The sequence below is a fragment of the Yersinia bercovieri ATCC 43970 genome (assembly GCF_013282745.1).
In the GTDB taxonomy this organism is placed as follows: Bacteria; Pseudomonadota; Gammaproteobacteria; order Enterobacterales; family Enterobacteriaceae; genus Yersinia; species Yersinia bercovieri.
The window spans coordinates 4,030,060-4,087,730 of record NZ_CP054044.1 but is presented as its reverse complement, the minus strand read 5'-3'; the positions used below and the strand labels follow the sequence as shown (position 1 = coordinate 4,087,730).

Here is a 57,671-nt window from a genome sequence, read left to right as displayed (position 1 = left end):
GAAGCGCGAAAAAGTCATGATCAACATGGCCGCACTCACCGTAGATGCTCTCTCGAATTGTGATATTGCAATCGCCTAGTTCGATATTGCGTTATTGGGAGGGTATCGACCATGTTTGATTTCCAGCTTTCTAAACACCCGCGCTTTGATATGTCATGCCGTGCTTTCGCCCGGAATAACAATTTAACGGCGGTTGCCGAGCAAATCGGTATGAAGCCGCAGACCCTGCGTAATAAACTTAATCCTGACCAGCCGCACCAGTTGAGCTGCATCGAACTGTTGACGCTCACTGACATTACCGAAGATCCAACGCTGTTAGATGGCTTGCTGTCTCAACTGCAATGCTTGCCAGCGGTACCGGTTAATGAAGCCAATCCCGCTAATTTACCTATTCATACCTTGAGCGCGACGGCGGCAATCGGCGCAATTGCCGGTGAAACCGTCACCGCCGGGCCTATGACGCAATCCCGTAGAAACGCCATTCTTGACCGTGCGAATCAGGCCATTCGTGACCTGTCGCTGATTGTTGTCTCGGTTGAAGCGCGTTTCCAATCCACGCCAGCACTGGCCGCAGCGGTTGACTTTATCAGCGCTAGCGGACGGTTCCGGGCCTGAACTGAGGAACTTATGAAAGTTTTCGCTAACTACCTGAAACAACAATCACCCAGCCAACAATTAAGCCATTTTGACCACGGCTGGATTGAATTACCAAACGGCCAGCGCTGGCAACCTTGCGCCAGCCGAGTGGTGTTTCTAGGGGAATCACGTAAACCTATCTTTAAAACCAAGCGCCGCCGGTGGTGGTTCCGTTTGATGGGATTAAGGGGGTAACCATGTCGGCCAATAACAGCAAATGGATAGCCATTATCCGCAACAAAGTGACCGGCAGTCACAGCCGGGCAAGGGTGATATGGGAAAAACTCCCGGCACAGCACCGGGGAATTTTACTCCACTCCGCAGGGATGAAATCAGAGCACTGCCGGTATCTGTGGGATGATTTTTCCCGTGAAGAATTACATCAGTTGCAGCGAGGGATTCAGCGATTACGGGCGCTGGTAGATACGTTCGGCCAAGTCGGTACGTTAGATTTTGTGAAAGGGAATAAGTGCAACCGAAAGCCGCAGCATCAACCGGCACCCGTCAAAACTTACGGCCCGGAAATGATTACAGCCCAACCAATGGTCAATATTCATTACAGTGATAATTAGGAAATAGGATGAAAGTAATCGCAGTAGATAAAGCGGGTTTGATGGCAGATTTTGACCACTGGGGTGTAGCCCATAATTATGCTCAATTTTTCTTGGGTAAATGTCGTTCAGTGGGCAACCGTATTGAATTACAGCCAGTGATGTTTAATGACACCATGCATTTGACCAACCCCCATCAATGGTTTGCGGCCAATGCGGCATTTTGGGGCCGGGCATATCGTGAGGCGGAATCTAAGAGTGATCAAATTGAAGCGCTAGCCTCTATTCGCGCCATTTTTTATATATCCAGTGCGCTGGGGCTAGGTGTCGTCACTTGGAATATTAATAACTGGTGGATTAAAACCATTGAGATCCACGGGCTAGTACAAATTAACCACTCTTGTGCCTCAGCCAGCACTACGCCACACCTGCATTAATTAGCCAAAGCCACAAATACCAACGGCCTCCCATCGGTGGTCGGGGATCCTTATTACCTAAATTTGGAGTCAGTCACATGCACCTGCCTCAAACGCTAGGGTACATGAGTTACGGGCGAGTCTGGAGTGAATGAATACTCTCATTCAGCGCCCGGTCAATGACTTTATCGACGGGGAGTTTTTATCCCTGTCTTTACCCTTTAATGGCGAGTTCAGTCGGGAGCCGGAGGGGCTACGCCGCCCGCAAGATATCAGCATCACCGAAGATGAACTCTTTGTTCAGAACCCTACCGACCACCAATGGCGCAGCCAGTATTTAGGCGGGATGCCCCAATTTCTGGCCCGCTATTTTGGTGATCGATATTCCAACTTGTACCAATCAAAAGGCCGTCGCCATGCCAATACATTCTTACGCACTACGGTGGGCGAGAATGTATTGCCACGTCTACAGATGGTTAACCGCCAGTACCAGCCGGTCATCAACGCGCCCGGTTTCTTACCGTGGCCCTTTGCTGATGATCTCGAACGCCTGCCATCGTTTGGCCGGGATGAGTTACGCAACCTGTCCCACCGGGTGGCTGATTTTATGTCTGAAAGTTTTACCGACTATATCGAACGCAATTTCACCGGGCAGAGCAGTGACCCAACAGAACTCTGGCAGCGCACCCAACGGGCCTATATCTGCCTTGTAAAACTGAGCAAACAAGTGGGAACTGAACCGCCGTACTGGCGGGAATTCAATTCCAGCCGCAAGACAATCAACCCGCGAAAAATTGAATCCGGCCTGCTGCGCATGATGGCACCAGATTGGTGGCGTGTACGTTTAAAACGCCTGCGTGATCTGCGCCGTGAACATATGGCCATTGCGGTGGGGCAAGTACAGAAATCAGCGTCAGCCTATGTCAGCCGGTCAACCATGGCCGAATGGGTAGAGCAAAAACGGCGTAACCGGGAGTTTTTCAAATCGTTTGAGCTGGAAAATCAGGACGGTGAACGGGTTTCGTTAGAAGAGATGGTGAATGGCAGTAACGCCAATCCCGCAATACGGAGATGTGAACTGATGGTCAGAATGCGAGGTTTTGAAGATTTAGCCAATGAAATGGGCTGTGTGGGCGAGTTTTACACTATCACCGCGCCGTCTAAATATCATGCGGTCTATCACGGTGGCGGCTTTGTCACCAACTGGAATGGGGCCAGCCCACGTCAGACACAAAAATACTTATGCAGCGTATGGGCCAAATCTCGCGCCGCTATTGCCCGCGCCGGGATTAATGTCTTTGGTTTCCGGGTGGTAGAGCCGCATCACGATGGCACCCCACACTGGCATGTGTTGCTGTTTATACTGCCGCAAGACGTTGATCAGGTGCGTGACATTCTCTGCTATTACGCCCGGCTGGAAGATTCAGAAACATTACAAAGCCCCGAAGCACTGAAAGCCCGTTTCCATGCTGAACCTATTGATCCGGCCAAAGGCAGTGCAACCGGCTATATCGCGAAATATATCTCAAAGAATATCGACGGTTACGCGCTGGGCGAGGAAGAAGATGGCGAAACCGGCGGCAGTGCGCGCGAGATGGCCAAAGCAGTCACCGCATGGGCCAGCCGTTGGCGTATTCGGCAGTTTCAGCAAATCGGTGGTGCGCCGGTCACGGTCTGGCGCGAGTTACGCCGCTTGCCGGGAGACGGGCAAATACTGCCGGATCAGGATATGGATAACGTGCGTTTTGCCGCTGATGTGGGCAACTGGTATGCCTACACCGAGTTTCAGGGCGGGCCGATGGTGAGCCGGAATTGTCTGACTGTGCGCCTGTCCTATGAGATCACCGAAATGGGCAACATCTACGCCGAAGACGTTAAACGGGTTTTGGGTATCTACTCGCCGTTACTGGGGGAGGAGTCCGCCGTCTGCACCCGTCTGGTTAAGTGGCAGATTGTGCCGAAGTTGGCCGAAAGCGCAGCGCAGGCCGGGGTTTTAGGTTTTTCTGGCGGCAACGCCGCCGCTAGGAGTTCTGTCAATAACTGTACGCCGGAGTCCCGGCAACGATTAACAGAAGAGTTACGCCTGAGAGGTTTTTGGGGTAATGAGGAGGAAATAGCGATACTGGAACGGGGCAGCAGCCTGCAATTTTATGCTGATCGTTCAGTCAGGCTTAAAAATGGTCGGTTAGAGGAAGTTGCGCCACTACCGGAGCACCAACGTTGGCCGGGATGGAGTTAGTGGAACCTTTAATTTCCTTAGATTGTAAGGTTATCAGTACCCTAATCTTTTAATATTATTGTACTGTATGCAAACACAGTGAAAACAGAGTAAATAGAGGGGTAGGGTCGTGACAGATCTATTTTTTGAATCTTTGGCTTTGGATCGTATTGATTTGGTTGCAAGGTTGGTCACGAGTAGTAATTGCCAAGAAGAGGACAGGGAATTAGCGCTATTTTGGATTGCAGAAATGACAGCGGCATTAATTGACGAATTAAATAAAATTGAAAAAAACAGTTATCAAAACCACCTTACCGATAGCTAAAGTTATTATCAAAAAACAACTTATAAATATTTTGAATAAAATAATTTATACAAATAATACTTCACAGACTGTATATCACTTTATTTTCTTAAATCTTATTAACTCATGACTGCCTCCGTGTGGATAGCCTCCTGCGGAAGCAGTATAAAAGTAACCTTATTGATTGCATGTAATAAAAATCTGAAAATAAAGCTTAATATTCAATATGATAAAGGAATAGTGTTAATATCGCCCGATGAAAACCACACCTACACCCCATGATGCTATTTTTAAACAATTTCTTACCCATCAACAAACTGCCCGTGACTTTTTGGAGATCCACTTACCGCCTGAATACCGAAAAATATGTGACTTAAATACCCTACAACTGGAGTCCGGTAGTTTTATCGAACATAACCTGCGGGCCTATTACTCTGACGTACTCTACTCGCTGAAAACGCAGACGCAGGACGGGTATATTTACGCCCTAATCGAACATCAAAGTTCACCTGATAAGCATATGGCTTTTCGGTTAATGCGTTATGCCATCGCCGCCATGCAGCGCCATCTCGATGCGGGTAACGACAAACTGCCACTGGTGATACCTATCCTGTTCTATCATGGGCAGGTCACACCCTACCCGTATCCCATGAGCTGGCTACAAGCGTTCAACCAGCCAGTGCTGGCCGGGCAACTCTATGGCGGCAGCTTCCCGCTGGTCGATATCACGGTGATCCCAGATGATGAGATCATGAGCCACCGGGGCATTGCCATGCTAGAACTGTTGCAGAAGCACATTCGTCAACGTGACATATCCGAGCTGATGGAACCACTGGTCACACTGCTATCAAGAGGTTACAATACGGAAGATCAGCTAGTATCATTGATGAATTACATGCTACAGAATGGTGAAGCTATCACGCCGGAAACGTTTATCTGGGAACTGGCCCACCGTCTACCACAGCACGAAGAGGTACTCATGACGATTGCACAGAAACTGGAACAAAAAGGCCGCATAGAAGGCCGCATGGAAGGGGCGCAAGAAACAGCCCTGAAAATTGCTAGCGCTATGCTGGCTAATGGCGTTGATCGTACTCTCGTAATGAAAACGACCGGTCTGAGTGAAAAAGAGCTGACTCAACTCTGCCACTAATTCAAAGGCTGAGTCCCTAATGTTAGCAGGCGATGTTGCCTTAAACGTCACCTGCTTACTTATTTACTGCAGCTGATTCTTTTCTTGATCTATCATTCATCGTTATTCCCTGTACTGCCTCAATAACTCGCTATTTTTACAGCAAAAAAAATGTTTGTCCTAAAATGATACTGGTCAATTGCACAGTGGATCGCGGTTGGGCTATAGTCACGCCGCAGCGGAAAAATCTGCTGCCGGGTTTGGAACCCCGTATTTCAACAGGGCGCATAACTGCGTAAGCGGTTATTATGTGCGGAGCACGGCTACATCTGTAATCAATGGTGAGCTGGGCAGGGGCATCGCAAGATGCGCCGGATTCTCTGTTGACCGGTAGTTCCAACCTTGCTCAGTTCACCACCCATTAAGAGATTGGAACCTCGGGCGGTGAGTTTAACCACCTTCAACTGAGAGGTTGTCATCATGGATTCGACGACTAAGCCCCCTTGCAATACCATTACTTACCCACCTGTATCGCTCCCTATCACCCTCCTGTTGGAGGTGCGCCATGTACGATGATTCGCCCCGCGAATTAGAAGAACTAATCGACCACTGCCGCGCCCTGATTTACGCCATCGTCACCCTTGATCGAGCAGATACAAAAGAAGTTCTCTCGCTTATTTTATGGCAACAGATTGACGTGTTACGCAGAACTTATGAGCGAGATACTCATGAGCCACAAGAAATGGCTTAACTTGCGCTAGTGACCATCTTTATTACCGGATAGGTTCACCCCTAAAATAACAAAACCCACCTTATGGTGGGTTTCGCCAGAATTTCTTCTGGTATTCAGAACGCCTTTACCGGGCTTGGCCACGACCGAAACAATAACAACTCGGTAGCTGGATGTCTGGAAAATCAGTCTGCTGCATCCAAACTCATCCTATCCTCGATTGGGGGCAGCATCAAATCCAATGGCGGCAGATGCACTACCTTGCAACAAGCTGAGCATCATTTGTCGCTGCTGTGGGTTCATAGAATCGACAACGGTTTTGATCAGCTTATCCCCGGTCTTGGCGCTGGGGCTAATGGTGTGGGAAAAGGTCACATTCATCACGAAAGTATGACCACACTCCACATCATTGCAGGCGCAATATAAATCTGAAATTTGCCGGTGTTTACGGTTGGTTTTTCGGATAATCGCTGCGCCACCGCATTCGGGGCATAAAACTTTCATCACTCGCATGTTTCTGGCTCCCCAAGTGGCTAACCTATAGAATTTTAACGTGTTTACTCTCATGGTGCACCTGAGTTTGCTATTTGTGCATCAAAATTTAGCTGTAGATGTGCCGGGATCTCTGGATCGGCACTGATGGCTGCACTAAAGCGCCGTTGTACTGGTGAAATTTCATCTTTTCGGTAGGTGTTCCGCGCTTTTTCCGGATCACCTAAACCCGCCGCATTTTCCGGTATCTGCCCGGCTAACCCAGCCGGGAAGCGGTGAGCATTGAGAATGTCCTGCGCACTGATATTTTTCACATTGGCAAACTCATCTTTGGCGCTGATATCCCCCATCTGAATGAATTTCACCGCCTCCGGGTCACCGTTCGGGATGTTGACCAAGATGGTGCTGAAATTACCAATCCCTTTGCTGTCAGCTAGCTGGCGTTCAATTTCTTCCTCCACTTCATCGGTCATTGACGGGTCACTGGTATATAAAATACCGCCAGTGTGCGCCCCATTGTGGTAATAGCGGCGACGGAAAATCACCGCTTCACTGTTGAGCAATGCGGAGTGGATACCGCCGATATAATCCGGCAGGCCATAAACCTGTTGTTGCGGGTCGTATTGTTTGAGAAAAATGACCTCATTTTCCGGGTAAACAAGAGGTTCACCCTCCTGCAATACCACGTATTCACCGCTTTTGCGGATACGGGTATACAGCGCCGGTAAGGGGGCCAGACCAATGACGTTACCCCAGCCATTACGGATTTTCAGAATGCCCACATCACCAAAGGTAAAATAATCAAAAATAGCGGCTTCAATCTCTTCATGGGTCAGGCCACCGCTTTGGTAATCCGATGCCACCATATTTTTACGGGCATAAATCACGCCGCCATGTTGGCCATTAAGATTTATCAATTGTGCCAGCGCCAGCCGGTCAATCGGCAGGGTGTAATGGTCATACTCATTGTCATACCAGATATCGCGGTAATCGGTGCCCGGAGCTATCAGCCGGGTTACATCTGCCAAAAATGGCCCGTGTTGAGGGGCCAAGCGAAGCAGTGACCAGCGGTGATATGGCCGACCCGTTCCGGCCCCGCTATGCCGTTAATCTGCAATTGCTGGATGATGATGGCAAGGCGGCGCCAGACGCTATCACAGGGCAATAATCTGCCCACGGTGCTGCCGGGTGAACAGCTACAGCAACAGCGTGATGGCGTATCGCAGCGGGTGACGGTGGCGGGGGATTGGGAGCGCAAAACCGATCAGGTGATTCGTGAGGAATCCATGAGCCGGGTGATTACCGCCGATGATGAAACCCGCACACTGGTGGCCCGTGAAACCACCGTTCAGGCCACCGATAAAACCACGGTGCTGGGGACGGCCACCTTACTGGCCGGTGCTATCCAGCAGATTAGCGAGGGAGATTACAGTCTGGCCACCCAAGCCAGTTACATGGCCAAAGTGGGCAAAACCTTCACCACCGATGTGGGGCAGGATTTGATAGAGAAGATTGGCAATATCCGCAGCAGTATCGCCGCTGCCCGGCAGGATGTGATAGCGCCGGTGGTGTGGATTGGTAGCCAGCAGATTAACGTGATGGCCCTCATGATCGATACGCTGGATGTGGTGAAAGAGCTGGCAGCACTGACCGCCGCACATACTCATACCAATACTGATGGCCCACTGAACGCAGGGAGCATCACCGCCACTGGGGCCAAATCAGACGGATTACGTGATAAATATTCCCCTGTGATCGGCTAATCGATCTCGCCCAATCAGCCCGCCGCGCGCGGGCTTTTTTACGCCCATCTAAAACCATCGCCAGCGGCCCCACATGCCACGCAGTAAACCCATCATCACACCGCAATACCCGAAATGGATCACGCCAGCCACGACCCGCACACGTAGCGGAATATGCCACGAAAGAAACGTAATCATGACGGAAACGGCACTACACCGCACCCGCCTGCACACTTTGCGTTATAAAGTTTTTTCAGTTTTAAATTTCTACAAAACACCCCGCCAGCCCGCGCCGTGGCTGGGGCTTTGCGGCGTTATGCCAACTGAAAAGATTGAAAAGAATTTCAGTGTTTTTCAGTTTTTGGATCTCGGAGTGGACCGCGGGAAAGTATTAGTACATTGAATTTAAAGAATATTGTGTGAATTACGTGGGGTTGGTGGATCTTTTTGTGTGAGCTGTCAGATGGGGGGGGAAAAGCTGGCAGACTACAGCTGGCGCGGGTGGGGCCATTTTTGATCTGCGTGGTCAATGTTGTAACGGTTTGTATAACCTGTCTTTATTGTGGTGTGGGGATTGACGTCACATACTTTCCAAAAGCCTGAATATCACCCTTTCTATCAAATTTATACCAGATGTGTTTTCCAAGGAGAAAGTAAGGTGCGTTTATGAGGCTCCCTTTGGGATGATGGACTGATAAGGCATTCATTGTTCGTCATTACAGGATGTGAATGTCGAATGATAGTTCAACAGGGATATATTATGGATTCATTAAAATTTATTCAGGCTATGGCTGAGGGGATCAAGTCTATTCCTATGGACTTATATCTGGGGGTTGAGCGAACCTTTCAGGATTTGAATCTCTCGGATGGAGGGCGATATTATCAACAACGTAATATGTTTGATGATAAGCGTTTCCTGAGCGCTTTTGGCAATCTTATTCGTGATAGATCCATCATCGCCAAAATGGCAGATATCATTATTAATGATACGCTCAGTCACTTACCGGATGAAGCCATTCACCAATTGCATGAAAAGCTGATCTATGGGGCAACTGGGAAAGCAACACGTATGACGGCCCAAATGTTGATATCGGGCTATATCAGTGGAAAAGTCGTTAGCGGCCTGGCGGCTAGCTCCTTGGTAAAACTGGGTTTCAGATTTGGTACTACTGGTATGGTGTCTGGTGTAATGCTCCAAGGGATTGCAGCGCGGGCTAGCGAAGCATCACGAAAATTGGCTGGAGAAAGTCCATTGCTTTACAGCAAGCTAAGGCCTAACGATTACGATATGTTATTCTTTCTTTTTGAAAAGCCATTTGAGCGCTTCCTTCAACTTAGCAAAATGGTTCAAAGTAACCCTTTAATCTTGGGGCGTTTTGCTAATGAAATCAAAAGTTATTAATGGGCTATTACGTTTTATTTTCGATATGCTTGGCGTTATCGTTGCGTCCTTAATGGCTATAGGATTGATGACTGCTTACGCTTTCTATGAAGGGATTGCTGCTTGGCTAGTCGCTATTGGTGTCGTTATTGCTAGCGCTATCATTTATTGGGCCGTGCAAAAATGCAGTGATAAACTCACGGTAACGAAACAGAAATAATGGCTACGTTATCGCATCTGAGTGATGCTAATTCATTTCTAAACGAGTAACTGGCTGATAAGTTTTAAATTCTGCCGCCACTCCATCGCCAATAGCCATGTAAAGTGGTTGTAAGATATTGATAGATAAGGGCTTGAATTCCAGGCAAGAAAAAACCCGACTAGTCTTGAACCTAAGAAGGCGGGACTATCGGGCTCCTCAATATGGGGACATCAAAGAAAAGCAGTGGCACTAATTCAGACCCCAGTCCAGTAAGAAAGTTCTGGGTAAATGAAAAAAGAATAAAATAATGTTTAGCTTTCCCTTAAATGCCCCTTTTGGTGGGTTAACCTAATATTCCAGGCCAGACAATGACTATCAAAGAGCCTGCCAACGTCAATAGCACGTTGGCAATGGCATAGGTCCCCGCATAGCCTAGCGCAGGGATGTTACTGCGTGCCGTGTCGCTGATGATATCCATGGCAGGTGCGCAGGTTCGTGCTCCCATAATGGCCCCGAAAAGCAGGGCGCGGTTCATGCGTAATACATAAGCGCCAAAGAGGAAGCAGATAACAACAGGGACCAGGCTGACAATCAAACCGGAAATCAACATCTGACCGCCGACAGCACCCAGGCTGCTATTGATACCACCACCGGCGCTTAATCCGACGCCAGCCATAAAGACCATCAATCCAAACTCTTTCACCATATTCAGCGCACCTTGCGGGATATAGCCAAAAGTAGGGTGGTTGGCACGAAGAAATCCGAGCATGATCCCGGCCATTAATAGGCCCGCGGCATTACCAATCCCGAAACTGAAGTTACTGAACTGGAAGGTAATCAGGCCGATCATCAGCCCCAGAATGAAGAATGCGCAGAAAGCCAGCAGGTCAGTGACCTGACTGTGAATGGAGATAAAGCCTATTTTTTCTGCCACGCTTTTGACGCGCCGTGCATCGCCGCTGACTTGCAGCACATCACCTTTATTCAATACCACATTGTCATCAATCGGCATTTCGATTTGGCTGCGGATCACACGGTTAAGGAAACAGCCGTGGTCGGTCAATTTTAAGTGGCTGAGCCGCTTACCGACAGCATTGCTGTTTTTGACCACAATCTCTTCGGTAACAATGCGCATGTCCAGCAGGTCGCGGTCAAACACCTCTTTGCCGTTACGAAAGCTCGGATCAAGGCGGGAGTGGGCATCTGGGTAGCCCACCAGTGAGATCTCATCGCCCACTTGCAACACCGCATCACCGTCTGGATTGGCCAAAATACCATTGCGGCGAATGCGCTCGATATAGCAACCGGTTTGCCGGTAAATCCCTAATTCACGTAGATTTTTACCATCTGCCCATGCCACCAATTCTGGCCCAACTCGATAAGCGCGAATGACCGGCAAATAGACTTTCCGCTGGCTATCCGTATCCAGGCCTCGCTCACGGGCAATTTGTTGGGCGCTGGTGGGCAAATCTTGATGCTGGAGTTTTGGCAGATAGCGCGCCCCCAAAATCAGGCTAACCAGCCCGATAAGATAGGTTAGGGCGTAACCGAGGCTCAGGTTATCTTGGGCGTGTTGCAGTGCCGGATTATTTGCAATGGTATTGCGTAACGTATCGCCTGCGCCCACCAACACGGGGGTGGAAGTCATTGATCCGGCAAGCATCCCGGCGGTTAGGCCAATATCCCAGCCAAATAATTTACCTAGCCCCAGCGCCAGAATCATTGCGCTGCCGACCATGACCAAGGCGAGCATCAGGTAGTTTTTGCCATCGCGGAAGAAAATAGAGAAGAAGTTTGGGCCAGCTTCAACACCGACGCAAAAAATAAATAGCATGAAGCCCAGATTCAGTGCTTCTGTGTTGATGGTAAAGTGCTGTTGCCCCAGCAATAGTGATACCACTAACACACCAATAGCATTACCTAATTGGATTGGCCCCAGTCGTAGTTTACCCAGGCATAATCCTAGCGCTAAAACCACGAATAACAGCAAGATGTAGTTGCCGTTTAACAAATTTGCGACGTTTATATTCACAGATATGACTTTCTATTAGCCCAGATGACTCACGATGCACACGCGCTTGGTGTAGCGGTAGAGCGACACAATTCATTAAATTCTAAAAAGTTATCGCCAAACAGGAGATAAGCGATAGCGGGGCTTATTCTAATCGGTCTGCTGTAAGACAGCCAGTAGTAAGCGGGAAGTTTGATATGACCAGAGGGAAATGCTTAATTATTTATTAAAGATGGGGTTATGTGCTATTAACTGGGGTGGATGTGGCTTTTGGGCACTATTTTTACTGGCGACTCTACCTTAATCCAAATAATAAAGGGTGTTAGACACCCTTTATTCGATAAGCCAATCTAGATTGAATGAGCGCTTAGTCGGCTCTTTGCCAGTTAATTACTGGAACAGGCTAAGATTTTCTTTGGCGTATGCTTCAAAATCAGTACAACCACCAATGTGCTTCTCATCAATGAAAATCTGTGGCACGGTCTCTACCGGTTTGCCGACAGTTTTTTCCAGATCAGCTTTGGTGATACCTTCCGCATGAATATCGATGTAACGGAATTTAAAATCGTCACGTTCAGTTTCCAGTTTTTCTGCCAGTTCTTTAGCACGGACACAGTAAGGACATCCAGGACGCCCGAAAATTACAGCAAACATGTAAAACTCCTTGATTAATTTGAGGTAATCACTTCGCCAATAATGACTGATGTATTCGACTGTTAAATGACTACTAGCGCATTACTTACTCTCACTGGGGTCTACTATGCCCGCTGGCGTGGCGAAAAAAAAGCAGGAATTGCCTGTTGATATGATAAATCTTACCTATTTGCTACTTGGTACTGTTACAAATTGTATGGATTCAATACACTGGGCAAATGCTGATATATTCCCAAGCAAATTTGAGTGGTAGCTAACATTGCTGCGGCTCAAGGTATGAAGGATACAGAGCTTATCGGAGGTAAAGATGCGCTCGTTAGGAGATATGCCCCGCATTGTAATTATTTCAGAAGTGTTGGGGATGCTGTTACTGGTGGTTGCCTATCTCAGTATCAATGACTTTTTGTCATTACCGGGTACGATGGGCACACCGGCTGTTGCGATTATTATGATTTTTGTCGGGATCGGCCTGATGATCCCTGCGGCAGTATGTATTGTTTGGCGCGTTGCAAGTGGATTTGGTCCACTATTAGGGAGTGCTGATAGAATATCCAGGCCACAAAGCAAGAAAGAGCGAGATAAAGCAGAATCCGAAAAAGAGAATAAATCTGAGTAGGATAAGTACTGAGTCTTAATATGGGCATTAAATTAGTCGGGATTGATCATGGCGCTGTCGGTCAATATTACGTAAGCTATGCCACTTTTCGTATTATGAGAATCGTGAGGTAGATGGTTATGGATTCACTCATCGTCCCGGATTTAACCTTATTACGGCGTTGGCTGGATCAACTCGGTATCTCATTTTTTGAATGCGATTCCTGCCAGGCGCTGCATTTGCCGCATATGCAAAATTTTGAGGGCGTGTTTGATGCCAAAATCGATTTGGTTGATAACGTCATCTTGTTCTCGGCGTTGGCCGAGGTCAGACCGACGGCACTGATCCCATTAGTGGCGGATCTTAGCCAAATCAATGCCAGTTCACTGACAGTTAAAGCCTTTATTGATATTCAGGATGATAATCTGCCGAAACTGATTGTCTGCCAATCACTGACCATCGAAGTTGGGGTGACATTGGCTCAATTTGGCTACTTTATGCAGCAGTGTGAAGAGCAGATTTCGATGATTATTCTCGAGGCGCGCGCCAATGATTTACTCTTTATTGGTACTAGCGAAGAGGATGAATCACCGCCAACTGCCACAGCTTACCCGGTTATCCACTAATATCCTTTCATTCAATGTGTCGCTGATTCCGGCGGCACACTGCAATTGCCCCTGCAAACCATAAGATCTTCTGCTTTTTACCCTCTAATGCCAGATATTTATCGCCGTTTATACCGTTAGTGACGAATTACATAGATAAAATATGCATAAAAAATCGATAAAAGGCGTTTTTTACCCTAGAGTCTGGTGCGGATTGCGAACTGCGGTTATGCTGCTGTTGCTGCAAGGGGCATAATACTCCCTCACAAAATCAGTGATTACACTTGTTAGGTTAATAATTACTCAGTGTGCATAGTCATGCATTCGTTGTGGGTGGCAATAGTACCTGGCAGGGCAACGGTATTGTATCCTCGGATACAAATTTAGCGCTCTATTTCACCCCCTATTTGGAGGAGTTAACGGATGTTCACCCAACGTAAAAAGTGGTTATCGGGTGTTGCCGCTGGCCTATTAATGGCCGCGTCCGTCTCAGCATCCGCTGAGGAAAAAACACTGCACGTTTACAACTGGTCCGATTATATCGCGCCGGATACGCTGGCTAATTTCCAAAAAGAGACCGGCATTAAGGTTGTCTATGATGTGTTTGACTCCAACGAGGTGTTGGAAGGTAAGTTGATGGCCGGGAGCACTGGGTTTGATTTAGTGGTGCCGTCAGCCAGTTTCCTTGAGCGCCAATTGTCTGCTGGCGTATTTAAGCCGCTAGATAAAAGTAAACTTCCTAATAACAAAAATCTCGATCCTGAGCTATTGGCGCTAGTCAGTAAGCACGATCCCGATAATAAGTTCGCGATCCCTTATCTGTGGGCGACGACCGGTATCGGCTATAACGTCGAAAAAGTGAAAGCTGCGTTAGGAAAAGATGCACCGGTAAACAGTTGGGATCTGGTGCTAAAGCCTGAAAATCTTGAGAAGCTGAAAAGCTGTGGCGTCTCTTTCCTGGATGCACCAAGTGAGATTTTCGCCACTGTACTGAACTACCTGGGCAAAGATCCAAACAGTATTCAGGCGACTGACTACACTGGCCCGGCAACGGAATTATTATTGAAATTACGGCCGAACATCCGTTATTTCCACTCGTCACAATATATTAATGATCTAGCAAACGGTGACATCTGTGTGGCTGTCGGTTGGGCGGGTGACATCATGCAGGCCTCTAATCGCGCTAAAGAAGCGAAGAATGGTGTGAATGTGGCTTACAGCATTCCAAAAGAGGGCGCATTGGCTTTCTTTGATGTGTTTGCCATGCCATCTGATGCTAAAAATCAGGATGAAGCCTATCAGTTCCTTAATTACCTGATGCGTCCTGATGTGATTGCGAATATCAGCAACCACGTGTTCTATGCTAATGCCAACAAAGCCGCAACACCGCTGGTTAATGCTGAAGTCCGCGATAATCCGGGTATCTATCCACCGGCAGATGTGCGGGCTAAAATGTTCACCCTGAAAGTACAAGAGCCGAAAATCGATCGCGTGATCACCCGGGCTTGGACAAAAGTGAAAAGTGGTAAATAACCCGTTGATGGGCAAGTGAAATAGACTATGGTAGGGGCAGGGGGTTATCCCTCTGTTCCTGTTTTTTTATTGCGCCGCAGCTAGTATGCGGCCTGTTCTGCTTTTACGGAGAGCACGCTGAGTGAATGATGTAACTCCCCGCCCACAGCCCAAATCCCAGAAGGTGTTTACGCCCTTGCTGGAGATCCGCAACTTAACTAAATCATTTGATGGTCAGGCCGCTGTAGATGATGTCAATTTGACAATCTATAAAGGTGAGATCTTTGCGCTGTTGGGCGCTTCAGGCTGCGGTAAATCCACGCTGTTGCGGATGTTGGCCGGTTTTGAACAGCCGACTCAGGGGCAAATCGTCCTTGATGGGCAGGATTTGTCTCATGTACCGCCCTATCAGCGCCCGATCAACATGATGTTTCAGTCGTATGCACTGTTCCCGCATATGACGGTTGAGCAGAACATTGCGTTTGGTTTGAAGCAAGACAAGCTGCCCTCGGCTGAAATTAAGAGCCGGGTGGCTGAGATGCTGACGCTGGTACACATGCAAGAGTTCGCCAAACGCAAACCACACCAGTTATCTGGCGGTCAGCGCCAACGTGTTGCACTGGCGCGTAGCTTGGCGAAACGGCCAAAACTGCTGCTGCTGGATGAGCCAATGGGCGCGCTGGATAAAAAGTTGCGTGACCGTATGCAACTGGAAGTGGTGGATATTCTGGAGCGAGTCGGGGCCACCTGTGTGATGGTGACTCACGATCAGGAAGAGGCCATGACCATGGCCGGGCGCATTGCCATTATGAACCGTGGCAAATTTGTGCAAATTGGTGAGCCAGAAGAGATTTATGAGCATCCCAATAGTAGATTTAGTGCTGAATTTATCGGTTCAGTGAATGTGTTTGAAGGCGTATTAAAAGCGCGCTTGGACGATGCTCTGGTCATCGACAGCCCTGGTTTGCGCCATCCTCTAAAAGTGGATTCCGATGCCTCGGTGGTTGACGGCGTGCCAGTATTTGTTGCCCTGCGACCAGAAAAAGTGATGTTGTGCGAACAGATACCGGCAGATGGCTGCAACTTTGCCGTCGGCGAAGTGGTGCACATTGCCTATTTGGGCGATCTCTCCATCTATCATGTCAAACTCCATAGTGGCCAGATGCTGAGTGCACAGCTACAAAATGGTCATCGCTACCGCAAAGGGATGCCCACCTGGGGCGATGAAGTGCAATTGTGCTGGGATGCTGACAGCTGCGTAGTTTTGAGTAGCTAGATTTGAGTAGCTAGTTTTGAGCTGCAAATGGTCTTGGGGAGCTAAATATTGTGATACCAGAATCCACTCATGGCGCGGCAGAGCCACCAACCCGCGCGGTCGGGCCAATTAAGGCGCTGATACAACGTTTCCAGATGGCACATGGCCGTAAACTGGTCATAGCCATGCCCTATCTATGGCTATTCCTGCTGTTTATGCTGCCATTCCTGATTGTGTTCAAAATCAGTTTGGCCGAGATGGCTCGTGCAGTACCGCCCTACACTGATTTGATGACCTGGCTGGACGGCAAGCTGGATATCTCGCTGAATCTGGGTAATTACCTGCAACTGCTTGATGATCCACTCTATATCGATGCCTATTTGCAATCACTGCAAGTGGCCGCCGTATCCACCTTTTGCTGTCTGATGATTGGCTATCCATTGGCTTGGGCTATTGCCCACAGTAAATCATCTACGCGCAATATCCTATTGCTGCTGGTGATCTTGCCCTCCTGGACCTCATTCCTGATTCGGGTTTATGCCTGGATGGGCATCCTAAAGAACAATGGCATTTTGAATAACTTCCTGATCTGGAGTGGGATTATCGATCAACCGCTGATTATTCTGCACACCAATTTGGCGGTATATATAGGCGTGGTCTACTCCTACCTGCCTTTCATGGTACTCCCCATCTATACCGCACTGACGCGGCTGGATTACTCATTGGTAGAAGCGGCGTCAGATCTCGGTGCCAGGCCCTTGAAAACCTTCGTTAGTGTCATCATGCCGCTCACCAAAGGCGGGATTGTGGCGGGTTCCATGCTGGTGTTCATTCCGGCGGTGGGGGAATTTGTTATCCCTGAACTGCTCGGCGGGCCAGATAGCATCATGATTGGGCGTATTTTGTGGCAAGAGTTCTTCAATAACCGCGACTGGCCGGTGGCTTCAGCGGTAGCAACAGTGATGTTGGTATTGCTGATTGTGCCGATACTCTGGTTCCACAAACACCAGAATAGAGAGATAGGAGGCGCGGAATGAACAACCTACCGGAAGTGCGGTCGGTGTGGCGTCGGGTGATCTTGATAATCGGCTATACCTTCCTGTATGCGCCGATGCTGATGCTGGTGATCTACTCGTTTAACAGCTCAAAGCTGGTCACCGTCTGGGCGGGTTGGTCTATCCGCTGGTATATCGAACTGTTTAACGATTCGGCGATGATATCCGCTGTTGGATTGAGTCTGACTATCGCCGCCGCCTCAGCCACTATGGCCGTGGTGCTGGGGACAATTGCCGCAGTGGTGATGGTGCGTTTTGGGCGTTTTCGCGGCTCGACGGGTTTCGCTTTCATGTTGACCGCGCCGCTGGTCATGCCCGATGTGATTACCGGTTTATCCCTGCTGCTACTGTTTGTCGCCATGGGGCACGCCATTGGCTGGCCGGCAGAGCGCGGCATGTTCACCATCTGGCTGGCGCATGTCACCTTCTGTACCGCCTATGTGACAGTGGTGATAAGTTCGCGATTACGTGAACTGGACCGCTCTATCGAAGAGGCGGCGATGGATCTGGGAGCCACGCCACTGAAAGTGTTCTTTGTCATCACGGTGCCCATGATTGCTCCGGCATTAATTTCTGGCTGGCTGCTGGCCTTTACCCTGTCGCTGGACGACTTGGTGATTGCCAGCTTTGTTGCCGGGCCGGGGGCGACCACCTTACCGATGCTGGTATTCTCGAGTGTGAGAATGGGGGTTAATCCTGAAATCAATGCCCTGGCGACCTTGATTCTGCTGGTGGTTGGCATCATTGGTTTAATTGCATGGTGGTTTATGTCCCGAGCAGAAAAACAGCGGTTACGGGAGCTACGCAAAGCTGCCCGCAGCTGATGATTAAAAAAGGGTTGATGGTTAAAAATAGTTGATGGCTAAAAATGGCTGATTGTCCTTAAAACTGTTAATCTTTCACTTACTTTGACGCCGCTTTCTAGCGGCGTTATTGTGAGGGATAACAGCAGGTTGTCGAAACTGAAACGGGGTATAGACAGGGCAATATGAGATTATCATTTTCATCCTCAGCATTTTCGTCTGCTGCCACCACCCCAGTACCGGTTTTGATTGCCGGCACGGCTATCATTGCAACTCATTTTCTTGGCGTGCTGTTATTAGTGGCTGAATTGGGGTGGAGTGGCACGGGGGAGTTTGTTGATGAAAATCTGCAAAGCTGGGACTCCGGCTTAATCTTAGTCGCCAGTATTCTATTGCTGCTGCTGGAAGTTGTCTGTGGCGTTGCGGTATGCCATCGGCAGAACTGGGCGCGTTGGTGTTATCTATTGTGCCAGATAGTCGTGGTTAGCTATCTGCTGCTAGTTTCACTCGATTGGCTGCTACTGGATGTTTTCCGTGTCGAGGGCGAGAGCGGCACTGAAATCCTGCATAGCTTGCTGCTGCAAAAAATACCTGATGTGGTGATTATTGGTCTGCTATTTTTCCCCTGGCATCGCTATTTCAACCACGCAAAATGAGTGTTTAGCGCGACACAGTGTTACAATTCGCCCCCACCAACAGCTTCGGCTGCGAATTATTTAACGTCTCAGATTATCACGGTCAATTATTAATGCATTGCACTCAGTATATGGCGGGTAGCTGCCGTTCCTGCCAGTGGCTGGATAGACCTTATCCGCAACAACTGGCTGACAAACAACATCATTTGCACGATCTGCTGGCAGATCACCCGGTGGCCCAATGGCTAATGCCGGTTTTCGGGCGCGAGAGTGCTTTTCGCAATAAAGCAAAAATGGTGGTCAGTGGCAGTGTCGAGCGCCCGCTATTGGGGATGTTACATCGTGACGGCAGCGCCGTTGACCTATGTGACTGCCCACTCTATCCCGCCAGCTTTGCGCCCATTTTTGCTGTGCTCAAAACTTTTATCGCCCGCGCGGGCCTAACACCCTATAACGTTGCCCGCAAGCGCGGCGAGCTTAAATTCCTGTTACTGACTGAAAGCAGCTACAGTGGCGAACTGATGCTGCGCTTTGTCTTGCGCTCTGAAACCAAGCTGGCGCAATTGCAGGCGGCGCTGCCGTGGTTACAACAACAACTGCCCCAACTGGCGGTTATCTCGGCTAATATTCAGCCGGTGCATATGGCGATTTTGGAGGGGGAGCAAGAGATCCCCCTTACCCAGCAGCAGGCGCTGCCGGAACAGCTTAATCAGGTGCCACTGTTTATCCGCCCACAGAGCTTTTTCCAGACAAATCCGCAGGTTGCAGCTTTGCTCTATGCCACGGCGCGGCAATGGGTACGTGAGTTGAGCATTAGTAGCATGTGGGATCTGTTCTGCGGTGTGGGCGGTTTTGGTTTGCATTGTGCCGGGCCTGAGACTCAGCTTACCGGGATTGAAATTAGCGCCGAAGCCATCGCCTGTGCACGGCAGTCAGCGGATCAGCTAGGGCTAAAAAATGTCAATTTTGCGGCGTTGGACTCCACCCGTTTCGCCACCGCAGAAGCACAGGTGCCCCAATTAGTATTGGTTAACCCGCCACGGCGTGGAATAGGGGCCGAGCTTTGTGATTATCTGACTCAGATGGCACCTAAATTCATTCTCTATTCAAGTTGCAACGCAGAGACAATGGCGAAAGATATTAGCAGGTTAGCCGATTACCATATTGAGCGGGTGCAGTTGTTTGATCTCTTCCCGCATACCGCTCATTACGAAGTGTTGGTATTACTTGTTCACAACTCTAAAAGCTAACTAGCCAAAGTTATTGAGGCCGCAGGGGTGTTGGCTGCGGCATTAAGTCGGCAAGGTATTATTGCGGGAACCACTTATCATTGATGGTTTTATATGTCCCATCAGCTTTCACCGCATCAATAGCTTTATTCAGTTTTTCCAGCAGTGCGGTGTTATCTGGGCGCACGGCAATCCCAAGGCCTGTACCGAAGTATTGTGGATCAGTCACATGCTCACCCACTGATGCTAAATTCGGATTAGTTTTCAGCCACTCATTCACCACCGCAGTATCACCAAACACCCCATCAATACGGCCATTTTTCAGGTCAATAATGGCATTCTGGTAGCTGTCATAGGCCACGGTTTGGATTTCAGGGTGCATATCCTGCAAATATTTCTGATGTGTTGTCCCATTTTCCATCCCAATCTTCTTACCTTTCAGGTCAGCAAAAGTGCTGAACTTGCCTTTTGGGGCGATCACAATGGCTGAGTTGGCATAGTAAGGCTGGGTGAATGCCACTTGTTTGCTACGTTCTGGCGTGATGTCCATGCCGGAGATAACGGCATCATAACGTTTGAATTTAAGCGCAGGGATCAGGCTATCAAAGGCTTGATTGGTGAATGTGCAGTTGGCTTCCATTTGTTTACACAATGCTTTTGCCAGATCCATATCAAAGCCGACGATTTCGTTATTGGCACCAATGGATTCAAATGGCGGGTAGGTGGCGGAGGCGGCAAAACGGATGGTATCCGCTGCGGTGGCGCTGAAAACCATACCACTTAAGATTGTTGCCAATAGTAACTTTTTCATGCTTAAACTCCTGTCAGAATTTTTTAAATGGAATGCGGTGTTAGTTATTGATTTTATTATTACTAGTGATTTTTTGTCGCAGCTTATTTGGATAACTGATGGGGTTTACATTGCCAGTTTATGAATTTATATGCAAGTAATGTGATTAAAAATTTAGTTTTTATTTTTTTAAGGGAAGAGTGGGCATGATTCAACTTTGGTTTAGGTTGATTTTGACTTTCTCTTTTGATGTTGAGCGCAATCAGGAATATTGCCGACAAAGATTGCAGGCCGAATGAGCCGCATGGACGCGGCGAAAGGGGCTGTCGAGCTGGGAGCGAGTCAGCCCCGGTTCGATTAGCCGGCAAGCTGCCGGAGGGGATGGCGAAGCCACAATATTTCGCGCAAGCCGCAGGAGCAGGAGGGCCGGCCTGCCTCCTGCTCGGTTGAGGTCACAGAGGTAAAGTGTTCACTGAACGAATATCAACCGAAACCAGATCCGATCTCATGTCACCCGAACAGACCACCAAACCTGCTCTACTCCAATCAACGGGATAGGGGATGTCTCCCCTCAATTTCGCCGCTCAAACGCCAGTGCTCTGCGCTCCACCAACCGCATCAATAATGTCAGCAGCCCATTCACGCACAGATAGACAATCCCGGCAGCCCCAAACACCATCACGTCATAAGTACGGCCATACATCAGTTGGCTGTAACCCATAACTTCCATCAATGTGATGGTGTAAGCCAGTGAGGTGCTTTTGAACACTAACACCACTTCGTTGGAGTAGGATGAGAGTGCGCGTTTAAAGGCAAATGGCAAGAGGATGCGTAACGACTGGGCTTTGGACATCCCTAGTGCTTCGCAGGATTGCCACTGACCGGATGGAATCGCGCGGACAGCCCCATAGAACAGCTGAGTGGTATAGGCCGCGCTGTTCAATGCCAGCGCAATCATTGCGCACAACCAGGGTTGCGACAGCAGACTCCATAACCACGGATATTCACGGATAGCCGGGAACTGCCCTGGGCCGTAATAGATCAAAAAGATCTGCACCAGCAGCGGGGTGCCAGTGAACAGCGTGATATAGATCTTGACCAGCGGCGTGATAATGGGGGTTTTCAGTGTCAACACAATGGTAAACAGCAGTGATAACACTAATGCCACTAATAAGGAGGCAATGGTCAGCGTCAGGCTGGTATGCAGCCCTTTTAGGATCTCGGGTAAGTATTCCAGCATCAGGATGGGCTCCGTTCAAAACGAGTGGTACGGAGTTCAATCCATTTGAGCACGTACTGGCTCAGCAGGGTCACTACCAGATAGATTGCTGCGGCAATCATATACCAAGTGAAGGGTTCCTGAGTGCGGGTGGCGATGCTTTTGGTTTGCAGCATCAGGTCATTCACACTGATCAGCGACACCAACGCGGTATCTTTTAGCAGCACCAACCATTGGTTACCCAATCCGGGTAAGGCATGACGCCACATCTGCGGCATAATCAGGCGAAAGAAGATGGCCGCCTGGCTCAAACCCAATGCTTGCCCCGATTCCCACTGCCCAATCGGCACGGCTTTTAGTGCGCCACGTAAGGTTTGCGACGCGTAAGCCGAATAGAGCAGGGCGAGGGCTATCACACCACACAGGAACGGGCTGACCTCGAAATCATCAATATTGAGCTTAATTGGCAGCTCAAACAGATAGAGATTCAGGGTAAATCCGTCCGACAGCATCATCAGCAGCTGAGAGGAGCCGAAATAGATAAACAGGACCACCAGAATCTCGGGTAGCCCGCGTAAAATGGTGACCCAGCCGGTGGTCAGATAGCTGACAACTTTCAAGCGCGACGATTCACAGACGGCAAACAGCATCGCCAGAACCAGACCGAGGGCCAGTGCACAAACGGCAAGGCCGACGGTCATACCGGCGGCGCTTGCTAAAGGTTGAAATTCATTCATGGGTGCTTAGATTACTGCTGGAACCATTTTTTATAGATTGTCTGATAGGTGCCATCGGCTTTAACTTTCGCCAGTGCAGCATCTAACTTACCCAGTAATTCGCTATTGGTCTGACGAACGGCGATACCTAAACCAGTACCGAAATAGTCAGCGTCAGTCACCTTATCACCGACGGCAGCCAGTTGGTCATTCTGCTTTAGCCACTCATTCACTACTGCAGTGTCACCAAATACCGCGTCCAGACGGCCATTTTTCAGATCAAGAATCGCATTCTGATAGCTGTCATAAGGGACGGCAGTGATTTCAGGGTGTTTCTCCATCAGGTATTTTTGATGGGTGGAACCGTTTTGCATCCCCACGCGCTTGCCTTTCAGGGCAGCTAAATCAGCCACTTTGCCTTTCTCGGCGATAAACAGTGCGGAGTTATCATAATAAGGTTTGGTGAAAGCAACTTGTTTTTGGCGCTCAGGAGTGATGTCCATACCTGAGATAACCGCATCAAAACGTTTGAATTTCAGGCTTGGGATCAAGCTGTCAAACGCCTGATTGGTAAAGGTGCACTCGGCCTGCATCTCTTTACACAGCGCATTCGCCAGATCGATATCGAAGCCCTGCATTTTATTATTGGCATCAATAAATTCGAATGGCGGATAAGTGGCTTCAGCAGCGAAACGGATAGTTTCAGCGGCAGAGGCAGACAGACTGATACTGGCGAGGAGTGCCGCAACTATTAATTTTTTCATCGCAAATTCCCAAATAGATATCAATGTGACAGATAGCTGGCAAAAGCTTCGGTTGTTGGTTGAGTAAAGTGGCTGGCATCGCCTTGTTCCACCACGTGGCCATTTTCCATATACACCACACGGCTGGCGGTTTTACGGGCGACTTCAACTTCATGGGTGACTATCACTTGAGTGATGCCGGTTCCGGCCAATTCACGGATGATGCTGACGATTTGCGCGGTAATCTCTGGGTCGAGTGCTGCGGTGGGTTCGTCAAACAGCAGAACCTGAGGCTCCATCATCAGCGCACGGGCAATGGCCACGCGCTGTTGCTGACCACCGGAGAGGTGCAGCGGGAAGCGGGAAGCGAAGTCGGTCAAACGCAGTCGCGTCAGTAATTTCTGCGCCCGCGCCATGGCTTCATCTTTTGACAGACCCAGCACGCGGCAAGGGGCCTCAATCAGATTCTGTACCACTGTCAGATGCGGCCAAAGATTGTATTGCTGGAACACCATACCCACATTCTGGCGCAATTCGCGAATCGCTTTTGCCCCCGGAGCTTGGGTAAAATCGAAGTGATTACCGGCGATCTGCAAGGTGCCGGAACGCGGCATCTCCAACAGGTTGAGCACGCGCAGTAGTGAGCTTTTACCGGCACCGCTTGGCCCTAGTAACACTAAGGTTTCGCCTGCCGGACAGTCTAATGTAATGTCGAACAGCGCTTGATGTGCGCCGTAGTAACAGTTAATTCCGCTAAGTTGAATACTCATGCGCCAAATCTGAATAGCCAATGATGCGGTGAATGGTAACTTCCGCGGCATACTTATGCAATCTTTGTGCGTTAAAATTTATTAATAACCAGAGTTCAGTGGGAAAAACAGCATAACATTTGGATTTGACCCTACTCAGAGGGAATTTGTCGTGCGATGAATAAATCTGACAGAGCATCTGCAGCGGCAGATTAAAAAATAGTCAAAATGGGAATCTGCTTGTAAATCAAAGCATACCGATTGACTGGAAGAAAACCGGTACACATTGATGGCAAGAATAATCCGGCAGCTACTTCAACTTTATCTGAGTGAAAGTTGAGAAGATGATATCCACATCAGCGGCTTGTAGATTATGTTGGCGTATTGTTTTAGTGAATACGTTTTTGTCGGCAATGGTCGTTTTTTCGCAGGTTTTCAACTCGTCCGCTATCTGTTTAAGGATCTTGCTACTCAGCTCGCCAATATCAGTGCGCACCGTCTCCAGTGATTTTGGCTGCCAATGGGGTTCTGGCTGTGATAACCAGTCTGCGCGATAGCGGTATTGAATCGCTTTTGCCGCATTGATTTGTGCCACCATAAAGGGCTTGATCGATGCTGTATCGAGACCTAACGACGCCGCTTCCGCGAGCGTTTTATCGATCACTTTCTCTTCTTGGGCAATGTCTTCCACCGGCAGATGGTTGGCAGCCTTATCGCCCGCGACATCTTTCATATAGCTTAAACGGGTATTGATTAGCTGGGCGGTTTGCCCACATTCGGAGGTTGCCTGGGCGGCGCTGGCGACAAAAAATCCGCTGACGGCGAGGAGTCTGATGAGTGAATGAACTGAGAACATGACAACTTCTTCCTTGTTGAAGTTAGTTGTTAGCAAGGTTACCAAATATCACTCCGGTGTGACAAATTTCCGGCAGATAAGTATACCCACCGGAAGAGAAGAGTGTGGAATCAGTGATCACCCAGTAGCTGACGTAAGCTGCTGGCGGGGGCAGAGACGCCCATAAAACGGATATCATCGACCACCCAGCAGCTCCCTTCGCGGATCATCAACACCTCATCTTGCCACGTCACCGATTTACCGCCGGCACTCTGATGAGTCAAATTAACACGCAGCGGAATGTTTCGGGCGTCGCTATTGGGAATGGTCGAGGCGCTGGCAACATCCGCGTGGGTAGTACCTTCGCGCAGACTGGTAAAGATATCGCCGTTAATGACTTGGGTGCTATTTACTTGAGCTGTGCTACGGGTGCCCGCCTGTTTTCTGGCAGTCTGAATCATTGAGTAAAGCGTTTGGCTCAGATAAGGGCGAAATTGGGCCGAGAGATTATCATCGGGCAAGCCAGTGTGATTGCCAATTTGTTGAACCCGCAGATCATAGAATTGTTGCGCCACCTGATCCGGCCCACCGTCAACACAAGGTGTTGTGCGGCTGCTGATATCCTTAAACGCCGGATCGACGGTGCTGGTACAGGCGCTAAGCAGAATGGCGAGCGGAAGAATCAGAGCAATTTTTTTCTTTTTCATATGATGACCTTAGGTGAAAGAATCTATTATGAAAGTGATTGTAGTATAAGACCTATTTTCTCGACTGTCTTATGCTGGCTGGAAATCGCTTTATTCAGCACTTCTATGCTCCGCAGTGGGCTATAAACCGCGCACTTTACCGTGATCTTTTAGCCAGCGGGCGGTGCGATTAATCCCCTCATCCAGTGACACTATTGGGCGATAGCCCAACTCTTGCTCAGCACGGTGGGTATCCAGCGTCAGATCAAAGTTGAGTTTGGCGACACCATAATGTGTCAGCACCGGCTCCTTTTCCGCCTTATTCCCCAGCTTCTCCATGGCTCTGGCCATAATATCCATCATCGGATAGGGCACCGAGCGGATACGGCACGGCATATCTAGCTGTTCGAGCAGATGTTGTACGATGGTGCGCAAGGGGCGGGGTTGCTGATTGGTAATATTATAGGCTCGGCCCGACAGGGTATTCTGGCTTTGGGTCGCCAGCCACATGGCATGTACGGCGTTTTCCAGATAAGTCATATCCACCAGTGCATTACCGCCACGGGGCAGCAGCAGGGTGCCATAGTGCTTAATCATCTGTAGCAGGCGCGGCAGCATCACTTTGTCGTGCGGGCCAAATAAGCCCTGCGGGCGCAGGATGGTAAAGTGCGTTTGTGGGTTGGAGAGCGCCAATTGCTGGATAACTTGTTCACCGGCGGCCTTGCTGCGGGCAAATTCATTGGCGTAACGTGCTGGCCGAAAATCTTCCTGAATATTACGGTGGTGATGATAATCGAAATAAATAGCAGGTGAGGAGATATGAATGAAATTCTCCACGCCATAGGCGGCGGCCCATTCGCCTAAGCGGCGTGTGGCGCGCACATTGGCCAACTCAAAAGCCTGCTCAGTGCCCCATGGCGAGGTAAAACTGGAGCAGTGCCACAGGGTATCGACATCCGCCAGCATAGCTTTTGCCTGCGAGGAAACCAGATTGGTCAGATCCGCATGAATAAATTCAGCGCCCATTTTTGTCAGTAATGCGCCCATCGCCGCATTGTTGCCAGCAGCGATGACTTTGATACCCTGACGACGGAGATATTCAACGGCATTTCGGCCTAACCCACAGGTTGCACCGGTGACCAATACCTTCATAGCGAATTCGGTTCCCACCAAAAATCAGAATGCTAGCGTCTGGAATCATTCGCTCAGCAAATAAGATGCCATTCTTCCGTGAAATGATGCGCTATGCAATCAGAAAGCACCGACTGTCCGCTTTTTCCTTGGCTTTACAGTGTTGTTGACTGCGAATCAGAGGAAAAAGGGGCATTAGTTATGCCGGAGGTTTATGGCAAAGCCAGCATCAAGCTGGGTGCGTGAAGGGGCGACTGTTCCTAGGGGCGCTTCGGTCGCTTACGCGACTACGACCCCAACGAAACATCTCCCCTTCAATCGACTTTTTTAACACTCTGGGGCATTAGTTATGCCGCTCAATTTAGGGTGTTGGCTCGTCACCTGATTCACTTTGCGCCGATGTGCGCTGCGGCTGTTGGCGATCATATTGCTCCGCCAGCGCCGCAATACGTTTTGCCATGCCACGGAAGATAAACAGGTGGGCTGGCATCATCACAAACCAGTAGAGCAGGCCGCTAAAACCTGCCGGATGCCACCATGCCCGCACATCAAAACTGCGACGCCCGCCTAAATCTTTGATGGTAAATGTCAGCCGGCCCAAACCGGGGGCTTTCATGCCGAACATCATCGCTAATTGACGTAACGGCTTGACGGTAATGACTTTCCAGCCATCAACCAGGTCACCTAACTCCAGTGTTTCGCGATCCGGGCGGCCATAGACTACGCCGCCGCCAGCAATGTCATCCATCCAGGCGCGGGTTCTCCACAGCAGATTGCCGTAGAAATAGCCCTCTTTGCCGCCGATTTGTTGCACCACATGCCACAGTGCTTCGCTGGAGGCGGTGGTGTAGAGTTGGCAACCCGCCTGCTTGGGGTAAAATCCGTAACCGGGCCGCCAGCGGGCGCGGGCTTCGGGGTCATAGCCCCAGTCAGCAGAGTCCACCACTTCATCTTCACGGCGCAGTGTCTCTTTGACCGCATCGTCAAAACTCACCAGTTGCTGCGGGATCAGCGCCTGCAATGCTGTGCCATCGGCCGGTAAATCGTGGTTTAGCCCCTCAATCAATGCGCTGGCAATGGGGGTCGGCACTGAGGTGATCATGCTAATGAAATAGACCGAGATAAAGCGGGTCGGCAGCGGGATCGGGATCAACCAGCGCCGTTTACCACTGATGGCAATAAAGCGCTCGAACAGGGTTTGATAGCTGATGTACTCCGGCCCTGCGACATCGAAAATGCGGTTGTCTTGCGCCGGATGATTGAGCAATTGTGTCAAGTAAACCAGCAGGTTATCTAGCGCGACCGGGGACGATTTCGAGCGCACCCAGCGAGGTGGCGTTAGGATCGGCAGGTTATAAACCATGTCGCGCATCACTTCAAAGGCGGCTGAGCCGGGGCCGACGATGATGCTGGCGCGCAGTTCCGTCACCGGAATGCCACTTTGGCGCAGTAAATTGCCGGTCAGTTTGCGCGCAATCAGATGGGGAGAGCTGTTGTTTCCCGGCTGTAATGCGCCCAGATAGATAACCTGCTTCACTGAGCAGGGCGCGGCCTGTAGGGCGGCCAACATATTGTTGGCGGCCAGGCGCTCCTGCTCAATTAGATCCTGCCCGTCACCCATGCCATGCACCAAATAATAAACCACATCAATATCTTGCAGGGCGGCACTGAGGGTGTCGGGCTGATAAACATCGGCAAAACGGCACTTAACGCCGGGCCACGGCTGCTCTTTTAACCACTCGACACGGCGGGCGGCGGCAGTGACATGATGCCCCTGTTGGCTGAGTCTGGGGATCAGGTGCTGGCCAATATAGCCACTGGCCCCCAGCACCAATATCCGTTGCGGCATCATGGGCGCTGCTCGGCCAAAAACTCACGCCACAGTGCGACCACTTTTTCCAGATCCTGGCGGCTTACATTGATGTGGGTAATCATTCGGGTGACTGGACCAGCGCTGATTAATACGCCACGTTCGCGCATCCAGGGGCCTAATTTTGCCGCTGACTCGGCAGATTGCTTAATATACAGCACATTAGTTTGTGCGCCGGGTGCCACAATCTCGACATCCAGTGAGCGCAGCTGCTGCTCTAGCCAGGCAGCATTGTCATGGTCATCTTTTAAGCGGGCGACATTGTGCTCTAAGGCGTACAACCCTGCCGCTGCCAGAATACCGGCCTGACGCATACCACCGCCGGTCATTTTACGCCAGCGGCGGGCGCGATGAATATATTCCGCACTGCCACATAGCAGTGAACCCACCGGCGCACCCAGCCCTTTGGAGAGACAAATGGTCAGGGTATCGCAATATTGGCTAATGTCACTCAAGGGGCGATTTAGCGCCACCGCCGCATTAAAAATACGTGCGCCATCAATATGGAGCGCCAGTCTCTGCTCTCGGGTCAAGGCCCAGGCTTGCTGCAAATAGCTCAGTGGCAACACTTTGCCGCTATGGGTATTTTCCAAACTTAAGAGCCGGGTTTGGGCAAAATGAATATCGTCAGGTTTGATGGCGGCTAACACTTTATCCAGCGGCAGGGTGCCGTCATCATTGGCATCAATGGGTTGCGGCTGAATGCTGCCAAGTACCGCCGCGCCACCCGCTTCATACAGGTAGTTGTGCGCTTTCTGGCCGACAATATACTCTTCACCCCGTTGGCAGTGGGTCAATAGCGCGACCAAATTGGCCTGTGTGCCGCTCGGCAAGAACAGGGCGGCCTCTTTGCCCGACACTCTGGCGGCTTCGGCTTCTAAAGCATTTACCGTCGGGTCATCGCCATACACATCGTCGCCAACTTCGGCATTCACCATGGCATTGCGCATCGCGGCGTCAGGTTGCGTTACTGTGTCACTGCGTAAATCGATTAGCATAATTCTCTCGCGGTCAGAAAAAGGGGTATGCTTCATCATAGCCAGATTGATAAAACAAGAAAGGAGTGGCAGGGATTATTTATTGATAATGAGAATAATATTTGTCAGGGCAATTGATAATTGATGAAATTATGGTTATCCGCTGATTTATTAGGATTTTTCTCGATTGGCGTAGACCAAACACGAAGCTGTATTAATTTGTTCCAGGCATTTTCCCTGTTTATCGGTAAAGAAGCGCTTTTCCAGTTCGCGGGCATCGGCTCTATCCAATAGCGCAAAACCGTACTGCTGTAGCAGTGCATCAAGGCCATTGGCGGCGATGCCAAATCGCCAGGCTTCGCCAATAGTGCGCACCCCCTCAACACTCTCTTTTACGCCATATTCGCCGTTGAATGGTGAGCTGTCGGTTGATCCGTGGTCATCCACCAACAGATGATCATAAACAAAATCAAAAATAATCTGACTGCCATCGCGGCTGTAGTCACTGATGGCACTCAATAGCCTTTTGACCTGCGCCGGCTCCAGATACATCAGCAAGCCCTCTAATAGGAATAGGCACTTCTCTCCGGCGGCTAAGGGGAGGGTGTCGAGGGTGTCGGCCAAGTTTTGCTGATTAAAATCAATGGGTAAAAAGACCAGATTGGCAGGTGGTGAGATGTGGGCCTCACTCAGTTTTTCGATTTTATGCTGCTGCATGGCGGGACTATCGATTTCAATAATAGCGCTATGTTGCAGCGCGTAATGAAAGCGAATGGCTCTGGAATCAAAACCGGCCCCCAGAATAAATATTTTGCTAAAGCGCCCTGCGGTTTTTTTGAAAATATCATCAATATATAAAGTGCGGGCGACAATGTAGGGGTAGATGCCGGCGGGAGTTGCGAGATTGAATATGTCATCACCCAGCAGAAAGGTTTTCTGCATCATAGAGAAGAGTGAATGGAAGGTCTGACTCAGAATAACCGCCACATAATCATCACTTTTAAGATGGGGTCTCTTCTCACCGTATGACTTTGCGCGCAGCAAACAGGTTAATTCAGCGGTAGCGGAAACTCCTGACTTAGCTCTCTTTGGCATAGCGATACCACCATCAATGGGGTCAGTGTGCTGTTTATACCGTGATTGTGTTTATACCGAGATTATGTTTATACCGGGATTATGTTGATAACGGGTCAATAAATGACTCTACGCCTCTCTGGGTTATTTAGCAGGGTGATAAGTTGAAAGTGTTGCTTACGCCACATAATGGATCTGGTTATTTCTGGATTGAGTCGCCGTTGGGGAAGAGATGCACTGAACGCGGCTGTGTCACCGCTTGAGGTTATTGACAATGTGCCAGTAGCGGAGAGAACAGGCGGATCGTAAAGACGCCGTAGATCCATCCCTGGAGGCTCGTTCCGCGCCCTCCCTGGCGCGGACGCTTTACTCTTCCGTCTGTCCTCACCATTCCCGATCGAGTCATCGGGGTTTACCATCGTCTGAGGCGGCTGAGTCACCGCTTCCATGGTTAATTATGACGTTATATTTGCGATGGTGGTATTGATGTAATCAATAGTATCAACGTAGCCAATTGGTTTTTGCCAGTTCGACGACTTCATCACCACGGCCATTGATAATCGCCCTGAGCATATACAGGCTGAATCCTTTGGCCTGCTCAAATTTGATTTGTGGCGGCATCGATAACTCCTGCTTAGCCGTCACCACATCCACCAATACCGGCCCTGGATGGGCAAATGCGCTCTCTAGTGCGGCATCCAGCTCAGAGGCTTTCTCCACCCGAATGCCCTTGATGCCGGCGGCATTGGCAATGGCGGCAAAGTCTGGATTATGCAGGTCGGTGCCATCAGTCAGATAGCCGCCCGCTTTCATCTCCATCGCCACAAATCCCAGCACACTGTTATTGAATACCACAATTTTCACCGGCAATTTGAGCTGCGCCAGGGTGAGGAAATCCCCCATTAGCATGGTGAAACCGCCATCGCCGCACAGGGCAACCACTTGCCGCTCCGGGGCGGTGGCTTGCGCGCCAATAGCTTGTGGCATGGCATTCGCCATCGAACCGTGGTTGAACGACCCCAGCAAGCGCCGTTTACCGTTCATCTCAAGATAGCGGGCCGCCCACACTGTCGGGGTGCCCACATCACAGGTGAAAATAGCGTCATCGGTGGCGTGGCAGCTGATCTGCTGCGCCAAATATTGCGGATGGATCGGCTGGTTATCATTGGCGGTCGCCAGCCCATCCAGATCTTTGCGGGTGGTATGATAGTGCTCCAGCGCTTTGGCTAAAAATTTGCTATCACTTTTCGCCTCTAGCTGCGGTAACAGTGCGCGCAGCGTGGTTTGGATATCACCGACCAGCGCCATATTCACCGGGCAGTGAGCACCAATGCTGCCGGGGTTGATATCAATCTGGATGATATTTGCATTGGTGGGATAAAAGGCGCGATAGGGGAATTGGGTGCCGAGCAGCACCAAGGTATCGGCACTCATCATGGCGTGGTAACCGGAGGCAAACCCAATCAGCCCGGTCATACCCACGCTGTAAGGATTATCCCACTCAATATGTTCTTTACCCCGCAGCGCATGAACCACGGGGGCTTGCAGCATTTCAGCCAACTTAACCACTTCATCGTGGGCATCAGCACAACCGCTACCGCACATCAGAGTGATATTTTTCGCCTTATTCAGTGTTTGCGCCAAAATTGCCAACTCACTCATCGGCGGCTGCACCAGTGGCAATTTCGGTGTTTGCCACACTACGGCGGCCTCTTCGGGCGCGGGCTGTAGCGCCACATCACCCGGTAACACAATCACGGAGACGCCACGGTTAAGAATGGCCTGGCGCATGGCTATCTCCAGCACCCGAGGCAGCTGCTCTGGGTTGGAAACCAATTCACAGTAGTGGCTACATTCGCGGAACAGCTCTTGCGGGTGGGTTTCCTGAAAATAACCACTGCCAATTTCGCTGGAGGGGATGTGGGCGGCAATCGCCAACACCGGAACATGGTTGCGGTGACAATCAAATAAGCCATTGATCAGATGGAGGTTACCAGGGCCGCAGGAGCCAGCACAGACCGCCAGTTGCCCGGTAAGTTGCGCCTCGGCACCGGCGGCGAAAGCCGCCACCTCTTCATGGCGCGTCCCCAACCACTCAATGGTGCCCATGCGGTGCAGGCTATCACTCAGGCCGTTGAGTGAGTCACCAGTGACACCCCAAATTCGCTTAACACCTGCTTGTTCCAACGTTTTTGCGACCAGTGTTGCCACGGTTTGCTTCATAGTTGTTCCCTCAAGGATTAATGGCGAGTCATTATTCTCTGAGGTCAAAGTATGGCGCGTTTAACAATTATTGCCCATTAACGGCGCGGATTGCCCCATTAATGGCGTGAATAACCCCTTATGGGGGGGGATCGCCACTTATGGGGCAGCAAGCAGGGCGGTTAGGCCAGTTGGATATCACCCTGTAGCTGGCAACTACAAGCCAGAACATAGCCTTGGGCAATCTCTTCGGGGGTCAGTGTCATGGTGCTGCTGGTGGTGTACTCCCCGTGCAGAATGCGGGTCTTACAGGAGCCACAGACCCCCGCGCGGCAAGCTGCCATCACCGGAACTTTATGTTGCTCCAGTGCAAACAGCAGTGAGGTGCCGACCGGGACTTTCACACTGCGCAGCGGATGGCTAATGGTCATCGTCAATTCATTGCTGGTATCAATAGCTTCGTCGGCGCTGCGGAACTGCTCTTTTTGGAAATGATCGGCTGGAACAGATTGCTCACGGCAATACTGCTCCACCCAATCCATGTATGGGGCGGGGCCGCAAGTCATCACCCGGCGGCGGCTGATGTCTGGTGCCACCTGTTGCATGATTTGAGCATTGATTCTGCCGGCGATAAAGCCCGCCGTTGCTGCGGATTCCGCCACCAGAGTGAGCTGCAATTGCTGCGGATAGCGCTGCAATAAGTGTTGCCACTCATCGGCAAAAATCACATCCGCTGGCGAACGCACATTAAAAATCACCTGAATGTTCGCTTGCGCACGTCGTGCCAGCAGATCACGGCACATTGACATCACCGGCGTGACACCGCAACCGGCGGCCAACATCAGGTAGCGGTCATCATCAACATGGGCGCAGGTAAACTCCCCCTGGGCCTCGGAAAGCCACAGGTAATCACCCACTTTCACCTGCTGGGTCAGCCAGTTAGATCCTTCGCCATCGGCTAAACAGCGCACCGTGAGTTGGATAAAGGGGCTGAGTCCGGGCGTGGAGGAGAGTGTATAGGCGCGCAGGGTGTCATCACTGTTGCGAATACTGACCAGAGCATATTGCCCTGGCAGATAGGGGTAAAAATCGTGGTTAATCAGCCGCAGGCTCCAGACGTCGGGCGTTTCTTGCACTATGGAGTGGACTTGCATACGGTTAGGGCAGAGGGGGGTTGGGCAGTCCATTGGGATAAAATTGGCACTTGGGGTCAAATCGGTCATCGGGGCCTCACAGCAAATCAGGTTATTCTCGGGCAAAACCAGTCACTATGCCCGGTCAGTGGCGTTAAACCGCACTGGCCGGGCAAGCTGTTATTGCTTAACTATTCAGGGCTTATTGATCTCAGCTTTAACTGCCCAGAATCGCGCTCATATCCTGTTCTACTGTGGTAATAGGGCGCATACCAAATTTCTGGTACAAAATCCCCATCAGGTTGTCCGTCAGGAAGCCAGGTGCCGTCGGGCCGGTATAGATATTTTTTACCCCCAGTGACAGCAAGGTCAGCAGGATGACAATGGCTTTTTGTTCGAACCATGACAGCACCAGACTGAGGGGCAGGTCATTGACGGTACAGCCCAGTTTTTCTGACAATTTCACCGCCAGCATGATGGCTGAGTAAGCATCATTACATTGACCGACATCCAGCAGGCGCGGTAATCCCTCCAGTGTGCCGAAATCCAGTTTGTTGAAGCGGTACTTACCGCAGGCTAGGGTCATAATGATGCAATCTTGCGGCACACTGCGGGCAAAATCAGTGAAATAGCTGCGTTCTGTGCGGCTACCATCACAGCCCCCCACCAGAAACACATGGCGTAGTTTTTTAGTGGCGACCAGATCAATCACTGTATCAGCCGCATTCAGCAGGGTCTGGCGGCCAAAACCGACAGTAATCATCTGCTCCAGCTCATTGTACGGGAAGCCCGCCATGCCCAATGCCTGATCGATGACCTGCGCGAAATCCTCACCCTCCAGATGATTCACACCCGGCCAGCCAACAATGCTGCGCGTCCAGATGCGGTCGCCGTAATTGCCCACATTAGGGTCAATGATACAGTTGGATGTCATCAGAATCGGGCCGGGGAATTTGGCGAATTCTGTCTGCTGATTCTGCCAGCCACTGCCATAGTTACCCACCAGATGTGAGTAGCGTTTTAACTCTGGGTAGCCGTGAGCGGGCAGCATTTCACCGTGGGTATAGATGTTAACCCCGGTTCCCTCGGTCTGCTCCAGCAGCATTTGTAAGTCTTTGAGGTCATGGCCGGAGATCAAAATAGCTTTACCCGCCACCGGGCGCACGTTAACCGCCGTCGGCTGCGGATCACCATAGGCCTGGGTTTCGCCAGTGTCCAAAATAGCCATGACGTTGAAGTTCATTTTGCCAATGCCCATGGCGTTATTGAGCAGGGTGTCGACATCACGGGGCTGGGTACCCAACCAGGCCATATAAGCATGATATTCAGCATAAATTTGCTCATCGTGCTGACCCAGTACGTGGGCGTGTTCCATATAGGCCGCCGCACCTTTCAGGCCATACAAACAGAGCATCCGTAAGCCATGGATATCGTCGCCTACCTCCGCTTTATCGCTATTTAGGGCGAATTGTTGCGATTGTTGTTGCAAGGTTGGGATGTCGTCTGACAGTAGTTGCAGTTCAGCTAATGGGTGATCAACAGTGATAGTGCTATCGAGCAAACGACAACGGATCGCCAGTGATTGGCGTAGCAAGATGGCCTCTTTGGCGTAGCCGATAATTCTGTCTGAGTCGAAATTCACATTGGTGAGGGTCGAGAAGAAGGCTCTGGGTGCAAAGCTATCAATCTGATGATCAATGATGCCCACTTCGCGCGCGGTCAATGCCCAAGCTGACAGCCCTTGCAGCACGGCAACTAATAGGTCTTGTAAATCAGAGGTCTCGGCGGTTTTCCCGCACATCCCCTGGGCGTAGGAGCAGCCATTACCCGCAGGTGTTCGGATGGTTTGTTCACATTGCACACAGAACATAATTATTTTTCCTTTTAAAAGTGCATTTATAATGCATGTTTAAAAGCATAGAGGGGCGAGACGGGTTTAAAAAGGCTTTTTTAATGCAACTTTGACTTGTTTTGATTTGGCGCAACTTTTGCTGCGAATGAGAATTTATTCAGTTTTAGGCCGACTTACTCAGTTTCAGGCCGGAGTAGCGCGCAGTGAATCGGACAATTCACTGCGCAGAAGAAGCTTATGAGGAGAAGAGTGCGATCAATATCGGAGCCAGCAGGCTCAGTAAAAAGCCGTGGACGATCGCGGCAGGAACCATTTCCAGCCCGCCACTGCGCTGTAATACCGGCAGCGTAAAGTCCATTGAGGTTGCGCCGCACAAGCCCAATGCGGTGGAGCGGCTGCTGCGTACCAGTGTTGGGATCAGCATGATTGCCACCAACTCTCGCGCCAGATCATTAAAGAATGCGGCGCTACCAATCACTGGGCCAAATGCATCAGTCAGCAAAATACCTGACAGCGAATACCAACCAAAGCCAGAGGCCATCGCCAGCCCGGTTTTAATGGGCAGACCCATCAGTACTGCGGCGAGCAAACCACCGATCAATGCACTAATACCGACAACAAATGCCACTATGGTGCCACGGCGGTTTAGCACGATCTGACGCAGTGTCATGCCACTGTTACGTAATTGAATGCCCACTAAAAACAGCAGGAAAATCAGTGCCAACTCGCTACCTTTCGCGGCAAATTGCAACCACGGCCATTGGCTTAAACCCAGCAGGAAACCAATAATGACCACGCCACATAATTTCAGCGATTCCAGTGCCATATGTAGCCGTGAGGGTAATGCTTCTTGCCGGTGAGTATTTTTCCACGGTAATTTGCGTTCGAGTAAAAATAGCGCCAGTAAATTGGCACAAAAAATACAGAGAAAAAAGACTGCGGTGTACTGGAAAATAAGCAGCAAATTGGCGCTGAGGTTCTCCAGAAATGCCAGACTGATCCCCATAAAGAATAAAATCACGTAGACCATCCAGCTTAATAAGCGGTTGATCAATTGAATTAATGATTTGCGGTTAAGTGGGATCAGATAGCCAATAATTAACGGCAAAAGAATGATCAGTAATCCTGAATACACGAGTTGTACCGTCCTATACCCTTCGACTTTGGGTATCATGAGCAGATGAATAGTGGGCTATGGCGCAATAAACTATCTAAAATCGAGGGAAGAGTAAAGCAGCACGCAATGTACCGTGGCACTTGACGAATAAGGTTTTTTTTACCTCTGTCAGCCGGATTATCCGCTATGCTTGCCGGGTTAACAGTGTTATCTAGTAGTATTACGAATAAATTCGCATCGGAGGCGCAGCATGTATCTTGAACGCGTAGATATAGTCGGTTTTCGCGGTATCAATCGTATTTCATTGAACCTTGATGATAATACCGTGCTGGTCGGTGAGAATGCCTGGGGTAAATCCAGCCTATTAGATGCCCTGACATTACTTTTATCCCCCGAGCCGCAACTTTATCATTTCACCATGCAGGATTTTTATTATCCGGCAGGGGATGAGAGTGCTAAAGAGCGCCATTTACAGGTTATTTTCACCTTCTGTGAGAAGGATATTGGCCACTGGCGTGCGCCTCGTTATCGCCAATTAGCCCCGCTTTGGATAAACCATGATGATGGTTTGCATCGTATTTATTATCGGGTTACAGGAGAGTTGGCTGATGACGGCACCGTCTGCACCTGGCGTACTTTCCTCGATTTAGAGGGGCAGCCTCTGGCTTTGCATGATATTGAGAAGCTGGCACGAGGCGTGATTCGTATCCATCCGGTATTGCGCTTACGGGATGCGCGCTTTATGCGTCGGCTACGCAGTACCACGGACGAAAACAGTCATCAGCCGGATAAAGTGGCACTGAATCAACAGTTGGATCAATTAAGCCGCGAGTTGGTGCGCAATCCGCAAAAACTGACGAATACGGAACTGCGCCAAGGGTTGGTGGCGATGCGCCAACTGCTGGAGCACTATTTTGCCGAGCAAGGATCGCAATCTGTTGCTCTACGTAATCACCGTTATCGCCCACAACCGGAGCGAGAGGCCTGGCAGGCCCTCGACAGCATCAACCGCATGGTGGCTGAACCCAATAGCCGCAGTATGCGGTTGATACTATTGGGGATGTTCTCAACGCTACTGCAAGCCAAAGGCTCACTTAGCCTGGACCCTCATGCGCGACCATTACTGCTGGTCGAAGACCCGGAAACCCGCTTGCACCCCATTATGCTGTCAGTGGCGTGGGGGCTGCTCAGCCAGTTGCCACTCCAACGTATCACCACCACCAACTCCGGTGAGTTAGTCTCTTTGGTGCCGATAGAGAGTATTTGTCGGCTGGTGCGTGAATCCTCTCGAGTCGCGACTTACCGCATTGGCCCGCGCGGCATGAGCGCCGAAGAGAGTCGCCGCATCGCGTTTCATATTCGCTTCAACCGCCCCTCTGCTTTATTTGCCCGCTGCTGGCTGTTGGTCGAGGGCGAAACGGAAATTTGGTTACTCAATGAACTCGCCCGCCAGTGTGGTCACCACTTTGAAGCGGAAGGGGTAAAAGTGATTGAGTTTGCCCAGAGTGGCCTACGGCCACTGCTGAAGTATGCCAACCGCATGGGCATCCAGTGGCATGTTCTGACCGATGGTGATGATGCCGGCAAAAAGTACGCCGAGACAGTACGTAATATGGCGGACACTGGACGTGACCACGAGCGGGATCGTCTGACCATCTTGCCAGCACCAGATATGGAGCACTTTCTATATCGTGCAGGATTTGATGCGGTTTATCACCGGGTATCAGCCATTCCAATGAATGCCAAAATGCAGCCGCGCAGGGTGATTGAGAAGGCTATTCATCGTACCTCCAAGCCGGATCTAGCCATTGAAGTGACCAGCCAGGCCAGAGAGTGGGGGGTAGAATCTATTCCCCCGTTACTGAAAAAAATGTTTTCTCGGGTCGTTTGGCTGGCACGAGGACGGGCTGATTAGCGGCCGCGAGCTAGATTAATTCGGTGGTAAAATGTGCGGCTACCTGCTCTTCGAGTTGCTCAAGCAATTGATAGCGGCGGCGGTATTCCGCACGTTTTTTGCTGGCAATATCTTCAATTGGCTTACGCGCAATCTGCGGGGGTAAGCTGAAATGCCCCTGGGCGCACTGTTCTCCACCCAGTGAGCGCCAGAAACTATCGTAATCGGCATGTAATTTGTCTTTTTTCTTCCCCCGATAGCGCCAGTTTTGGTAAATGTGCGTAGCATTCCCGACGGCAATAATTTGTGTTACTCCCATCAGTTTTGCCAAGGTGCAGGCGGCCTCTAATACCAGACGTTTAGGAAATAATCCAAAACATGCTTTGGTGCTGAGGTGAATTTCGTTATGGGGTGTTTCTTTATCGGCACCTTGTAGACCGCCAATAAACAGTGTTTTTTGCTGCTTATAATAAAATAGACTGAAAGTCAGCACCGCCAGAGTTTGTTGTTGCTCATTGGTCAGCATCAGGGTAATTTCGCCCTCCTTATTGAATTTTGAAATAACGGCCAAATAAAGAAAATACTTTTCTTCGTTTTTGCCAGTTAACTCAGCCAATTTATAAGGCGAATGGTGTAAATAGTTATGCAGCAATGATACGGGCATATATTGATTTATTAGCTGGAAATGATCTTGTAGCGCCGCCAGTTTTTGACGATTATTGAAGGTATTCGCCAAATAAGGGCGATGTAATTTACAGGGTAAATCCGGTTGATCGCGTAACATTTTGTTTAGAAAGGGTTGCTCCACCAGTATCGCCAACAGATTTAGGGTCAGTTTGGGGCAAATTAATGTTCTGGCTATAAATTTAAGTCGAAATTGTAATTCATGCCATGAGCCACCTAGCGGCTGGTTGCCTTTGAATAGCAATGCAATCAACCCCCAACAGTTAAGATTATCAGGCGTTGATTTGATGTTATTATTGTTTTGCATGGTTAAAACCCGTTATATCACTGAGCTTTCAGTGGCACTGAAATTTTCAAGCGCCATTGAAACAAAGGGGAACTAAACCAAGTTTCAATGCATCTTAGGTTTCATTGATAGCACGGTGGTATTGATATTTCGTTTAGCTAAATGAGAATTTCCGATGTTAACTTCGGCAATTTAAAGAGTGACATAATAAAGGAAGGTAATTGATTTGATGCAGTTCAGTAGACGTCAGCGCCGATGGCTCATCGTATTTGCTGTATTGATTATTGGTGGTTTTTTCATCACCAGACACCTGATGACCCCTGCGCCGATTCAATATCAGACGGTGAAAGTCGCCAATCGTGATCTGCAACAGAATGTCCTGGCCACAGGCAAACTCGACGCGGTGCGCAAAGTTGATGTGGGTGCGCAGGTCAGTGGTCAGTTGGAGAAACTGTATGTGCAAATTGGCGATCAAGTTGAGCAAGGCCAGTTACTGGCGATGATCGACCCGCAACAGGCGCAGAACCAAATCAAAGAGGTGGAGGCGACACTACAGGATTTGAATGCTCAGTTGGCGCAGGCGAAAGCTGAAATGCAACTGGCTGCGGTGACGCTGCGCCGTCAGCAGGATCTGGCAAAGTTACAGGTGGTATCACGCCAGGATCTGGATCAGGCCAGCACCACGCTGGCGGTAAAAAAAGCGCAAGTTGAAACCATTAATGCGCAAATCAATAAAGCTAAGGCCAGCCTGGATACGGCTAACATTAATCTGGATTATACCAAAATCTCTGCCCCGATGGCTGGCGATGTGGTGCAAATCACCACCTTGCAAGGCCAGACCGTGATTGCGGCGCAACAAGCACCGAATATTCTGACGTTGGCCGATATGAGCACCATGCTGGTAAATGCGCAGGTGTCAGAGGCGGACGTGATTCACCTTAAACCGGGGATGAAAGCCTCGTTTACGGTGTTGGGTGATCCCGAAAAACGTTTTGATGGCGTGTTAAAAGATATTCAGCCAACGCCGGAAAAAGTGAATGATGCCATTTTCTACTCTGCGCGCTTTGAGGTGCCGAATCCCGATCGCGTATTGCGCTTGCAAATGACCGCGCAGGTTTCAATTCAGCTGGCAAAGGTGCCGCAGGCGGTGGTGATCCCCTTATCGGCATTAGGCGAGGAGTTGGGCATCAATCGTTATCAAGTCGCGGTGCTAAAAGAGGGCAAAGAGGAGAAACGTGAAGTGACTATCGGCATTCGCAATAATGTTGATGCGCAGGTCGTTTCAGGTTTGAAGGTCGGCGAGGAGGTCATCGTTAGCCGCGGTGGCACGGAGGAAGCATAATGACGGCATTGCTTGAATTAAAAGGCATTCGTCGTAGTTATCAGTCCGGCGGAGAAACCGTTGACGTATTACAGGATGTCTCACTGACCATAAATGCCGGTGAGTTGGTCGCGATTATTGGTGCCTCTGGCTCGGGTAAGTCGACGCTAATGAACATCTTGGGCTGTCTGGATAAGCCAAGTGCCGGCATCTATCGTGTTGCCGGTCAAGATGTCGCCACATTGGATAATGACGCACTGGCGGCACTGCGGCGCGAGCATTTTGGCTTTATTTTCCAGCGCTATCATCTGCTGCCTCACCTCAGCGCGGCCCATAACGTAGAGGTTCCCGCAGTCTATGCTGGTTTAGGTAAGCATGAACGGCGTGAGCGGGCGAATATGCTGCTAACCCGCCTGGGGCTGGAGGAACGTGTTAACTACCAGCCCAACCAGCTCTCCGGCGGGCAGCAGCAACGGGTCAGTATCGCTCGCGCCTTGATGAATGGTGGGCAGGTCATTCTGGCCGATGAACCGACCGGGGCGCTAGATAGCCACTCCAGTGTTGAGGTGATGGCTATCCTAAAGCAGCTACAGCAGCAGGGGCACACGGTGATTATTGTCACCCATGACCCTAATGTTGCGGCTCAGGCCGAGCGGATCATCGAAATCAAAGATGGCCGCATTATGGCGGATTCAGGCTCGAAAACAGTACCCACGGTTGTGGCTTCTGAGGCGGTGAGTCTGGCACCATCCGCACCATCATGGCAGCAACTGGCAGGCCGTTTTCGTGAGGCATTACTCATGGCCTGGCGTGCGATGTCGGCCAATAAAATGCGCACCGCACTGACCATGCTCGGGATCATTATTGGTATCGCCTCAGTGGTCTCGATATTGGTGGTCGGGGATGCCGCCAAGCAGATGGTGCTGGCCGATATCCGCGCGATTGGCACCAATACCATTGATATTTATCCCGGCAAAGATTATGGCGATGACGACCCCAGCACGCGGCAGGCATTGGTCTATGACGATATGGTGGCGCTAAAAGAGCAATCCTATGTCAGCGCCGTGTCGCCCACCATTTCTGGCAGTATGCGGCTGCGATACGGTAATGTGGATGTCGCAGCCAGTGTCTCGGGGGTCAGTGAGCAGTATTTTCATGTGTATGGCATGAAACTCGAACAGGGGACCCCCATCACCCGTGAGCAGGTTGAACGCCAGTCGCAAGTGGTTGTGATTGACCGCAATACCCAGCGCCGGCTATTTCCGCATATCAAAGATGTGGTTGGGCAAGTGATCCTGGTTGGCAATATGCCCGCAACTGTGGTGGGGGTGGTGGAAGAGAAGCAATCCATGTTCGGTAGCAGTAAAGCGCTGCGAATATGGGTGCCGTACAGCACCATGGCGAGCCGTCTGATGGGGCGCTCCTACTTTGATTCGATCACTATTCGGATTAAAGAGGGCTATAGCAGCAAAGAGGCCGAGCAGCAGCTGGTCCGCTTGCTGACCATGCGCCACGGCAAGAAAGATATATTCACCTACAACATGGATAGCTTGCTGCAAACCGCGGAAAAAACCACCCGCACCATGCAACTGTTCCTGACATTGGTGGCGGTAATTTCACTGGTGGTAGGTGGGATTGGCGTGATGAATATTATGCTGGTTTCAGTGACCGAGAGAACCCGCGAAATCGGTATCCGTATGGCGGTGGGCGCGCGATCCAGTGATGTTATGCAGCAATTCTTAATTGAGGCGATTCTGGTTTGCCTGGTCGGAGGGGCGCTGGGTATCACGCTATCCTTCGCCATTGGACTGATTGTCGAGATGTTTTTACCTAACTGGCAGATTGCTTTCCCACCGCTGGCGTTATTCAGCGCGTTCTTGTGCTCAACCGTGATTGGCGTGGTATTTGGCTATTTACCGGCACGAAGTGCTGCCAGACTCAATCCGATTGATGCGTTAGCGCGCGAATGATTTACGTGTGAATATTGTGTCGGCTAAATGGCTCTAGCGGCGCGTTTTTAAGTCTGAATTGGAGGTTGACCGTAGCGGCTCTGGTAGCATAATAGAGCAATAAAAATGCCAGTCATGATTGGCTGGCATTTTGAAACGTATTTGATGTTGGTAGCAACAGACCGCTCAGGAAATACCTTAATCACCGGCGTGTTTGAGGTGAGGTATTACCATGATATTTAAGCAAATGAGTGCGCGGTGTCAGGCCAATGCGGCAAGTTCTTGCGGTATGTCTTCTTGCAAGACCACATCTAACCCGAGTGGCACTATCAGACTGGCGTGGTTCCCTTTTGGCCCTTGGTGGACATCAAAGTTAACCATCTGACCGGCTTTTAACGTTCGGTAACCATCCATCTGGATAGTTGAATAGTGAGCGAATATATCTTCGCCACCGCCCTCAGGGCAAATGAAGCCAAAACCTTTGGCGTTATTGAACCATTTAACAGTACCCGTCTCCATACTTCTACGTCCCTCGCAAGGCTATTCTAGTTTGAGATGAGGTAATCGCTGGTTAAAGTGAGCGCAAAGTGGTTAAAACTGTAGTCTTGGTTAACCCAATTTTGGTTAAAACCGCCAATATTGGTTAAAACTACAGCAGCTCACGAAAATACACTCTAGTGGAAATGGTTCCAACGTCAAGGGGAGGGCTTTTGTCTGGCAGGGGCAGTTCTTCAAAGTTTGATGCAGCTAACGCTATTGTGTTCGTTTGGTTACAATTTAACCGCTTTTAAGGCAAAAGAATCGACTTTTTTCTCTGGCGGCGTTATGGCATAAGTGATGTTAAAATAATAATAGATATCTGCATCAAATGGTCTTATAACCGGAGTGAGGTATTGCTCCTGTGTGGTTCAGTGAAACGATGGGCAGGCAATGGGTAAGAATAACGACTGGCTAAATTTTGAACATTTAGTCAAAGATAAACAGAAAGAGGCGCTCAAACCGCCGTCTATGTATAAAGTTATACTTAACAACGACGATTACACACCGATGGAGTTTGTGATTGACGTTCTGCAAAAGTTCTTTTCTTATGATATTGAACGTGCAACACAATTGATGCTCAATGTGCATTACCAAGGAAAGGCGATTTGTGGTGTTTTTACTGCTGAAGTGGCAGAGACAAAAGTCGCACATGTAAATCAATACGCCAGGGAGAACGAGCATCCATTGCTTTGTACGCTGGAAAAAGCCTGATTAAGGCAATTATTGGGAGGTGCCTATGCTCAATCAAGAACTTGAACTCAGTCTCAATATGGCTTTCGCCAGAGCGCGTGAGCACAGACACGAGTTTATGACCGTGGAGCACCTATTGCTGGCATTGCTAAGCAATCCAGCTGCGCGGGAAGCGCTGGAGGCCTGTACGGTTGATCTGGTGGCATTACGCCAGGAATTGGAAGCGTTTATCGAACAAACCACACCTACATTACCTGTCACTGAAGAGGAGCGTGATACCCAACCTACACTCAGTTTCCAGCGGGTGTTACAACGCGCGGTCTTCCACGTTCAGTCATCAGGGCGCAATGAAGTCTCTGGTGCCAACGTGTTGGTTGCCATCTTTAGTGAACAAGAGTCTCAGGCGGCCTACTTGCTGCGCAAGCATGATGTCAGCCGCCTGGATGTCGTGAACTTTATCTCCCACGGCGCCCGTAAGGACGAGCCGGGTCAGGCACCGAATGCAGAAAATCCGGTGAATGAAGAGCAGGCAGGAGGGGAAGACCGTATGGAGAACTTCACCACCAATCTGAATCAACTGGCCCGCGTTGGCGGCATAGACCCACTTATTGGGCGCGATAAAGAGCTGGAACGCGCTATTCAGGTGCTGTGCCGCCGACGTAAAAATAACCCGCTGCTGGTGGGGGAGTCAGGTGTGGGTAAAACTGCCATCGCCGAAGGTCTGGCCTGGCGTATCGTGCAGGGCGATGTACCGGAAGTGATGTCTGAATGCACCCTATACTCACTGGATATCGGCTCGCTACTAGCTGGAACCAAATACCGTGGTGACTTTGAAAAACGCTTCAAAGCGCTGCTGAAACAGTTGGAAAACGATAAAGACAGCATCCTGTTTATCGATGAAATTCATACTATCATTGGCGCCGGAGCTGCCTCTGGTGGGCAGGTCGATGCCGCTAATCTGATTAAGCCGCTGCTTTCTAGTGGCAAAATTCGGGTGATTGGCTCGACTACCTACCAGGAGTTCAGCAATATCTTTGAAAAAGATCGTGCCTTGGCACGTCGTTTCCAGAAAATCGATATTACTGAACCGACGCCAGAAGAGACCGTTCAGATTATCAACGGTTTGAAACCGAAATATGAAGCGCATCATGACGTGCGTTATACCGCGAAAGCGATACGCGCTGCGGTCGAGTTATCGGTTAAATATATCAATGACCGCCATTTGCCGGATAAAGCCATTGATGTGATTGATGAAGCAGGCGCTCGTAGCCGTCTGATGCCCGTTAATAAGCGTAAAAAAACTGTCAATGTATCGGACATCGAATCTGTGGTTGCTCGTATCGCGCGTATTCCGGAAAAAACGGTCTCTGCCAGTGATCGCGATGTGCTGAAAAATCTGAGCGACCGCCTGAACATGCTGGTATTTGGCCAAGATAAGGCAATTGATGCACTGTCTGAAGCGATCAAAATGAGCCGTGCAGGGTTGGGACATGAGCACAAACCTGTCGGCTCGTTCCTGTTTGCTGGCCCAACCGGTGTTGGTAAAACGGAAGTGACGGTGCAATTGGCTAAGGCGCTGGATATCGAGCTGTTGCGCTTTGATATGTCCGAATATATGGAGCGTCATACTGTTAGCCGCCTGATTGGTGCGCCCCCGGGCTATGTTGGCTACGATCAAGGTGGTCTATTGACCGATGCGGTTATCAAGCATCCTCATGCCGTTTTGCTGCTGGATGAAATTGAAAAAGCTCACCCGGATGTGTTTAACCTGTTATTGCAGGTGATGGATAACGGCACGCTGACGGACAACAATGGCCGTAAAGCTGATTTCCGCAACGTCATTCTGGTGATGACCACCAATGCCGGTGTACGCGAAACGCAGCGCACCTCCATTGGCTTTAAACAGCAGGACAACAGCACTGACGCATTAGAAGAGATCAAAAAAGTGTTTACACCGGAATTCCGTAACCGGTTGGATAACATCATTTGGTTCAATCACTTGTCGCCGACTGTTATCCAGCAGGTGGTGGATAAATTCATCGTTGAGTTGCAGGCGCAATTAGATGCCAAAGGTGTATCACTGGAAGTCAGTGAAGAAGCGCGCAATTGGTTATCTGATAAAGGTTACGATAAGGCGATGGGTGCACGACCAATGGCGCGAGTCATTCAGGAAAACCTAAAGAAACCACTGGCAAATGAGCTGCTATTTGGTTCTTTGGTTGATGGTGGTTCAGTCACTGTTGGGCTTGATAAAGAAAAACAACAGCTGGCTTATGAGTTTCAGAGTGCGCAAAAGCGTAAAACTGAAGGTGCAGTTCACTAACTCAGTGCGTTAATAAATAAAAAAGGGCAATAAGTTAACAGCTTATCGCCCTTTTTGTTTTTGGGTATTTCGTTTTTCATGGCTGACAAAGCCAGATGAATAGGTAAATAAAAGAAAACGCAAAACGCCCTTGCCATAAATGGGAAGGGCGCCGGAGGGGGACTACATCCTCAGAGCTCGCAAGTCGTCGACTTACGACAGATTAGCCGATTAACGGCTACGGAAGACAATGCGGCCTTTGCTCAGGTCGTACGGGGTCAGCTCTACAGTGACTTTGTCACCCGTCAGGATGCGGATATAGTTTTTACGCATTTTACCGGAGATATGAGCGGTTACCACGTGCCCGTTTTCCAATTCAACGCGGAACATGGTGTTCGGCAGCGTATCAAGAACGGTGCCCTGCATTTCAATATTGTCTTCTTTGGCCATCGAATCCTCTAGGTGTAACTACCTTAGTTTTTAACCGGCAAGATAATGCCGAAAAACCCACATTATGTAAAGAAGTGTTGGCGGTCATCACACCATTTCAGCAAAATTAGTCTGCCGGTAAGAGGGGGATAAAGCCTAATGTGGGGTTCTTTTCAACGGTTGAGCTTTACTGCATCGTGGATGAAAAACTCAACGATTGCGGTAACCAGCATTCAGCCGGTAGTGGACTAAACTGGAGTTGACTCAACTGCTGCAAAAAAAAGTTGCGTGGGATCTCAATCGCACCCAGCGACGCAGTGTGAGCGTTGAGGACCTGACAGTCAATCAGTTCTCCACCCTGACGGGTAAAATGATGACAAAAAACCATTAATGCGCTTTTTGATGCATTGTCAGCACGGCTAAACATGGATTCGCCACAAAATAATGCGCCGACTGCAATTCCATACAAACCACCAACCAGTTTGTTTTCCAACCAAACTTCCACTGAGTGGGCATGTCCCAACGCGTGTAGCTCGCAATACGCTTGCTGAACATCATCGCCAATCCACGTCCCCTCATCACGTTGAGAAGCACAGGCGCGGACAACATCCTCAAAAGCATGGTTGAGGGTAAATCGATAAGGACAATGCCGCAAAAAGCGCCGCATACTCCGACTGACATGTAAATCTTCCGGAAACAATACCGCCCGAGGATCAGGTGACCACCATAAAATCATCTCCCCAGGGCTGAACCACGGGAAAATCCCTCGCTGATAGGCGGCTAGTAAGCGGGGCGCAGACAAATCGCCCCCCAGAGCCAGCAACCCGTTTGGTTCGCGCAGAGCCAGCTCAGGTGACGGAAAGGCGAATGATTGAGAAGAGAGCTGTGTGATGCGCATAAATCTCCTTGGCAACGGCTAACAGACCAATTTGGGTATAATCATAAATAATACTGCTTTAGTTTCAGCAGCTTTTAATCATATTAGCTGAAAATTAGCTGATTATCGGCCTGTGCTCAGCCAATTCGGAGACCGTAAAAGCACCATCCTTGCCCTAATATCACGGCCTCAATGGCGTTGATGGAACTGGTAATAACGGCCCTTATTTTGCAATAAACTTTGGTGGTTGCCTTGTTCGACTATCATCCCGCCATCCATTACGCAGATGCGGTCCATATACTCCAGCCCATACAAACGATGAGTCACAATAATTAGGCTTTTCTGGCGACAATGTTGACGTAGCAGCGCTAAAATTTGCTGTTCGGTTTCAGCATCCAACCCTTCCGTTGGTTCATCAAGCAGCAACAGGGGTGTAGGATGTAACAAGGCGCGGGCAATTCCCAAACGCCGCTGTTCACCACCAGACAATGGCCGCCCACCATCCCCCATCCATGCATTCAGCCCTTCGCTGTTATCCAGCAAGTTGGCTAATCCCACTTGCTCTAGCGCCGTTTTTAGCTGTGCATCTGATGCAGAAGGGCAGGCAAGTAACAGGTTTTCACGCAAGGTGCTGCTGAAAATGTGTACCCGCTGGCTGACTACGGTCATCATTTGACGCAATGTGGTTTCATCATATTGGGCCAATGGCATCCCATTGAGTGTGATAGTGCCCTGACTGGCATCCCAGGCACGAGTTAATAACTGCAAGAGTGTGGATTTGCCACAACCAGTGCGGCCCAATAGCGCAATATGCTCTCCTGCGGCCAGTGACAGCGATATATTCTGTAAAACAGGTAAAGATTGCTGTGGGTAGGTAAAACTCAACCCTGTCACTTCCAGCTCCACCTGTAAGGTTGCCGCTGGGCCACTCGCTGGGAATGTCACTTCAGGTTTTTGTTCCATCAACTGAGCGACTCGGGTTGCCGATGCGATAACTTGTCCCAAATGTTGGAATGCACCGGCTACCGGCAGTAGGGCTTCAAACGCAGCCAATGAAGTGAAGACAAACAGCGCCAGCAGTGCGCCAGGCTGGCTATTATCACCAATGCCACCCGCCGCGAGCCATAAAATATAGGTTACGGTCAAACCGGAGGCTAGAATCATGAGTGCTTGCGCCAAACCCGCTAATGAAGCCTGTTGCTTCTGGCGTCCCATCCAGTGCTGCTCAATGTTGTCCAGTGAGGCACGGAAACGACTTAACGCACCGAATACCAATAACTCGGCCTGCCCTTGTAACCAAGAGGTCAGCTGTGAACGATACAGACCGCGCAAATTGGTTAGATCACGGCCAATAGGTTGACCGGCATGGTAGAAAATCAATGGAACCAGCAGTAACAATCCGAGCAGAATCGCACCGAGGGTCAGTGCTAAATTGATGTCCAGATAGCTCAGACCAAAAGTCACTACTGCGATAATGACGATGGCGGCTACCAGTGGTGAGATCACTCGCAGATAGAGATGATCCAGCGTGTCGACATCAGCCACCAGACGGTTTAGCAGCTCACTTTGGCGAAAACGGGCGATACCGGCAGGGGAGAGTGGCAGGATTTTCTGAAAAGCGAAGACCCGCAGATGTGCCAGTACACGAAATGTTGCGTCATGGCTGACAACGCGCTCGGCATAGCGGCCCGCTGTGCGGGTAATCGCCGCACCACGGACACCGGCAGCTGGTAGCAAATAGTTAAATGTGTAGAGTCCAGCAGGGCCAGCGATGGCGGTTCCTGCCAGGAACCAGCCTGATAACGTGAGTAAACCGATACTGGCCAGCAGGGTAACAATTGCCAACACAATGCCCAGACAAATTAGGAACCAATGGCGACGATACAGCGCCAGAAAGGGAAGAAGTACGCGCATGATTAAAGCTCCTCACTGCGGTGGGACAGCAGATTGGCAAATGAACCGGTAGCTTGACTCAAGCTGGAGTAATCACCTTGTTGAATCAAAAGGCCATTATCCATTACCCAGATTTGATCATACCCCAGAGTATCTTCCAACTGGTGAGTAACCAGTAAGGTTGTCTGCCTGCGAGACGCTTCCTCTAGTGCTCTCATTACCAACTGTTCACTGTGGGCATCAAGGCTGGCTGTTGGCTCATCTAGCAGCAGTAAACGGCAGGGGTTGAGTAATGCGCGAGCGACCGCGACCCGCTGGGCTTGCCCAACGGAAAGACGAGCAGAGTGGTCGCCGACCTCAGTATCCAGCCCTTGCGGTAAATCTGAGAGAAATTCGTTGATATATGCGCGCTCAACCGCTTGCTGCAATTGGCTGTCGTCAGCGTCAGGTTGACCTAGCAGAATATTGGCAACCAGTGTTTGTTCCGGTAAGTGTGGATTTTGCCCGACCCAGCTTAACTGACTACGCCAGGCTTGTGGTGCCAACTCATGTAATTCAATGCCGTTGACTTTTAACGAGCCGCGATAGGGTAAAAAACCCAGTAACAGGTTGAGTAATGAGCTCTTGCCTGCACCGCTCAGGCCCACGATAGCGACACGTCTACCTGCGGACAGGGAGAACGTTAGCGGCCCAGCTAAGCGGGTACCGTTGGGGGCCAAAATCTCCAACTCATCCGCTTCAAGAGTGATGGCATCTGAACCACTCAGTACCTTATCACCCTGACCGATAGACTCACTCTCACTGCTTAAGAATGTGACCAGTGATTCAGCCGCGCCTACTGCCTGTGCTTTGGCATGGTAGAAGGTTCCTAAATCCCTCAATGGCTGGAAAAATTCAGGTGCCAGAATCAAGACCAGAAAACCAGCAAACAGTGTTACGCCTAAACCGTAGCTGCCAAAATTCAGTTCGCCTAAATAGGAGAAACCAAAGTAAACCGCGACCACGGCAATAGATATGGCCGCGAAAAACTCCAATACAGCGGAGGAGAGGAAGGCCATCCGCAGCACTTCCATGGTACGGCGGCGGAAATCTTCCGAGGAGTTGCGAATTTGGTCTGTTTCTGCCTTGGCACGGTTAAATAACCGCAGGGTATCTAGCCCCCGTAAGCGATCAAGGAAATTGCCACTCAGACGTGCTAACGCGACAAAGTTACGCCGGTTGGCGTCAGCCGCCCCCATCCCGACTAATGCCATGAATAACGGAATCAGCGGCGCGGTGACAAATAAAATCAAACCCGCCGCCCAGTTGATTGGGAAGAGGGCAATTAGAATCAGCACCGGAATAAATACCGCCAGATACATTTGCGGCAGATAGCGGGAGTAGTAATCCTGCATATCTTCAATTTGTTCCAGAATAATGGTCGCCCAACTTCCGGCAGGCTTGCCTTTTACCCAAGCCGGGCCAAGTTGTTCTAATCGGTCTAATACGACTTTACGAATCTGCTGGCGGACTTTCATGCCGCAAATAAATCCTACCCGCTCACGTAACCAACTGATCACGGCACGCAATGCAAAAGTCCCTGCCAGGAGCCAAAAATCGGCAGTTAATGCAGTTCGGGGCAATTTGTCGATAATCAGAGATTGCAGCAAGGTGGCTAGTAACCATGCTTGAGCGATAATCAATAGTCCGCTAAAGAGGCCAAGTAACATGGACAGGCGGAGCCAACGTTGCGCCGGAACGCTTTGTTTTTTCAGCCAACGAATCAACTCATACTGTCGTGTCTTATTCATCAGGCAATTTGTCTGCGCAAATATACCCGTGGTGCTCAGAGATGCAGGGAAGCTAGCAACCTTGACCCATACAAACAAAAAGTCGTGTGAGCATGGTGTTACCTGCAACGCCGATTACTTTGGGTATAACAAGATCAAAAGGTTTGTCACCATTGGAAGTGGCAAACTGCGAAGGGCAATCTTACCTCGTGATGCTATGAGGTGAAACCATAATGCTTGTGATAGTCACCGCATTAGTGGATTTCTATAATTTGCTGTTTTTCATTGGTATGTTCAATGTACAAAAAATACAGAACAAAACAGAAATAAAAACGGGCGGCTCACATAGTGTCAGCTGCCCGATATGTATTCAGTGAAACCCTGATATCAGATTCAATATCAGTGGGCGTTATTTATCGTTCATCAATCCATCAAGATAACGTTCTGCATCTAGCGCAGCCATACAGCCAGTACCCGCTGAGGTGATGGCTTGGCGATAGATGTGATCCATGACATCACCTGCCGCGAACACCCCTGGAATAGAGGTTTGTGTCGCATTGCCCTGAGTACCTGACTGAACTTTGATATAGCCATTCTCTAGCGCCAGTTGGTCACCAAAGATAGCGGTGTTAGGACTATGGCCGATCGCAATGAAGACACCCGCGACGGCTAACTCTTCAGTTTCGTCACTCTGGGTTGATTTCAGGCGAACACCCGTGACACCCATATCATCACCCAGCACTTCGTCTAAGGTTCGATCAGTGTGCAGCACAATGTTGCCGTTCTTCACTTTTTCCATCAGGCGGTCGATCAGTATTTTTTCTGAGCGGAAGCTATCGCGGCGGTGAATTAAATGCACTTCAGCGGCGATATTAGCCAGATAAAGTGCTTCTTCAACCGCAGTATTACCGCCACCGACAACCGCCACTTTTTGATTACGATAGAAGAAACCATCACAGGTTGCACAGGCAGAGACCCCTTTACCTTTAAATGCCTCTTCTGACTCCATGCCCAGATAGCGGGCAGAGGCACCGGTTGCGATAATCAGTGCATCACAGCTGTATTCTGCGCCATCGCCAAATAAGCGGAATGGACGGTTTTGCAAATCAACGCGGTTGATATGGTCAAACAGAATTTCTGTCTGGAATTTTTCTGCATGCTCATGCATCCGTTCCATCAGCGCCGGGCCAGTCAGACCCTCAGGATCACCCGGCCAGTTTTCGACATCGGTGGTGGTGGTCAACTGACCACCTTTTTCCATTCCGGTAATCAATACAGGTTTCAGGTTGGCGCGTGCAGCATAAACTGCGGCGGTATAACCCGCAGGGCCAGAACCCAGAATAATCAATTTGCTATGTTTAGCCGTGCTCATGAATACCTCTTTCCCACAATGGCGGACAATGTTATCGATTGTAGGGAAAATCGTGCATTAAAAAAAGCAAACAAAAATGTTGTTAGCGATTTGTTTGATAGGTAATGCCTATTTAATAATCTAAATGCAGTGAGAATCGACAGTTAACCAATAAAAAAATAGGGCTGATGACAAATTGGACCAAAATTCATTTTTGCATTATGAGGTGAATACCCTCAAAAAGCTTTGACCCCACAAAGAATGTGGCTTGCAAGGTGATAGCTCAAAAAAAGCCGTAATAGCTGGAGGGCAATTTGCACCATTTTATAGCAAATAAACGATGAAAAAATAGCTAAGAGAAGGGCGCTGAGATTTTAATTCTGGCACGTTGTACTGATTTAACTTCTTTTACTTTGACAATCGGCTGCGCATTTGCGAAAACATCATAGGAAGAAGAAATTATCTGCGCGCCATAATTTCAGATTTGGTATCAGTGATGCCAAGCGAAAACCCTGGAATGTTTTCGATTAATGCTGGATGGCATGTGGAGTTAGTTCTCGAACAACTGTAGGGGGGATGTTTCTGCGGTTGTTCGTGATGCGTTATTTCTTCCTCAACGCTAATAATCATCGAGTACCTCGCATACAGTTGGACAGACAGGGTGTGAGATAACAACGTATTGATATATTTGCATAAAACAGGCTGCGGGTCGTTGTCTGTAACAGGCTCTAAATTTAATGACACTTAGGGCATGTCACAGACTCAAGGAAATTAAGAGAGACTATAAGATGATAGATAATAAAAAGCGCCCGGGGAAAGAGCTTGATCGTATTGATCGTAACATCCTGAATGAATTACAAAAGGATGGGCGTATCTCTAACGTTGAGCTTTCAAAACGAGTAGGGTTGTCACCAACACCATGTTTGGAACGGGTTCGCCGCTTAGAGCGTCAGGGCTTCATTCATGGCTATACCGCACTGCTTAATCCACAGTATTTGGATGCATCATTGCTGGTTATCGTTGAGATTACTCTGAATCGTGGCGCTCCGGATGTATTTGAGCAATTTAATGCTGCCGTCAAAAATCTTGAGGAAATTCAAGAGTGTCACCTGGTATCAGGCGATTTCGACTATTTGTTGAAAACCCGAGTACCCGATATGTCTGCTTACCGTACACTACTCGGGGAGACCTTGCTTCGCCTGCCGGGCGTCAACGACACCCGTACCTATGTGGTCATGGAAGAGGTGAAGCAGAGTAACCGCCTAGTAATTAAAACGCGGTAAACAGGCAGGTGCAAAACCTAAGTAATTTGGTTACACTCCTGTTTATTCATACAGTTTCAGCGCCGGGAGGGTTCTCGGCGTTGTTACTCATACCAGTTAACAGGAACCTGGAGAGCCTTTCTTGAGCCAGGAATATACAGAAGACAAAGAAGTTACTCTGAAAAAACTCAGCAGCGCTCGACGTGTGCTTGAGGCTATTTTGATTGTAGTAACTATTCTGGCAGCCTACCTGATGGCGGCGCTGCTGAGTTTCAATCCTTCGGACCCAAGTTGGTCCCAAACTGCCTGGCACGAACCTATCCACAATCTTGGTGGGGGTATTGGTGCCTGGATGGCAGATACACTGTTTTTCACCTTTGGTGTTTTGGCATACGCAATCCCTGCCATTATGGTGATGTTGTGCTGGGCGGCATTTCGTCAGCGCGACGCCAGCGAGCATGTCGATTACTTTGCCCTGTCATTGCGCCTGATTGGCACATTAGCCCTGATTTTAACTTCATGTGGTCTGGCGGCTCTGAACATTGACGATCTTTATTACTTCGCTTCTGGTGGGGTGATTGGCAGCTTATTCAGCAATGCCATGTTGCCGTGGTTCAATGGTGTGGGTGCAACACTAACACTGCTCTGTATTTGGGCTGTTGGTTTGACGCTCTTTACCGGGTGGTCATGGCTGGTCATTGCAGAGAAAATTGGCGGTGTGGTCTTAGGCTCACTGACATTTATGACTAATCGCTCCCGTCGTGAGGAGCGCTATGACGATGATGATTACCAGACCGATGATGTAGAGACTGTCGAGCAAGAAAATGGTCCTGTGGCAGGGAAGGTAGCGGCAGCGGGTGTTGCCGCTGCAACAGGGCTGGCGGCGAGCTCTGCCTATGCAGACGATGACGATATACTCTTCTCCGCACCATCTGTGACTGATGCGCCATTACCGCTGGTTGAAACCGACGATAAATATGATCCACTATTAAGTACGCTACGTGTGACGGATAGTGATGAACAGTCGCCGTTATCTGCGGCTTCTACAGAGAGTGTCGCTGATTCTGTTACTCGTCATGGTGCTGCTGACCCTAGCTATACTCACACCCACACCCACTTTGTCAACGACACTACGGCACCGGTGGTTGAGCATCTGGCCGCGACCCCACCACTCTATTCTTTTGAAATTCCAGAAGAAATACCACCTTCAGTGCCGACTCGCGTTATGTTACCGGCTGAGCGCCCTGAGCCTCAAATGGGGTCATGGGATACGCCAGTAGCCGCTGCCAGCCATTCGCCATTTGATTTTTCAACGGCACAACGCCATAGCGGTCAGGTGGAAAATACGCCTCATATGAACCCTGGGCTGGGTTCAACTGTTGATGGATTGACCGCCGCGGGCATGGCCGCTGGCGCTGCATCAACATCTGGGCCAATATCTACCAACGGAATTGTTGCCGCAAGCGCAGCAGCAGCGACATTTATGCCTGCATTTACAGCAACCAGTGATAGCAGCTCCCAGATTAAGCAGGGGATTGGCCCAGAATTACCACGACCGAACCCTGTTCGTATTCCAACGCGGCGTGAGCTAGCTTCTTACGGTATCAAACTGCCTTCTCAGCGAATAGCTGAGCAGGAACAACGTGAGCAGCGCGAGGACGAAACACAAAGTTCTCAAAATCCAGCTTCATTTGGTACAGAGGTCGAGTCTGAAGATGAGGCGGCGTTGCAGCAGGCCATCTTGCGTAAAGCTTTTGTCGACCAACAGTCTGAGCGTTATGGGCAATCAACGGACGCGAGCGTAAACATCTTTTCAGCACCAGAGCCTGAAGATGAACAGGCTTTGCAAGAGGCCGCATTGCGACAGGAGTTTGCTGCGCAACAGCAGCACCGTTATGGTGCGACTCAGCAGGAAGATGCTGCTCATCGTGAGAATGCTAGTTATAGCAAAAATAGTATTTATAGTGAAAACAGTGGGTTGAACGAAAACAGTACAGTTGAAGGAGTGCAATCGGTTGATACCAGCCGTGCCTTCACATTCTCGCCAGTTGCAGATTTAGTGGATGAGACCCCGCGTGAACCACTGTTCACACCTTCTCCGTATGTTGAAACCGCCGCCGAAGAGAGTTTTGCGCCAGAACAGCTGTCGCCACATCAGCAGCCACACTTGCAGCAATCATATTCAGAGCAACCAGCACCGGTTTCACCGAGTTATGTTTCGTCGGCAAATACGCAGTCTGTGCATAGTCAACCGATTGCAGCATCGCCTTATGCTCAGTCAGCGCTACAGTCTGCTGTTCAGCCCACAGCACCAGTGCAATCAGCACAACCCGTGCAACCGATCCCGGCGATGGACAGTCTGATTCACCCATTCCTGATGCGTAATGACCAGCCTTTGGTTAAACCAACGACGCCATTACCGACGCTAGATCTGCTCTCTTCGCCGCCTGCGGAAGAGGAGCCAGTCGACATGTTTGCGCTGGAGCAGACAGCGCGTTTGGTTGAAGCACGGCTTGGCGATTATCGGGTGAAAGCTGAAGTGGTCGGCATCTCTCCAGGGCCGGTCATTACCCGTTTTGAGCTGGATCTGGCACCAGGGGTCAAAGCTTCGCGCATTTCCAATCTTTCCCGCGATTTGGCCCGCTCACTCTCGGCTATTGCGGTGCGTGTTGTGGAAGTTATTCCCGGTAAACCGTATGTCGGGCTGGAACTGCCAAATAAGCACCGTCAGACGGTCTATCTGCGGGAAGTGCTTGATTGTGCCAAATTCCGCGATAACCCATCACCATTAGCTATCGTGTTGGGTAAAGATATCGCCGGGCAGCCAGTGGTGGCTGATTTAGCCAAAATGCCTCATTTGTTGGTCGCAGGTACGACTGGTTCGGGTAAATCGGTTGGGGTGAACGCGATGATCCTCAGTATTTTGTATAAAGCCACGCCGGATGAGGTGCGCTTTATCATGATTGACCCGAAAATGTTGGAATTATCGGTCTATGAGGGTATTCCGCATCTGTTAACCGGCGTGGTTACCGATATGAAGGATGCCGCAAATGCACTGCGTTGGTGTGTCGGTGAGATGGAACGGCGCTATAAACTGATGTCTGCATTGGGCGTGCGCAATCTAGCCGGTTATAACGAGCGAGTGGCACAAGCCGAAGCCATGGGGCGGCCA

54 protein-coding genes and 2 pseudogenes (2 of these 56 only partly in view) are annotated in these 57,671 nt (G+C 49.9%); 28 read left to right on the top strand and 28 right to left on the bottom strand.

All coding sequences use genetic code 11. From position 1 onward, the window contains the following. The 9 genes from HRK25_RS18500 to HRK25_RS18455 form a co-directional block, all read left to right on the top strand. Positions 1-79, top strand: partial view of a hypothetical protein gene (locus tag HRK25_RS18500; protein ID WP_005171278.1) — the 3' end only. 143 nt of this gene lie to the left of the window's left edge; only the last 79 of its 222 coding nucleotides appear in the window; its start codon lies beyond the left edge, outside the window; it ends in the stop codon at positions 77-79. 32 nt (positions 80-111) lie between these two features. Then, the gene (locus HRK25_RS18495; RefSeq protein WP_005276278.1) at positions 112-615 is read left to right on the top strand and encodes a phage regulatory CII family protein; all 504 of its coding nucleotides are present in this window, start codon (positions 112-114) and stop codon (positions 613-615) included. 12 nt (positions 616-627) lie between these two features. Continuing rightward, positions 628-831 carry a phage filamentation protein Fil family protein gene (locus tag HRK25_RS18490; RefSeq protein ID WP_005276280.1) on the top strand — a complete coding sequence of 68 codons (204 nt, stop codon included), beginning with the start codon at positions 628-630 and terminating at the stop codon, positions 829-831. A 2-nt stretch (positions 832-833) separates the two neighbouring features. Next, complete coding sequence (locus HRK25_RS18485; protein ID WP_005276282.1) at positions 834-1,208, top strand: hypothetical protein; 375 nt, start codon at positions 834-836, stop codon at positions 1,206-1,208. Positions 1,209-1,216: 8 nt separating this feature from the next. Then, positions 1,217-1,624, top strand: coding sequence for a hypothetical protein (locus HRK25_RS18480; RefSeq protein WP_005276285.1), 408 nt, complete (start codon positions 1,217-1,219; stop codon positions 1,622-1,624). 130 nt (positions 1,625-1,754) lie between these two features. After that, on the top strand, positions 1,755-3,842 hold the full coding sequence (locus HRK25_RS18475) for a replication endonuclease (protein WP_005276286.1): 2,088 nt from the start codon (positions 1,755-1,757) through the stop codon (positions 3,840-3,842). A gap of 109 nt (positions 3,843-3,951) precedes the next feature. After that, entirely contained in the window at positions 3,952-4,146 is a 195-nt protein-coding gene (locus HRK25_RS18470) for a hypothetical protein (RefSeq protein WP_005276288.1), read from the top strand. 235 nt (positions 4,147-4,381) lie between these two features. Next, a complete protein-coding gene (locus HRK25_RS18465) occupies positions 4,382-5,278 on the top strand; it encodes an Rpn family recombination-promoting nuclease/putative transposase (protein ID WP_005276290.1) in 897 nt (298 codons plus the stop codon). Positions 5,279-5,822: 544 nt separating this feature from the next. After that, positions 5,823-6,008, top strand: a complete 186-nt coding sequence (locus HRK25_RS18455) for a hypothetical protein (RefSeq protein WP_005276294.1) — start codon at positions 5,823-5,825, stop codon at positions 6,006-6,008. Between the two features lie 189 nt (positions 6,009-6,197). Here the strand turns inward: HRK25_RS18455 and HRK25_RS18450 are convergent, their stop codons facing one another. Together HRK25_RS18450 and HRK25_RS18445 are read right to left on the bottom strand one after the other, a co-directional pair. Beyond that, a complete protein-coding gene (locus HRK25_RS18450) occupies positions 6,198-6,500 on the bottom strand; it encodes an Ogr/Delta-like zinc finger protein (protein WP_005276298.1) in 303 nt (100 codons plus the stop codon). A gap of 50 nt (positions 6,501-6,550) precedes the next feature. Then, positions 6,551-7,507 (bottom strand): phage portal protein, encoded by a 957-nt coding sequence (locus HRK25_RS18445; protein ID WP_005276300.1) that lies wholly within the window; start codon positions 7,505-7,507, stop codon positions 6,551-6,553. Between HRK25_RS18445 and HRK25_RS18440 the strand changes: the two are divergent. Then, positions 7,468-8,242 (top strand): annotated as a pseudogene (locus tag HRK25_RS18440) (hypothetical protein); the annotation flags it as partial. The gene HRK25_RS18445 and the pseudogene HRK25_RS18440 sit on opposite strands and share 40 nt — an antisense overlap. Before the next feature lie 48 nt (positions 8,243-8,290). On the opposite strand, the gene HRK25_RS20325 reads toward HRK25_RS18440, so the two are convergent. After that, positions 8,291-8,419, bottom strand: coding sequence for a hypothetical protein (locus HRK25_RS20325; protein WP_005276305.1), 129 nt, complete (start codon positions 8,417-8,419; stop codon positions 8,291-8,293). Between HRK25_RS20325 and HRK25_RS18435 the strand changes: the two genes are divergently transcribed. The 3 genes from HRK25_RS18435 to HRK25_RS18425 all read left to right on the top strand — a co-directional run bounded on the left by HRK25_RS18435 (position 8,418) and on the right by HRK25_RS18425 (position 9,822). Beyond that, positions 8,418-8,624, top strand: a complete 207-nt coding sequence (locus HRK25_RS18435) for a hypothetical protein (protein WP_032898266.1) — start codon at positions 8,418-8,420, stop codon at positions 8,622-8,624. The two genes, HRK25_RS20325 and HRK25_RS18435, sit on opposite strands and share 2 nt — an antisense overlap. Before the next feature lie 357 nt (positions 8,625-8,981). Next, complete coding sequence (locus tag HRK25_RS18430) at positions 8,982-9,623, top strand: hypothetical protein (RefSeq protein WP_032898267.1); 642 nt, start codon at positions 8,982-8,984, stop codon at positions 9,621-9,623. Then, positions 9,604-9,822 (top strand): hypothetical protein, encoded by a 219-nt coding sequence (locus HRK25_RS18425; protein ID WP_032898268.1) that lies wholly within the window; start codon positions 9,604-9,606, stop codon positions 9,820-9,822. The genes HRK25_RS18430 and HRK25_RS18425 overlap by 20 nt, the downstream gene beginning before the upstream one ends. A gap of 325 nt (positions 9,823-10,147) precedes the next feature. Here HRK25_RS18425 and HRK25_RS18420 read toward each other — a convergent pair whose 3' ends face one another. Beyond that, positions 10,148-11,836, bottom strand: a complete 1,689-nt coding sequence (locus HRK25_RS18420) for an aspartate:alanine antiporter (RefSeq protein WP_032898269.1) — start codon at positions 11,834-11,836, stop codon at positions 10,148-10,150. 369 nt (positions 11,837-12,205) lie between these two features. After that, complete coding sequence (locus HRK25_RS18415; protein WP_004873700.1) at positions 12,206-12,469, bottom strand: GrxA family glutaredoxin; 264 nt, start codon at positions 12,467-12,469, stop codon at positions 12,206-12,208. A gap of 307 nt (positions 12,470-12,776) precedes the next feature. Here HRK25_RS18415 and HRK25_RS18410 point away from each other — a divergent pair, with 307 nt between their 5' ends. The 8 genes from HRK25_RS18410 (at position 12,777) to rlmC (ending at position 20,179) form a co-directional block, all read left to right on the top strand. Next, positions 12,777-13,085 carry a YbjC family protein gene (locus HRK25_RS18410; protein WP_032898270.1) on the top strand — a complete coding sequence of 103 codons (309 nt, stop codon included), beginning with the start codon at positions 12,777-12,779 and terminating at the stop codon, positions 13,083-13,085. A 119-nt stretch (positions 13,086-13,204) separates the two neighbouring features. Continuing rightward, the gene (locus HRK25_RS18405) at positions 13,205-13,690 is read left to right on the top strand and encodes a type III secretion system chaperone family protein (protein WP_032898271.1); all 486 of its coding nucleotides are present in this window, start codon (positions 13,205-13,207) and stop codon (positions 13,688-13,690) included. 402 nt (positions 13,691-14,092) lie between these two features. Further along, on the top strand, positions 14,093-15,202 hold the full coding sequence (gene potF / locus HRK25_RS18400) for a spermidine/putrescine ABC transporter substrate-binding protein PotF (protein ID WP_049601471.1): 1,110 nt from the start codon (positions 14,093-14,095) through the stop codon (positions 15,200-15,202). Between the two features lie 121 nt (positions 15,203-15,323). After that, entirely contained in the window at positions 15,324-16,457 is a 1,134-nt protein-coding gene (gene potG, locus HRK25_RS18395; RefSeq protein ID WP_032898272.1) for a putrescine ABC transporter ATP-binding subunit PotG, read from the top strand. A gap of 50 nt (positions 16,458-16,507) precedes the next feature. Next, entirely contained in the window at positions 16,508-17,473 is a 966-nt protein-coding gene (gene potH, locus HRK25_RS18390; RefSeq protein ID WP_005276325.1) for a putrescine ABC transporter permease PotH, read from the top strand. Further along, entirely contained in the window at positions 17,470-18,315 is an 846-nt protein-coding gene (gene potI / locus HRK25_RS18385; RefSeq protein ID WP_032898273.1) for a putrescine ABC transporter permease PotI, read from the top strand. Before potH ends, potI begins: the two co-directional genes overlap by 4 nt. 164 nt (positions 18,316-18,479) lie before the next feature. Next, a complete protein-coding gene (locus HRK25_RS18380) occupies positions 18,480-18,950 on the top strand; it encodes a YbjO family protein (protein WP_005276328.1) in 471 nt (156 codons plus the stop codon). A gap of 92 nt (positions 18,951-19,042) precedes the next feature. Beyond that, entirely contained in the window at positions 19,043-20,179 is a 1,137-nt protein-coding gene (rlmC, locus tag HRK25_RS18375; RefSeq protein ID WP_032898275.1) for a 23S rRNA (uracil(747)-C(5))-methyltransferase RlmC, read from the top strand. Positions 20,180-20,237: 58 nt separating this feature from the next. Here rlmC and HRK25_RS18370 read toward each other — a convergent pair whose 3' ends face one another. From HRK25_RS18370 to HRK25_RS18300, 16 genes and pseudogenes are all read right to left on the bottom strand, one after another. After that, the gene (locus tag HRK25_RS18370; RefSeq protein WP_005276333.1) at positions 20,238-20,969 is read right to left on the bottom strand and encodes an arginine ABC transporter substrate-binding protein; all 732 of its coding nucleotides are present in this window, start codon (positions 20,967-20,969) and stop codon (positions 20,238-20,240) included. 550 nt (positions 20,970-21,519) lie between these two features. After that, complete coding sequence (gene artM / locus HRK25_RS18365) at positions 21,520-22,188, bottom strand: arginine ABC transporter permease ArtM (RefSeq protein WP_032899150.1); 669 nt, start codon at positions 22,186-22,188, stop codon at positions 21,520-21,522. Next, complete coding sequence (gene artQ, locus HRK25_RS18360; protein WP_005279817.1) at positions 22,188-22,904, bottom strand: arginine ABC transporter permease ArtQ; 717 nt, start codon at positions 22,902-22,904, stop codon at positions 22,188-22,190. Before artQ ends, artM begins: the two co-directional genes overlap by 1 nt. A gap of 11 nt (positions 22,905-22,915) precedes the next feature. Beyond that, complete coding sequence (gene artJ, locus HRK25_RS18355; RefSeq protein WP_005279816.1) at positions 22,916-23,647, bottom strand: arginine ABC transporter substrate-binding protein; 732 nt, start codon at positions 23,645-23,647, stop codon at positions 22,916-22,918. Positions 23,648-23,667: 20 nt separating this feature from the next. Beyond that, positions 23,668-24,396, bottom strand: a complete 729-nt coding sequence (gene artP / locus HRK25_RS18350; protein WP_049601639.1) for an arginine ABC transporter ATP-binding protein ArtP — start codon at positions 24,394-24,396, stop codon at positions 23,668-23,670. Positions 24,397-24,685: 289 nt separating this feature from the next. Next, on the bottom strand, positions 24,686-25,231 hold the full coding sequence (locus tag HRK25_RS18345) for a chorismate mutase (protein WP_005279814.1): 546 nt from the start codon (positions 25,229-25,231) through the stop codon (positions 24,686-24,688). A gap of 110 nt (positions 25,232-25,341) precedes the next feature. After that, positions 25,342-25,917, bottom strand: coding sequence for a lipoprotein (locus HRK25_RS18340; protein WP_005279813.1), 576 nt, complete (start codon positions 25,915-25,917; stop codon positions 25,342-25,344). 120 nt (positions 25,918-26,037) lie between these two features. Next, positions 26,038-27,048 carry an NAD-dependent epimerase/dehydratase family protein gene (locus HRK25_RS18335; protein WP_049601462.1) on the bottom strand — a complete coding sequence of 337 codons (1,011 nt, stop codon included), beginning with the start codon at positions 27,046-27,048 and terminating at the stop codon, positions 26,038-26,040. Positions 27,049-27,388: 340 nt separating this feature from the next. Beyond that, positions 27,389-28,879: a DUF2867 domain-containing protein gene (locus HRK25_RS18330; RefSeq protein WP_032898060.1), complete on the bottom strand. Its 1,491-nt coding sequence runs from the start codon at positions 28,877-28,879 to the stop codon at positions 27,389-27,391. Then, positions 28,876-29,895, bottom strand: coding sequence for a low-specificity L-threonine aldolase (gene ltaE / locus HRK25_RS18325; RefSeq protein ID WP_032898062.1), 1,020 nt, complete (start codon positions 29,893-29,895; stop codon positions 28,876-28,878). The genes HRK25_RS18330 and ltaE overlap by 4 nt, the downstream gene beginning before the upstream one ends. Positions 29,896-30,045: 150 nt before the next feature. After that, entirely contained in the window at positions 30,046-30,969 is a 924-nt protein-coding gene (locus HRK25_RS18320; RefSeq protein ID WP_005275046.1) for a class I SAM-dependent methyltransferase, read from the bottom strand. 240 nt (positions 30,970-31,209) lie between these two features. After that, positions 31,210-31,275, bottom strand: a pseudogene (locus HRK25_RS20475) (gluconate 5-dehydrogenase); the annotation flags it as partial. A gap of 174 nt (positions 31,276-31,449) precedes the next feature. Beyond that, entirely contained in the window at positions 31,450-33,171 is a 1,722-nt protein-coding gene (poxB, locus tag HRK25_RS18315; protein ID WP_005275052.1) for a ubiquinone-dependent pyruvate dehydrogenase, read from the bottom strand. Positions 33,172-33,332: 161 nt separating this feature from the next. Continuing rightward, entirely contained in the window at positions 33,333-34,304 is a 972-nt protein-coding gene (gene hcr, locus HRK25_RS18310; protein WP_050413691.1) for an NADH oxidoreductase, read from the bottom strand. Positions 34,305-34,500: 196 nt separating this feature from the next. Next, a complete protein-coding gene (gene hcp / locus HRK25_RS18305) occupies positions 34,501-36,153 on the bottom strand; it encodes a hydroxylamine reductase (protein WP_005275056.1) in 1,653 nt (550 codons plus the stop codon). A gap of 217 nt (positions 36,154-36,370) precedes the next feature. Then, positions 36,371-37,270, bottom strand: a complete 900-nt coding sequence (locus HRK25_RS18300) for a LysO family transporter (RefSeq protein ID WP_005275057.1) — start codon at positions 37,268-37,270, stop codon at positions 36,371-36,373. A 232-nt stretch (positions 37,271-37,502) separates the two neighbouring features. Between HRK25_RS18300 and HRK25_RS18295 the strand changes: the two genes are divergently transcribed. Further along, positions 37,503-39,167: an ATP-dependent endonuclease gene (locus HRK25_RS18295; protein ID WP_005275059.1), complete on the top strand. Its 1,665-nt coding sequence runs from the start codon at positions 37,503-37,505 to the stop codon at positions 39,165-39,167. A gap of 10 nt (positions 39,168-39,177) precedes the next feature. On the opposite strand, the gene HRK25_RS18290 is transcribed toward HRK25_RS18295, so the two are convergent. Further along, entirely contained in the window at positions 39,178-40,137 is a 960-nt protein-coding gene (locus tag HRK25_RS18290; protein ID WP_005275061.1) for a VirK/YbjX family protein, read from the bottom strand. A gap of 208 nt (positions 40,138-40,345) precedes the next feature. Here HRK25_RS18290 and macA point away from each other — a divergent pair, with 208 nt between their 5' ends. Further along, the gene (gene macA / locus HRK25_RS18285) at positions 40,346-41,458 is read left to right on the top strand and encodes a macrolide transporter subunit MacA (protein WP_032898063.1); all 1,113 of its coding nucleotides are present in this window, start codon (positions 40,346-40,348) and stop codon (positions 41,456-41,458) included. Then, a complete protein-coding gene (gene macB / locus HRK25_RS18280; RefSeq protein ID WP_005275063.1) occupies positions 41,458-43,407 on the top strand; it encodes a macrolide ABC transporter ATP-binding protein/permease MacB in 1,950 nt (649 codons plus the stop codon). Before macA ends, macB begins: the two co-directional genes overlap by 1 nt. Before the next feature lie 240 nt (positions 43,408-43,647). On the opposite strand, the gene cspD is transcribed toward macB, so the two are convergent. Beyond that, complete coding sequence (cspD, locus tag HRK25_RS18275; RefSeq protein WP_005275069.1) at positions 43,648-43,905, bottom strand: cold shock-like protein CspD; 258 nt, start codon at positions 43,903-43,905, stop codon at positions 43,648-43,650. Between the two features lie 411 nt (positions 43,906-44,316). Here cspD and clpS point away from each other — a divergent pair, with 411 nt between their 5' ends. Both clpS and clpA read left to right on the top strand, forming a co-directional pair. Then, complete coding sequence (gene clpS, locus HRK25_RS18270) at positions 44,317-44,637, top strand: ATP-dependent Clp protease adapter ClpS (RefSeq protein WP_004873731.1); 321 nt, start codon at positions 44,317-44,319, stop codon at positions 44,635-44,637. 25 nt (positions 44,638-44,662) lie between these two features. Further along, positions 44,663-46,939, top strand: coding sequence for an ATP-dependent Clp protease ATP-binding subunit ClpA (gene clpA / locus HRK25_RS18265; protein ID WP_005275070.1), 2,277 nt, complete (start codon positions 44,663-44,665; stop codon positions 46,937-46,939). A gap of 210 nt (positions 46,940-47,149) precedes the next feature. On the opposite strand, the gene infA is transcribed toward clpA, so the two are convergent. From infA to trxB, 5 genes are all read right to left on the bottom strand, one after another. Next, positions 47,150-47,368 (bottom strand): translation initiation factor IF-1, encoded by a 219-nt coding sequence (gene infA, locus HRK25_RS18260; protein WP_002211347.1) that lies wholly within the window; start codon positions 47,366-47,368, stop codon positions 47,150-47,152. A gap of 166 nt (positions 47,369-47,534) precedes the next feature. Then, positions 47,535-48,245 (bottom strand): leucyl/phenylalanyl-tRNA--protein transferase, encoded by a 711-nt coding sequence (gene aat, locus HRK25_RS18255; protein ID WP_005275073.1) that lies wholly within the window; start codon positions 48,243-48,245, stop codon positions 47,535-47,537. A 168-nt stretch (positions 48,246-48,413) separates the two neighbouring features. After that, positions 48,414-50,138 (bottom strand): heme ABC transporter ATP-binding protein/permease CydC, encoded by a 1,725-nt coding sequence (gene cydC, locus HRK25_RS18250; RefSeq protein ID WP_005275076.1) that lies wholly within the window; start codon positions 50,136-50,138, stop codon positions 48,414-48,416. A gap of 2 nt (positions 50,139-50,140) precedes the next feature. Then, positions 50,141-51,907 carry a heme ABC transporter permease/ATP-binding protein CydD gene (gene cydD, locus HRK25_RS18245; protein WP_005275077.1) on the bottom strand — a complete coding sequence of 589 codons (1,767 nt, stop codon included), beginning with the start codon at positions 51,905-51,907 and terminating at the stop codon, positions 50,141-50,143. Positions 51,908-52,295: 388 nt separating this feature from the next. Beyond that, positions 52,296-53,258, bottom strand: a complete 963-nt coding sequence (gene trxB, locus HRK25_RS18240) for a thioredoxin-disulfide reductase (protein ID WP_005275079.1) — start codon at positions 53,256-53,258, stop codon at positions 52,296-52,298. 767 nt (positions 53,259-54,025) lie between these two features. On the opposite strand from trxB, the gene lrp reads away from it, so the two are divergent. Then, entirely contained in the window at positions 54,026-54,520 is a 495-nt protein-coding gene (gene lrp / locus HRK25_RS18235) for a leucine-responsive transcriptional regulator Lrp (protein WP_002211340.1), read from the top strand. A gap of 121 nt (positions 54,521-54,641) precedes the next feature. Continuing rightward, positions 54,642-57,671: the 5' portion of a DNA translocase FtsK gene (locus tag HRK25_RS18230; protein ID WP_005275086.1), read on the top strand. 720 nt of this gene lie beyond the right edge of the window; the window shows 3,030 of its 3,750 coding nt (coding positions 1-3,030); it begins with the start codon at positions 54,642-54,644; its stop codon lies off the right edge, out of view.

Coding starts and splice junctions, on each gene's coding strand:
- aat (WP_005275073.1), bottom strand. CDS start 48,245: ATGCGCATCACACAGCTCTCTTCTCAATCATTCGCCTTTCCGTCACCT.
- HRK25_RS18380 (WP_005276328.1), top strand. CDS start 18,480: ATGAGATTATCATTTTCATCCTCAGCATTTTCGTCTGCTGCCACCACC.
- potF (WP_049601471.1), top strand. CDS start 14,093: ATGTTCACCCAACGTAAAAAGTGGTTATCGGGTGTTGCCGCTGGCCTA.
- artM (WP_032899150.1), bottom strand. CDS start 22,188: ATGCTGGAATACTTACCCGAGATCCTAAAAGGGCTGCATACCAGCCTG.
- HRK25_RS18405 (WP_032898271.1), top strand. CDS start 13,205: ATGGATTCACTCATCGTCCCGGATTTAACCTTATTACGGCGTTGGCTG.
- artJ (WP_005279816.1), bottom strand. CDS start 23,647: ATGAAAAAATTAATAGTTGCGGCACTCCTCGCCAGTATCAGTCTGTCT.
- HRK25_RS18490 (WP_005276280.1), top strand. CDS start 628: ATGAAAGTTTTCGCTAACTACCTGAAACAACAATCACCCAGCCAACAA.
- cspD (WP_005275069.1), bottom strand. CDS start 43,905: ATGGAGACGGGTACTGTTAAATGGTTCAATAACGCCAAAGGTTTTGGC.
- HRK25_RS18475 (WP_005276286.1), top strand. CDS start 1,755: ATGAATACTCTCATTCAGCGCCCGGTCAATGACTTTATCGACGGGGAG.
- HRK25_RS18435 (WP_032898266.1), top strand. CDS start 8,418: ATGACGGAAACGGCACTACACCGCACCCGCCTGCACACTTTGCGTTAT.
- macB (WP_005275063.1), top strand. CDS start 41,458: ATGACGGCATTGCTTGAATTAAAAGGCATTCGTCGTAGTTATCAGTCC.
- HRK25_RS18495 (WP_005276278.1), top strand. CDS start 112: ATGTTTGATTTCCAGCTTTCTAAACACCCGCGCTTTGATATGTCATGC.
- hcp (WP_005275056.1), bottom strand. CDS start 36,153: ATGTTCTGTGTGCAATGTGAACAAACCATCCGAACACCTGCGGGTAAT.
- artP (WP_049601639.1), bottom strand. CDS start 24,396: ATGAGTATTCAACTTAGCGGAATTAACTGTTACTACGGCGCACATCAA.
- ltaE (WP_032898062.1), bottom strand. CDS start 29,895: ATGCTAATCGATTTACGCAGTGACACAGTAACGCAACCTGACGCCGCG.
- infA (WP_002211347.1), bottom strand. CDS start 47,368: ATGGCCAAAGAAGACAATATTGAAATGCAGGGCACCGTTCTTGATACG.
- HRK25_RS18330 (WP_032898060.1), bottom strand. CDS start 28,879: ATGATGCCGCAACGGATATTGGTGCTGGGGGCCAGTGGCTATATTGGC.
- artQ (WP_005279817.1), bottom strand. CDS start 22,904: ATGAATGAATTTCAACCTTTAGCAAGCGCCGCCGGTATGACCGTCGGC.
- HRK25_RS18410 (WP_032898270.1), top strand. CDS start 12,777: ATGCGCTCGTTAGGAGATATGCCCCGCATTGTAATTATTTCAGAAGTG.
- HRK25_RS18295 (WP_005275059.1), top strand. CDS start 37,503: ATGTATCTTGAACGCGTAGATATAGTCGGTTTTCGCGGTATCAATCGT.
- trxB (WP_005275079.1), bottom strand. CDS start 53,258: ATGAGCACGGCTAAACATAGCAAATTGATTATTCTGGGTTCTGGCCCT.
- HRK25_RS18320 (WP_005275046.1), bottom strand. CDS start 30,969: ATGCCAAAGAGAGCTAAGTCAGGAGTTTCCGCTACCGCTGAATTAACC.
- lrp (WP_002211340.1), top strand. CDS start 54,026: ATGATAGATAATAAAAAGCGCCCGGGGAAAGAGCTTGATCGTATTGAT.
- HRK25_RS18290 (WP_005275061.1), bottom strand. CDS start 40,137: ATGCAAAACAATAATAACATCAAATCAACGCCTGATAATCTTAACTGT.
- HRK25_RS18485 (WP_005276282.1), top strand. CDS start 834: ATGTCGGCCAATAACAGCAAATGGATAGCCATTATCCGCAACAAAGTG.
- macA (WP_032898063.1), top strand. CDS start 40,346: ATGCAGTTCAGTAGACGTCAGCGCCGATGGCTCATCGTATTTGCTGTA.
- cydC (WP_005275076.1), bottom strand. CDS start 50,138: ATGCGCGTACTTCTTCCCTTTCTGGCGCTGTATCGTCGCCATTGGTTC.
- HRK25_RS18455 (WP_005276294.1), top strand. CDS start 5,823: ATGTACGATGATTCGCCCCGCGAATTAGAAGAACTAATCGACCACTGC.
- hcr (WP_050413691.1), bottom strand. CDS start 34,304: ATGCAAGTCCACTCCATAGTGCAAGAAACGCCCGACGTCTGGAGCCTG.
- HRK25_RS18425 (WP_032898268.1), top strand. CDS start 9,604: ATGAAATCAAAAGTTATTAATGGGCTATTACGTTTTATTTTCGATATG.
- HRK25_RS18345 (WP_005279814.1), bottom strand. CDS start 25,231: ATGTTCTCAGTTCATTCACTCATCAGACTCCTCGCCGTCAGCGGATTT.
- rlmC (WP_032898275.1), top strand. CDS start 19,043: ATGCATTGCACTCAGTATATGGCGGGTAGCTGCCGTTCCTGCCAGTGG.
- HRK25_RS18335 (WP_049601462.1), bottom strand. CDS start 27,048: ATGAAGGTATTGGTCACCGGTGCAACCTGTGGGTTAGGCCGAAATGCC.
- potI (WP_032898273.1), top strand. CDS start 17,470: ATGAACAACCTACCGGAAGTGCGGTCGGTGTGGCGTCGGGTGATCTTG.
- cydD (WP_005275077.1), bottom strand. CDS start 51,907: ATGAATAAGACACGACAGTATGAGTTGATTCGTTGGCTGAAAAAACAA.
- HRK25_RS18450 (WP_005276298.1), bottom strand. CDS start 6,500: ATGCGAGTGATGAAAGTTTTATGCCCCGAATGCGGTGGCGCAGCGATT.
- HRK25_RS18415 (WP_004873700.1), bottom strand. CDS start 12,469: ATGTTTGCTGTAATTTTCGGGCGTCCTGGATGTCCTTACTGTGTCCGT.
- HRK25_RS20325 (WP_005276305.1), bottom strand. CDS start 8,419: ATGATTACGTTTCTTTCGTGGCATATTCCGCTACGTGTGCGGGTCGTG.
- HRK25_RS18465 (WP_005276290.1), top strand. CDS start 4,382: ATGAAAACCACACCTACACCCCATGATGCTATTTTTAAACAATTTCTT.
- HRK25_RS18430 (WP_032898267.1), top strand. CDS start 8,982: ATGGATTCATTAAAATTTATTCAGGCTATGGCTGAGGGGATCAAGTCT.
- HRK25_RS18340 (WP_005279813.1), bottom strand. CDS start 25,917: ATGAAAAAGAAAAAAATTGCTCTGATTCTTCCGCTCGCCATTCTGCTT.
- HRK25_RS18480 (WP_005276285.1), top strand. CDS start 1,217: ATGAAAGTAATCGCAGTAGATAAAGCGGGTTTGATGGCAGATTTTGAC.
- clpA (WP_005275070.1), top strand. CDS start 44,663: ATGCTCAATCAAGAACTTGAACTCAGTCTCAATATGGCTTTCGCCAGA.
- HRK25_RS18370 (WP_005276333.1), bottom strand. CDS start 20,969: ATGAAAAAGTTACTATTGGCAACAATCTTAAGTGGTATGGTTTTCAGC.
- poxB (WP_005275052.1), bottom strand. CDS start 33,171: ATGAAGCAAACCGTGGCAACACTGGTCGCAAAAACGTTGGAACAAGCA.
- clpS (WP_004873731.1), top strand. CDS start 44,317: ATGGGTAAGAATAACGACTGGCTAAATTTTGAACATTTAGTCAAAGAT.